This window comes from Actinacidiphila glaucinigra (assembly GCF_900188405.1).
In the GTDB taxonomy this organism is placed as follows: Bacteria; Actinomycetota; Actinomycetes; order Streptomycetales; family Streptomycetaceae; genus Actinacidiphila; species Actinacidiphila glaucinigra.
The window spans coordinates 1-57114 of the sequence record NZ_FZOF01000003.1 but is presented as its reverse complement, the minus strand read 5'-3'; the positions used below and the strand labels follow the sequence as shown (position 1 = coordinate 57114).

At 74.0% G+C, this 57114-nt stretch carries 47 protein-coding genes and 1 pseudogene (1 of these 48 only partly in view); 28 read left to right on the top strand and 20 right to left on the bottom strand.

Features of this window, described 5'->3' with window-relative positions; all coding sequences use genetic code 11:
- A protein-coding gene (gene fes, locus CHF15_RS07000; protein WP_179279687.1) for an enterochelin esterase crosses the window boundary here: on the bottom strand, positions 1-375 show its 5' portion. Its footprint begins 978 nt before the window's first position; the window shows 375 of its 1353 coding nt (coding positions 1-375); it begins with the start codon at positions 373-375; the stop codon falls past the left edge of the window.
- A 172-nt stretch (positions 376-547) separates the two neighbouring features.
- Between fes and CHF15_RS06995 the strand changes: the two genes are divergently transcribed.
- The 3 genes from CHF15_RS06995 (at position 548) to CHF15_RS06985 (ending at position 4119) form a co-directional block, all read left to right on the top strand.
- Positions 548-2473 carry a DUF5107 domain-containing protein gene (locus CHF15_RS06995; RefSeq protein WP_089222761.1) on the top strand — a complete coding sequence of 642 codons (1926 nt, stop codon included), beginning with the start codon at positions 548-550 and terminating at the stop codon, positions 2471-2473.
- Between the two features lie 73 nt (positions 2474-2546).
- Entirely contained in the window at positions 2547-3617 is a 1071-nt protein-coding gene (locus tag CHF15_RS06990) for an RNA ligase (ATP) (RefSeq protein ID WP_089222760.1), read from the top strand.
- 88 nt (positions 3618-3705) lie between these two features.
- Entirely contained in the window at positions 3706-4119 is a 414-nt protein-coding gene (locus CHF15_RS06985; RefSeq protein WP_089222759.1) for an SseB family protein, read from the top strand.
- A 71-nt stretch (positions 4120-4190) separates the two neighbouring features.
- Here CHF15_RS06985 and CHF15_RS06980 read toward each other — a convergent pair whose 3' ends face one another.
- Positions 4191-5675, bottom strand: a complete 1485-nt coding sequence (locus CHF15_RS06980) for a bifunctional phosphatase PAP2/diacylglycerol kinase family protein (RefSeq protein ID WP_245938709.1) — start codon at positions 5673-5675, stop codon at positions 4191-4193.
- A 97-nt stretch (positions 5676-5772) separates the two neighbouring features.
- Positions 5773-6153, bottom strand: coding sequence for a DUF2795 domain-containing protein (locus CHF15_RS06975; RefSeq protein ID WP_089222757.1), 381 nt, complete (start codon positions 6151-6153; stop codon positions 5773-5775).
- A 153-nt stretch (positions 6154-6306) separates the two neighbouring features.
- Between CHF15_RS06975 and CHF15_RS06970 the strand changes: the two genes are divergently transcribed.
- Positions 6307-6567 (top strand): DUF6158 family protein, encoded by a 261-nt coding sequence (locus CHF15_RS06970; protein ID WP_089222756.1) that lies wholly within the window; start codon positions 6307-6309, stop codon positions 6565-6567.
- A gap of 89 nt (positions 6568-6656) precedes the next feature.
- On the opposite strand, the gene CHF15_RS06965 is transcribed toward CHF15_RS06970, so the two are convergent.
- Positions 6657-6818, bottom strand: a complete 162-nt coding sequence (locus CHF15_RS06965) for a hypothetical protein (RefSeq protein ID WP_018560968.1) — start codon at positions 6816-6818, stop codon at positions 6657-6659.
- A gap of 168 nt (positions 6819-6986) precedes the next feature.
- Between CHF15_RS06965 and CHF15_RS06960 the strand changes: the two genes are divergently transcribed.
- Positions 6987-8222, top strand: coding sequence for an aminotransferase class I/II-fold pyridoxal phosphate-dependent enzyme (locus CHF15_RS06960; RefSeq protein ID WP_089222755.1), 1236 nt, complete (start codon positions 6987-6989; stop codon positions 8220-8222).
- Between the two features lie 571 nt (positions 8223-8793).
- On the opposite strand, the gene CHF15_RS06955 is transcribed toward CHF15_RS06960, so the two are convergent.
- Positions 8794-9462 (bottom strand): DedA family protein, encoded by a 669-nt coding sequence (locus CHF15_RS06955; protein ID WP_089222754.1) that lies wholly within the window; start codon positions 9460-9462, stop codon positions 8794-8796.
- Entirely contained in the window at positions 9459-10241 is a 783-nt protein-coding gene (locus tag CHF15_RS06950) for an MBL fold metallo-hydrolase (protein WP_089222753.1), read from the bottom strand. Before CHF15_RS06950 ends, CHF15_RS06955 begins: the two co-directional genes overlap by 4 nt.
- A gap of 167 nt (positions 10242-10408) precedes the next feature.
- On the opposite strand from CHF15_RS06950, the gene CHF15_RS06945 reads away from it, so the two are divergent.
- Together CHF15_RS06945 and CHF15_RS06940 are read left to right on the top strand one after the other, a co-directional pair.
- On the top strand, positions 10409-12613 hold the full coding sequence (locus CHF15_RS06945) for a phage holin family protein (RefSeq protein ID WP_089222752.1): 2205 nt from the start codon (positions 10409-10411) through the stop codon (positions 12611-12613).
- Between the two features lie 187 nt (positions 12614-12800).
- Positions 12801-13232 carry a DUF7919 family protein gene (locus CHF15_RS06940; RefSeq protein WP_089222751.1) on the top strand — a complete coding sequence of 144 codons (432 nt, stop codon included), beginning with the start codon at positions 12801-12803 and terminating at the stop codon, positions 13230-13232.
- A gap of 22 nt (positions 13233-13254) precedes the next feature.
- Here CHF15_RS06940 and CHF15_RS06935 read toward each other — a convergent pair whose 3' ends face one another.
- Together CHF15_RS06935 and CHF15_RS06930 are read right to left on the bottom strand one after the other, a co-directional pair.
- Positions 13255-14358: a calcium:cation antiporter gene (locus CHF15_RS06935; RefSeq protein ID WP_089222750.1), complete on the bottom strand. Its 1104-nt coding sequence runs from the start codon at positions 14356-14358 to the stop codon at positions 13255-13257.
- Between the two features lie 62 nt (positions 14359-14420).
- Positions 14421-16805, bottom strand: a complete 2385-nt coding sequence (locus CHF15_RS06930) for an ATP-binding SpoIIE family protein phosphatase (protein ID WP_089222749.1) — start codon at positions 16803-16805, stop codon at positions 14421-14423.
- Positions 16806-16952: 147 nt separating this feature from the next.
- Here CHF15_RS06930 and CHF15_RS06925 point away from each other — a divergent pair, with 147 nt between their 5' ends.
- Entirely contained in the window at positions 16953-17963 is a 1011-nt protein-coding gene (locus CHF15_RS06925; RefSeq protein ID WP_089223107.1) for a helix-turn-helix transcriptional regulator, read from the top strand.
- 172 nt (positions 17964-18135) lie between these two features.
- Here CHF15_RS06925 and CHF15_RS06920 read toward each other — a convergent pair.
- Positions 18136-19083: pseudogene (locus tag CHF15_RS06920) on the bottom strand (MFS transporter); the annotation flags it as partial.
- Positions 19084-19193: 110 nt separating this feature from the next.
- Here CHF15_RS06920 and CHF15_RS06915 point away from each other — a divergent pair.
- The 3 genes from CHF15_RS06915 to CHF15_RS06905 all read left to right on the top strand — a co-directional run bounded on the left by CHF15_RS06915 (position 19194) and on the right by CHF15_RS06905 (position 21133).
- Entirely contained in the window at positions 19194-19697 is a 504-nt protein-coding gene (locus CHF15_RS06915; protein ID WP_089222748.1) for a DinB family protein, read from the top strand.
- Between the two features lie 74 nt (positions 19698-19771).
- On the top strand, positions 19772-20626 hold the full coding sequence (locus CHF15_RS06910; protein ID WP_245938708.1) for a hypothetical protein: 855 nt from the start codon (positions 19772-19774) through the stop codon (positions 20624-20626).
- A 108-nt stretch (positions 20627-20734) separates the two neighbouring features.
- On the top strand, positions 20735-21133 hold the full coding sequence (locus tag CHF15_RS06905; protein ID WP_089222746.1) for an OsmC family protein: 399 nt from the start codon (positions 20735-20737) through the stop codon (positions 21131-21133).
- A 15-nt stretch (positions 21134-21148) separates the two neighbouring features.
- Here the strand turns inward: CHF15_RS06905 and CHF15_RS06900 are convergent, their stop codons facing one another.
- From CHF15_RS06900 to rhaI, 3 genes are all read right to left on the bottom strand, one after another.
- Entirely contained in the window at positions 21149-22636 is a 1488-nt protein-coding gene (locus tag CHF15_RS06900) for a rhamnulokinase (protein ID WP_089222745.1), read from the bottom strand.
- 137 nt (positions 22637-22773) lie between these two features.
- Positions 22774-24819, bottom strand: coding sequence for a bifunctional aldolase/short-chain dehydrogenase (locus CHF15_RS06895; protein ID WP_089222744.1), 2046 nt, complete (start codon positions 24817-24819; stop codon positions 22774-22776).
- 49 nt (positions 24820-24868) lie between these two features.
- Complete coding sequence (rhaI, locus tag CHF15_RS06890) at positions 24869-26035, bottom strand: L-rhamnose isomerase (protein ID WP_089223106.1); 1167 nt, start codon at positions 26033-26035, stop codon at positions 24869-24871.
- 312 nt (positions 26036-26347) lie between these two features.
- Here rhaI and CHF15_RS06885 point away from each other — a divergent pair, with 312 nt between their 5' ends.
- The 5 genes from CHF15_RS06885 (at position 26348) to CHF15_RS06865 (ending at position 32164) form a co-directional block, all read left to right on the top strand.
- Positions 26348-27868, top strand: coding sequence for a sugar ABC transporter ATP-binding protein (locus tag CHF15_RS06885; protein WP_089222743.1), 1521 nt, complete (start codon positions 26348-26350; stop codon positions 27866-27868).
- Positions 27865-28920, top strand: a complete 1056-nt coding sequence (locus CHF15_RS06880) for an ABC transporter permease (protein ID WP_089222742.1) — start codon at positions 27865-27867, stop codon at positions 28918-28920. Before CHF15_RS06885 ends, CHF15_RS06880 begins: the two co-directional genes overlap by 4 nt.
- Positions 28913-29944 (top strand): ABC transporter permease, encoded by a 1032-nt coding sequence (locus CHF15_RS06875; protein WP_089222741.1) that lies wholly within the window; start codon positions 28913-28915, stop codon positions 29942-29944. The genes CHF15_RS06880 and CHF15_RS06875 overlap by 8 nt, the downstream gene beginning before the upstream one ends.
- A gap of 98 nt (positions 29945-30042) precedes the next feature.
- Entirely contained in the window at positions 30043-31125 is a 1083-nt protein-coding gene (gene rhaS / locus CHF15_RS06870; RefSeq protein ID WP_089222740.1) for a rhamnose ABC transporter substrate-binding protein, read from the top strand.
- Between the two features lie 10 nt (positions 31126-31135).
- On the top strand, positions 31136-32164 hold the full coding sequence (locus CHF15_RS06865) for a LacI family DNA-binding transcriptional regulator (protein ID WP_089222739.1): 1029 nt from the start codon (positions 31136-31138) through the stop codon (positions 32162-32164).
- A gap of 427 nt (positions 32165-32591) precedes the next feature.
- Here the strand turns inward: CHF15_RS06865 and CHF15_RS06860 are convergent, their stop codons facing one another.
- Positions 32592-33944, bottom strand: coding sequence for a diacylglycerol kinase family protein (locus CHF15_RS06860; protein WP_089222738.1), 1353 nt, complete (start codon positions 33942-33944; stop codon positions 32592-32594).
- Positions 33945-34193: 249 nt separating this feature from the next.
- On the opposite strand from CHF15_RS06860, the gene CHF15_RS44745 reads away from it, so the two are divergent.
- Positions 34194-34343 carry a hypothetical protein gene (locus tag CHF15_RS44745; protein ID WP_179279686.1) on the top strand — a complete coding sequence of 50 codons (150 nt, stop codon included), beginning with the start codon at positions 34194-34196 and terminating at the stop codon, positions 34341-34343.
- Between the two features lie 32 nt (positions 34344-34375).
- Here CHF15_RS44745 and CHF15_RS06855 read toward each other — a convergent pair whose 3' ends face one another.
- Positions 34376-35578, bottom strand: a complete 1203-nt coding sequence (locus tag CHF15_RS06855) for a glycoside hydrolase family 3 N-terminal domain-containing protein (RefSeq protein ID WP_245938707.1) — start codon at positions 35576-35578, stop codon at positions 34376-34378.
- A gap of 63 nt (positions 35579-35641) precedes the next feature.
- Here CHF15_RS06855 and CHF15_RS06850 point away from each other — a divergent pair, with 63 nt between their 5' ends.
- Complete coding sequence (locus CHF15_RS06850; RefSeq protein ID WP_089222737.1) at positions 35642-36130, top strand: TIGR00725 family protein; 489 nt, start codon at positions 35642-35644, stop codon at positions 36128-36130.
- 24 nt (positions 36131-36154) lie between these two features.
- On the opposite strand, the gene CHF15_RS06845 is transcribed toward CHF15_RS06850, so the two are convergent.
- Entirely contained in the window at positions 36155-37588 is a 1434-nt protein-coding gene (locus CHF15_RS06845; RefSeq protein WP_089222736.1) for an aldehyde dehydrogenase, read from the bottom strand.
- 168 nt (positions 37589-37756) lie between these two features.
- Here CHF15_RS06845 and CHF15_RS06840 point away from each other — a divergent pair, with 168 nt between their 5' ends.
- From CHF15_RS06840 to CHF15_RS06815, 6 genes are all read left to right on the top strand, one after another.
- Complete coding sequence (locus CHF15_RS06840) at positions 37757-38680, top strand: helix-turn-helix domain-containing protein (protein WP_089222735.1); 924 nt, start codon at positions 37757-37759, stop codon at positions 38678-38680.
- Positions 38681-39156: 476 nt separating this feature from the next.
- Positions 39157-43014, top strand: a complete 3858-nt coding sequence (locus tag CHF15_RS06835; protein ID WP_179279685.1) for a S8 family peptidase — start codon at positions 39157-39159, stop codon at positions 43012-43014.
- Between the two features lie 175 nt (positions 43015-43189).
- Entirely contained in the window at positions 43190-44191 is a 1002-nt protein-coding gene (locus tag CHF15_RS06830) for a helix-turn-helix domain-containing protein (RefSeq protein ID WP_089222733.1), read from the top strand.
- Positions 44192-44264: 73 nt separating this feature from the next.
- The gene (locus CHF15_RS06825; protein WP_089222732.1) at positions 44265-45101 is read left to right on the top strand and encodes a PP2C family protein-serine/threonine phosphatase; all 837 of its coding nucleotides are present in this window, start codon (positions 44265-44267) and stop codon (positions 45099-45101) included.
- Positions 45098-46099, top strand: a complete 1002-nt coding sequence (locus CHF15_RS06820) for an MASE1 domain-containing protein (RefSeq protein WP_089222731.1) — start codon at positions 45098-45100, stop codon at positions 46097-46099. The genes CHF15_RS06825 and CHF15_RS06820 overlap by 4 nt, the downstream gene beginning before the upstream one ends.
- An 87-nt stretch (positions 46100-46186) precedes the next feature.
- Positions 46187-47914, top strand: a complete 1728-nt coding sequence (locus CHF15_RS06815) for a GAF domain-containing sensor histidine kinase (RefSeq protein ID WP_089222730.1) — start codon at positions 46187-46189, stop codon at positions 47912-47914.
- Here CHF15_RS06815 and CHF15_RS06810 read toward each other — a convergent pair whose 3' ends face one another.
- The 3 genes from CHF15_RS06810 to CHF15_RS06800 form a co-directional block, all read right to left on the bottom strand.
- Entirely contained in the window at positions 47915-48808 is an 894-nt protein-coding gene (locus tag CHF15_RS06810; protein WP_089222729.1) for a nitroreductase family protein, read from the bottom strand.
- Between the two features lie 226 nt (positions 48809-49034).
- Positions 49035-49736, bottom strand: a complete 702-nt coding sequence (locus CHF15_RS06805; RefSeq protein ID WP_089222728.1) for a response regulator — start codon at positions 49734-49736, stop codon at positions 49035-49037.
- Between the two features lie 129 nt (positions 49737-49865).
- Positions 49866-50330: a Crp/Fnr family transcriptional regulator gene (locus CHF15_RS06800; RefSeq protein ID WP_089222727.1), complete on the bottom strand. Its 465-nt coding sequence runs from the start codon at positions 50328-50330 to the stop codon at positions 49866-49868.
- Between the two features lie 112 nt (positions 50331-50442).
- Between CHF15_RS06800 and CHF15_RS06795 the strand changes: the two genes are divergently transcribed.
- Positions 50443-52221, top strand: coding sequence for a SulP family inorganic anion transporter (locus CHF15_RS06795; protein ID WP_089222726.1), 1779 nt, complete (start codon positions 50443-50445; stop codon positions 52219-52221).
- A gap of 91 nt (positions 52222-52312) precedes the next feature.
- Positions 52313-54304 carry an ABC transporter ATP-binding protein gene (locus CHF15_RS06790; RefSeq protein WP_089222725.1) on the top strand — a complete coding sequence of 664 codons (1992 nt, stop codon included), beginning with the start codon at positions 52313-52315 and terminating at the stop codon, positions 54302-54304.
- A 57-nt stretch (positions 54305-54361) separates the two neighbouring features.
- Here CHF15_RS06790 and CHF15_RS06785 read toward each other — a convergent pair whose 3' ends face one another.
- Both CHF15_RS06785 and CHF15_RS06780 read right to left on the bottom strand, forming a co-directional pair.
- Complete coding sequence (locus CHF15_RS06785; RefSeq protein ID WP_089222724.1) at positions 54362-54715, bottom strand: Zn-ribbon domain-containing OB-fold protein; 354 nt, start codon at positions 54713-54715, stop codon at positions 54362-54364.
- A 49-nt stretch (positions 54716-54764) separates the two neighbouring features.
- Entirely contained in the window at positions 54765-55469 is a 705-nt protein-coding gene (locus CHF15_RS06780) for a TetR family transcriptional regulator (RefSeq protein ID WP_089222723.1), read from the bottom strand.
- Positions 55470-55573: 104 nt separating this feature from the next.
- Here CHF15_RS06780 and CHF15_RS06775 point away from each other — a divergent pair, with 104 nt between their 5' ends.
- The gene (locus CHF15_RS06775) at positions 55574-56725 is read left to right on the top strand and encodes an acyl-CoA dehydrogenase family protein (RefSeq protein ID WP_018560929.1); all 1152 of its coding nucleotides are present in this window, start codon (positions 55574-55576) and stop codon (positions 56723-56725) included.
- Between the two features lie 31 nt (positions 56726-56756).
- Positions 56757-57114 (top strand): electron transfer flavoprotein subunit beta/FixA family protein (locus CHF15_RS06770; RefSeq protein ID WP_410169623.1); only part of this gene is annotated, 358 nt, incomplete at its 3' end.

Here is a 57114-nt window from a genome sequence, read left to right as displayed (position 1 = left end):
CGCGTACGTGGCGCGCCAGTCGGCGCGCATCCTTATCGTCCAGTGCCACACGTCCGTGCCCGGCACGCGCGACATCAGGTTGCCGGCCAGGTCGTCAGGGTCGAGCACCTGGTTGGGCAGGGCCAGCACGGCGCGCGTCTCGGCCGTTCCGCGCCAGAGGAAGGTGACCGCGGCGTGCCCGGGGTCGTCGTCCAGGCGCTCCACCAGGGGTGTCCCCTCGGCCTCCACGGCCCGCCAGAACTCCGCCTCGCGCCCGGGTCGGGCGGCCAGCGCCGCGAGCCGCGGACTGTGCGCGCGTTCGACGGGCGCCGGGCGCGGGACGCGGGGCGCGCGCGAGGGCGTGCCGTTCGGCGGGCTCCAGAGCGTGGACAGCATGATCGGCAAACCCTCCCGGACCCGTCCGACGGCAAAAGAAGGCCAAAATGACGTTCACCATATATTGAAGTCCGCACGCGGCCCGGTCCATGAGGTCCAAACCCCTGACGGCGCGGGCCGATACGGGGTTCCATGTCCTCACCCGACCAGCGGTGACAGAGAGAGGGACCTCTTGGCCACCACCGTGCGACGCACCACCCTCACCCTCCCGGCCAGCCCGCTCGGCCCGGAGAACCCCCTGCCCTCGCTCAGGGCGCCCGGGGACCCGCACCTCCTCGACCCGGCCGAGAGCGCCGCGCTGCCTGCCGGCATGGCCCGGCGCATCGGCTACGGGCGACTGCGCACCCTGCTCCCCGTACCGCGTCTCGACGGCTACACCCGCGAGCGCGTGCCCACCGCACTGGACGCGGTCGTCCTGGAGAACGACCGGCTGCGCGCCACGGTCCTGCCGGGGCTCGGCGGCCGCCTGTACGCGCTGCGCCACAAGCCCTCGGGCCGCGAACTGCTGCACACCGACCCCGTGCTGCAGTACGCCGACTTCGGCCTCGCCGGTGCCTGGTTCTCCGGCGGCGTCGAATGGAACCCGGGCGCCACCGGACACACCGCGCTCAGCTGCGCCCCGCTCCACGCCGCCCGCGTCCCGGCCCCCGACGGCGGGGAGATGCTCCGCCTCTGGGAGTGGGAGCGGCTGCGCGACCTGCCCTTCCAGATCGACCTGTGGCTCCCCGAGGGCTCCGACTTCCTCTACGCGGGGGTACGCGTCCGCAATCCTCACCACCGGACCGTTCCCCTCTACTGGTGGTCCAACACCGCCGTACCCCAGACACCTGGCACCCGCGTCGTCGCACCCGCCACCCACGCCTGGCACTTCGGCGCGTCGCGCACCCTCCAGCGGGTGCCCGTCCCCGAGGCGCCCACCGCCTCCGAGCACCCTGCCGACTGGTTCTACGACCTGCCCGACGGCGCCCGCCCCTGGATCGCCGCGCTCGACGCCGACGGCCGCGGCCTCGTGCAGACCTCCACCGACGCCCTGCGCGGCCGCAAGCTCTTCGTCTGGGGCCAGGGTTCCGGCGGACGCCGCTGGCAGCGCTGGCTCGCCGGGGACGAGGGCGACGGCCCCGGCTACCTGGAGATCCAGGCCGGACTCGCCCCCACCCAGCTCGAACACCTCCCCCTGGCCGGGGGCGCCGCCGTGAGCTGGCTGGAGGCGTACGGCCCGCTGGAGGCCGCCCCCGGCGCGGATTCGGGTGCCGTGGCGGAGCACCTGGAGGCGGTCCTGCCGCGCGAGCAGTTGCGCGCCGCCCACGAGGCGTGGCTGCCCGCCGCCGACACCGAACCCGGGGACGTCCTCGCCACGGGCTCCGGCTGGGGAGCCCTGGAGGTGACCCGCGGCCGGTTCGACCTGCCCGGTACGCCGTTCACCGCCGACACCCTCGGCGGGCGGCAGAAGCCGTGGCTGGAACTCCTGCTCGCCGGGGTCTTCCCGAGGCTCGGCGAGGATGCCGTTCCCGGCCCCGTGCTCGTCTCCCCGGAGTGGCGGGAACTCCTGGAGACCGCGGGCACGTACGAGGGCAACGCGTGGGCCCTGGACTACCACCTGGGCCTCGCGCAGTGGCACGCCGGCGACCGCGCGCAGGCCGTCCGCAGCTGGGAGCGGGCCGCCGCGGGGTCGGAATCATGCCTTCCGCTGCGCTGCCTCGCCGTCGCCGACCAGAGCGACGGCAACCCCGAACGCGCGGCGCAGCGCTACCTGGAGGCCTTCCGTGCGGTCCCCGCAGGTGAGGCCTGGGCCACCGCCGCGGCGGCCCTGGCCCGCGAGGCCGTCCCGGCGCTCCTCGCCGCCCGCCGTCCCGGCGACGCCGCCGCCGTGCTCGACGCCCTGCCCGGGACGGCCCGCGGGCGCGGGCGCTTCCGGCTGCTGCACGCCCAAGTGCTGCTGGCCGCGGGGGACACCGCGGGCGCGCGGGCCGTCTTCGAGGAGGGCTTCACCGTCGACGACCTGCGCGAGGGCGAGGAGTCGCTGCACACCACGTGGCGCGCCCTCACCGACGAACCCCTGCCCGGGGGGTACGACTTCCGCATGGCCCCGGCGCCCTGAAAAACCGTTCGCCCGCGGCGCGCGGCACCCCGCACAGTGGTGCGATCCACGCACCACCACGAGGGGGAACCCGATGTCGACGCTGCGCGTCACGGCCGAACGGCTCACCGTCCACGACCACCCGAACGCGGACGCCCTGGAACTCGCCCAGGTCGGCCTCTACCGGGCGGTCGTGGCCAAGGGCACCTACCGGACCGGCGACTTCGCGCTGTACATCCCCGAGCAGTCCGTCCTGCCCGCCGCGCTCATCGCCGAACTCGGCCTGACCGGACGGCTCGCCGGCCCCGCCGCCGACCGCGTCAAGGCGGTCCGGCTGCGCGGCGAGCTGTCCCAGGGCATCGTCTGCCGCCCGGCGGCACTCGACGGAAAGGACCTGGCGCGGGCCGCCGGGGACGGCACCGACTTCGCGGACCTGCTCGGCATCACCAAGTGGGTGCCGCCGGTCCCGGTGTCGATGAGCGGCGACGTGGAGTCGGCGCCGGACCTGCTGCCGTGGATCGACATCGAGAACGTCAAGCGCCACCCCGGCGTCCTCACCGGGGGCGAGCCGGTCGCGATCACCGAGAAGCTCCACGGGACGGCCTGCTGCCTGACCTACCTCGCCGACTCGGGCCGCGTGCTCGTCACCTCCAAGGGGCTGGGCGCCCAGCGCCTCGCCCTGAAGGAGGCCGACGGCAACCTCTACTGGCGCGCGGTCCGCGGACACGGCCTGCCCGACGTCGCCGCGGCCCTCGCCGGCCGGCTCGGCGCCACCCGGGTGGCGATCTTCGGCGAGGTCTACGGCGCCGGTGTCCAGGACCTCGGCTACGGCGCCGACGCGGGCCGCGGCACGCCCGGCTACGCGGCCTTCGACGTCGCCGCCGAGATCGACGGGACCGTCCGCTGGCTCGACCCCGCCGAGGTGCTCCCGGCCGGGAGCGTGCCGCTGGTGCCCACGCTCTACCAGGGCCCGTACGACCTCGACGTCGTCCTGGACCTCGCGCGCGGCGCCGAGACCGTCTCCGGCCGCGGCCTGCACCTGCGTGAGGGCGTCGTGGTCCGGGCGATGCCCGACCGGCACAGCCCCGAGCTCGGCGGGCGCGCCGTCCTCAAGGCGGTCAGCGACGCCTACCTCACCCGCAAGGGCGGCACCGAGTACGAGTGACTCCCGCCGAACGCGCATGACCGTTCCCTCGCTGGGTACGCGCAGCCCCCGAGCCACCCCGTACGCAAGCAACGGAAAGGGAACGGCCATGACCGATTTCACCACTCCGAACGGTGCGCAGCCCCCGGCGCAGCGAGCCCTGCACGAGATCGCCACCGGTGGTGACAACGCGGCCGCGCTGAGCACCCTGGCGGCCAGCGACATCCTGCTGCCGGTGCCGGCGCCGCCGGAAGAGCCCGCGGGGGACGGGGCGGAGCAGGAGACGATCAGCCTGCCGGTCTTCGAGCAGGAGGACGGGACGAAGCTGGTCCCGGTCTTCACCTCGGAGGTGCGCCTGGCGCATGCCCTGCCCAACGCGCGGGGCTACCGCATCCTGCCCCTCGCGGCGCTGAGCAGCGGCTGGCCGTCGGACGACCTCACGCTCGCGATAGACGCGGGGTCGCCGGACACCCTCACCATCAAGGGCGAGGGCGTCCGGGCGCTGGCGGGGCTGTCGGGCTGACGGCGGTCCGTCCTCCGCACGAGCGAAGCGGGCCGCGCCCCCGGGGAGCGCGGCCCGCTTCGCTGCGTCGGTCAGAGCGGCCGGTAGACGGTCAGGGCCTCGTTGGCCTTGTCGATGACCAGCTCGCGCGGCGCGGGCGCCACCTCGCCGTCGAAGGCCAGGCGGGTGCCGGGCTCGACGCCGCCGATCCGCATCCGCCGCAGCAGCGCCGTCGTCGAGCCGGTGAGGGCGGCCGCGAGCAGGCGGGTGCGGGCGTACGGGCTGCCGGGGACGATGCGGACGTCGAGCTGCCCGTCGGACAGGGCCCGGCGGCGCAGCGGCGCCGGGCCGATGCTGCGGTAGGCGCCGTTGCCGGCGAACAGCATCCACACCGAGTGCCGGCGCCCGTTGATCTCGAGGTCGATCGGGGCGGAGGTGCGCAGCACGTGCAGCGCGGCCAGCACCCCCGCGGGCCAGCTGCCCACGCGCCGCGACCAGCGTTCGCGGTAGCGCACGAGGTCGGGGTAGACGCCGATGCTGAAGGTGTTGAGGAAGACCGTGGACTCCGCGGCCCCGGCCTCCTTGCCCGCGGCGGCGCCGGTCGGGGTGACCCGTGCGACGTCGACGGCGATGGCGGTGCCCTCCCGGACCGCCCGGGCGGCGTCGTCGATGCTCTCGATCGACAGGTCGAGCGCGAAGTGGTTGTAGGTGCCGCCGGGGGAGACGAGCAGCGGGACGCCGTGCCGCAGCGCGATCGACGCGGCGAGGCTGACGCTGCCGTCCCCGCCGTGGATGCCGAGGGCGCCGCCGGCCTCCGCGGCCTGCTGGGCGGCCTTCTCCAGCATCTCGGCGAGGTCGTCGTCCTCGGAGCACTCCTCGACCACGGCCTCCGGCAGCGCGCCGCGCAGCCGTTCGGCCGGCGGGCCGAGCAGCGGCGGAGGGCCGGAGACCTCGTTGACCACCGCGAACAGCCCGCGGCCGTCCGGCAGGGCCGGTGCGTCGGCCCGGGGGGTCGGGGGCACCGCCAGCTGCCGTCCGGTCGGCACGAGGCCGCGTACGGCCAGGGCAGCGCCCGCGCCGAGGGCCATCCCGGCGGCGACGTCGCTGGGGTAGTGCACGCCGGTGTAGATCCGGGAGAACGCCACCGACCAGGCGACCGGCAGCACCGCGGCCCCCCAGCGGGGCGACTCCAGGGCGACGCCCGCGGCGAACGCGGCGGCCGACGCGGCGTGGCCGGACGGGAAGGACGTCGTGCCGGGCTGCCGCGACAGACGCCGTATCACGGGCACGGAGTCGAGGACGGGGCGGTTGCGGCGCACCGCGCCCTTGCCGATGGTGTTCACCACCGCCGACGCCACCGCCAGCGACCCGGCGCCGCGCAGGGCGGCGCGCCGGCCGGTGCGGCCGCCGACGGCCGCGATGCCGGCCGCGACCCCGAACCAGAGCAGCCCGTGGTTGGCGGCCCTGCTGAGCCGGGGCAGCACCGGCTCGGCGGCCGGCCACGAACGGGTCGCCACGTTCAGGAACAGTTCCTTGTCCCATGCGCTCAGGATCCGGCGCACAACGACTACCTCCATGATCGATCGATTCCCCGGCGTTGCGGGTGTTGCGGGCGGTGCGGTGCGGTCCGGGGCGCGCGGGGCCGGTGGCCCGGCCCCGCGGTCGTGCGGCCCGTCAGGCCTCCGGGCGCATGCCCAGGGTCCGTACGACTTCCTGGACGTTGGCGTACCGCCGGTTGTCGCCGGGGAGTCCGTCCACCAGGTCGGTCAGGGGGTCCGGCGCGTGCCGGTCGCGCAGGGCGCGCAGCAGGTCGCCGCGCCGCGCGGGGAACGGCTGCCGGGTCAGGTGCCGGGCGAGCTCGAACCGCACCGCCGTGCCCTCGGGGGCACCGGCCCAGGCCGGTCCCGTGCCGACCTCGGGGTCGTCGTCGGCGGCGGGTTCGGGGTCGTGCCACTCCTCGACCCGGGTGGAGTGCCCGGAGCGCAGCATCTCGCGCAGCTCGTGCTTCATCTCGTCGTCACGGTGGACGCTCAGACGGTCGCTTCCTCGTTGCACGGTGGCTCCTTTCCTCAGGGGTCAGGTCTCTCCATCGTCTACCCGGACCAGGGATCCGATGCCTGTCGAATGCCCGCAGAAGCGGATGAATCCTCGCACCGGGGGTACCAAACGGGCGAGGTGACCGGGAGGCGAAAGGAAGGTGCGCGCCCCATGAGCCGCTACCCCGGCGGGGTCGACCCCGCAGACCTGGACGAACGACAACTGGTGCAGGAACTGGAGTCGGTCCACCGGACCCGCCACGAGACGCTGCTCTACGGCTCCGGCGCGGCCCTCGACGCCCACAACTCGCGGATGGCGGCCCTGGAGGGCGAGTACCTGCGCCGCCATCCCCAGCGGATGGTCTCCTCCGGCCGTACCCGGGCCGGGGCGAGGGCCCGGACGCTGCGGATGCCGGTCCAGGCCCAGCAGTAGCGAACGGGTCCGGGAGCACCCGCGCGTGCGGGGCGCGCGGCCGCCCGACGGCCGCCGTACGCCCCGCAATCCGCTCGCGGTCGCCTGCCCTACCACCGGTACCAGCGTGAGCCGCCGGAACCGCTGCGGGCCACGAATCCGAGCAGCCACAGCACCAGGACGACCAGGGCGACCCACCAGAGGATCTTGACGGCGAAGCCCGCGCCGAAAAGGACGAGGGCCAGTAGCAGAACGAGTAGCAGCGGGACCATGGGAACACCTCCTGGACTCCGGTTGCCCTGGATTCCCGGCGGCACGCAGAGGAAATGCGCGCGCCCCGGCGGCGGGGGTGCGGAGCGCGTGCGAGGGTGGCGGCGGTGGCCGGGTCGGCGCGCCCGGCCACCGCTCCCGCCGGTCACCCGATCCCACCGGAGGCACGGATGCAGCGGACCTCACCGCCGGCCCCTGCCGGGCGCCTCGCGCGCGGCGCCGGGCGGCCGGACCCCGGGTTGCCGGTGCCGCGGTACTGGGCGGAGCGCCTGTCGGCCGGGATGCCGGGCGGTGCCGCACCGGAGCCGCCCGGGGGCGGCGAGGCGGTGCGTACGGCCGCGGCGGGCTACTGGGAACGCCGCGGGCTCGCCACGACCGCCGCCGGTACCGTCGCCGCGCCGGGCGCGGAGCCCCTGCTGCTGGCGCTGCTCGCGGCGGTGGACGGCGACGTCGTGCTCGCCAGGCCCGCCGCCGCCTGGCAGGCGCCGCTGGTGCGGACCCTCGGCCGCCGCATGACGACGGTGCAGACCCCCGCGGTCGGCGGCGGCGCCCCCGACCCCTTCGCCCTGCTGGAAGCGGTGCGCCGGGCCCGCGCGGAGGGCGCCGACCCGCGGGTCCTGCTCCTGGCTGCCGCCGACGACCCCAGCGGGACGGTGACACCCCCGGAACTGCTGCACGAGGTGTGCGAGGCGGCCGAGCAGTGCGGGCTCCTCCTCGTCTCCGACGAGACGTACGCCGACACCGTGCACCGTCCGCACGAAACGGTGCTGCTCACCCCCGCCGAGACGCTGCCGGGCCGGACGGTCGTCGTCACCGACCTGTGCGCGGCCCTCGTACCGCCGTCCTGGCCCGTGGCGATCGCCCGCTTCCCGTCCACCACGGAGGGCGCGCGCCTGCGCGCCGCCGTGGCGGACCACTGCGCGGGGCTGCGCGCGGTGCTCCCGGAGCCCGTGGCCGCCGCGGCCGCCCTCGCGCTCGCCGAGGACGACGAGGTCCTGGCCCACCTCGCCGCGGCGAGCCGTCTGCACGCCGCCCTCGGCGCCGCCGCGTACCGAGCGGTCACCAGGGCCGGCGCCCTGAGCCGTCCGCCCGAGGCGGGCTTCCACCTCTACGCCGACCTCGGCCCGCTGCGGCACGTCCTGGCGGCAGCCGGCGTCACGGACGCCCCGACCCTGGAGACCGCGCTGTCCACCCTGCTCGGCCGCCCCGTCCCGGGCGGTCACCGCTTCGGCGACGACCCCTCCGCGCTCCACGTCCGCATCGACACCGGGCCCCTCCACGGCACCGACGACGTCATGCGGCGTGCCGCCCTCGACGCCCGGGACCCGCTCGAACTGCCGCACGTCGCCGCGGCGTTGTCCGGCCTGGAGGCGGCGATCGCCGACCTGTCCACGGGCGCCGCCTGACCGGGGGTCCTGGACGGCGTACGCGGCCCACGGGCCGCCGCGCGATTGTGTGTGACCTGGGCGCGGCGATCAGCGGCCTGACGACGAGGGGCGTCCGCGCCGCGTGCGGGGCGTGGCTCGCGGTGGGTGGGACGAGGCGCCCGCAGGCGCGGGTTGCGGGGGCCGCACGGGCGTGGTGCCGTGCCCGGCGCCGGCCGCCCGCCCGTCCGGGCGCGCCCGCGTCCCCGCCGTGCCCGGGCCGCGTTGACGTCGGCGTCCGACCGCCCCGCTGCAGAACCACCGCAGCCTCGGTGCCGCCGGGCTGTCCGACCTGACAGCAGCGAGGACCCGCCGCGGTGCACGGACGGAAGGGTCCCGCGCATGCGGTCCCCTCGGTGGCTGGGTGCGGGGTGAAGCGCTTCCGCGTACCCGCGACAAGTGGTCGCCACCGTGCCGGTGCATGCGCTCACTCGGCGCGGGGCTGCCGCGGGTGGCCGTCGTCGCGAAGCCATGGGCGCCACCACTGGGCCCCACCGGGTCCGCGTGCGCGGGCGGGGGCATGCCCCGGTCGGAGCGCCCCCGCCGGAGGCGGTCAGTGGCCGGGGTGTTCCGCCGCGGTGTCGTCGGGGGCGGTGGGGCCGGAGGCGGAGCCGCGGAGGCGGCGCCGGAGTTGGGGCGCGGAGGCGATGAGCAGGGTGAGGGCGACGGCGAGCAGGACGCCCTGCCACGGTTCGGGGAAGAGGGTGCCGCCGAGGATGCCGATGAGCTGGTAGGCCGCCGCCCAGGCCAGACAGGCCGGGACGTCGCCGCGGGCGAAGCGGCGGACGGGCATCTCGGCGAGCAGGCAGGCGACCATCACCGGGATGCGGCCGGCGGGTATGAGGCGGGACAGGACGAGGACGGTCACGCCGTGCTCGTCGAGCCGGCGTTGCGCGTCGGCGAGGTGCGCGGGGTCGGCGCGTTCCTGCAACCGCCGCATCCAGCGCGACCCGTTGCGCGAGCGCACGCCGCGGTGGCCGAGCAGGTAGAGGCCCATGTCGCCGAGGAAGGCGGCGCAGGAGGCGATGACGAAGACCAGGGCCAGGGAGAAGGGGGCGGTCTGGTGGAAGGCGACGACGGCGGCGCTGCTGACGAGCGCGCCGGTGGGCACGACCGGTACGAGCGAGCCGAGCACGACCAGCAGGAAGAGGGAGGGGTAGCCGACCACCTGGCCGGTGGACTGGGAGGAGGCCTGTTCCGCGAGCAGGGTGAGTCCGCTCATCCGGCGGCCTCCAGCACCAGGGTCTCCCCGTGCTCCAGCCGGTGCACCGCCACCGCGGGTGCCAGCCGCCCGGCGAGCCGGACGAACTCCTCGCCGGGGGAGTGGAATTCGTGCGGGCGGACGGCGTCCATGCCGATCGGCCAGTACGTGCCGTAATGGATGGGCACGGCGGCGCGCGGGGCGAGCCGCTCCAGGGCCTGGGCGGCGCGCGCCGCGTCGAGGTGGCCGGTGCCGAGGAACGGTCCCCAGCCGCCGACCGGCAGCAGCGCGGCGTCGCAGGGGCCGACCTCGTCCGCCATCCCGTCGAACAGCCCGGTGTCCCCGGCGAAGTACGTCCGTTCCTCGCCCACCAGCACGTAGCCCAGCGCGGGGGAGCGGCGCGGGCCGTACGGCAGCCGCCGTCCGTCGTGCGCGGCGCTCACCACGCGTACCGTCAGCGCGTCCACCTTCACCTCGTCACCGGGGGAGACCTCGGTCAGCTCCAGCCGCCGGTCCGCGGCGAGCCGCCGCAGCCGGGGCACCGCGGCGGGGGCACCGCGCGGCACCAGTACCCGGGTACCCCGGGAGAGCCGGGCCAGCGAGCCGGTGTGCAGGTGGTCGGCGTGCAGGTGGGAGACGACGGCGACGTCCGCCAGCGCCGCGCCCGGCGGCGGCACCGCGCCGCGCCGCCTGCGCAGGTGGGCCAGGCGCGGGGCGAACAGCGGATCGGTGAGCACCCGCACCCCCGAGTCCCGCACGGTCACCGTCGCGTGTCCCCACCAGGTGATCTCGACCGCCACTCGTGCCTCCTCGTCTCGCCCCGAGCCTATGCTCCGGCGTGCCCGACGTGTGCCCCCGGTGCGCCGCGGAGCGCGGGGGAGACTGTGACAGTCTGGGGGTATTCGTGTTCAGGGCCGCGGACGGACATCGGCGGACGGCGGCAGGCGTGAGGAGACGTGAGGAGAGGGTGGGCGTGCTGCGTCGGTGGCGGGCCGCCGGGGGCGCGATCGTCCGCGTGCTGGTCGTGTGGGCGGTGTCGACGGCGACGATGGCCGTGCTCGCCGGGATCCTGCCCGACTTCCGCATCCAGTCGCCCACCGGCGACAGCCCCACCCGGATCGCGGTGACGGCGGCTGCCGCCGCCGGTGCCTTCGGTCTGCTGAGCGCGCTGGTCTGGCCGGTGCTCGTGCGGGCCGTGCTGCTGGTGCCCGCGCTGGTGCTGGGCCTGCTGGTGTTCTTCCTCAACGGCTCGCTGCTGCTGCTCGCGCTCCGCTTCACCCCCGACTGGCAGGGCGACATCGCGCCGGCCACGGCCGTGGTGATCGCCGCCGTGATGTCGGCGGCCTCGTCCGCGGCGAGCACGACGCTCGCCATGCGCGACGACGCGGCGTACGGCCGCCGTCTGGCGCGCCTGGCGGGCCGGCGCAGGGGCGCCGGGAACGAGGCGGACGGCGCGCGCGAGCCGGGCTTCGTCTTCGTCCAGCTGGACGGAGTCGGGCACGACGTGCTGCGCGAGGCCGTACGTCCGGTCACCCGCAAGGGACGTCTGCGCCCGCCCGCGATGGAGACCGTCGCCGAATGGCTCGACGGCAGCCACCGACTGGTGCCGTGGACGACCGACTGGAGCAGCCAGACCGGCGCCAGCCAGCTGGCCATCCTGCACGGCAGCAACGAGGACGTGCCGGCGTTCCGCTGGTACGAGAAGGAGACCGGGCAGGTCATGGTCTGCAACCGGCCTTCCTGCGCCGCCGAGCTGGAGCGCCGCGCGGTCGCCCGCACCGGGCGGGCCGGGCTGCTGGCGCCGGACGGCGCGAGCCGGGGCAACCTGTTCAGCGGCGGCGCCGGGCAACTGGCACTGGTGATGTCGGTGTCGACCCGCCGCCGGCGCTTCTCCGCGGACCGGCTGGCGATGGCCCGGCTGCGGTCCCGGGCGGTCGGCGCCCCGGAGGGCGGCGATCCCGCGGCCGTGCTGGCCCGGGTCGGCGCCACGCGCTCCCGGACCGGCTACTTCGCTTACTTCTCCGACCCCGCGAACGCCGTGCGCACCGCCGCGTCCTTCTGCGCGGAGGTCGTCCAAGAGATCACCGAGTCCGTCTCCGCGCGGCTGCGCCACGAGCGTCCGCGGGTGCGGCGCGGCGGGCTCTACCCCTTTCTGCGGGCCTTCGCCACCGTCGTCGAGCGCGACGTGGCGGTGGCGGCCGTCGTCGGCGACATGCTCGCCGGACGCGGCGCCGTCTACGCCGACCTGGTGGCGTACGACGAGGTCGCGCACCACTCAGGGCCGCGCAGCCGGGACGCGATGCGGGTGCTGCGGCGTCTGGACCGCGCCATCCGGCTGATCGCCGACGCCTCCCGGTACGCGCCGCGGCCCTACCGGATCGTGCTGCTCTCCGACCACGGCCAGAGCCACGGCGAGACCTTCGAGACCGCGTACGGGCTGACCCTGAGGGACCTGGTGCGGGCGGGGTGCGGGCTGCCGGTGCGCCGCCGCGCCCGGGGCACGGCCAGCGGCGCCGAGGCGCGCGCGGCGGCCCGTGCCGCACTGCACCGGCCCGAGCACGGGGGCCGCGCGGGCGAGGAGCGGGAGACGGCCGGGCCGTCCTCGGAACCGGTGGTGCTGGCCTCGGGGAACCTGGCGTTGATCTCCTTCCCGGACCTCCCGGGGCGCGCGGACCGGCAGGGCGTCGAGGCCCGCCACCCCGCCCTGCTGCGGACGCTTGCCGAGCACCCCGGCATCGGCTTCGTGCTGGTCCTGGACCGGGAGCGCGGCCCGCTCGTGCTGGGCGGGGACGGCGGCGAGCACGAGCTGGAGACGGGCCGGGTCACCGGCCGCGACCCGCTGGCGCCGTTCGGGCCGGGCGCGGCGGCCGCCGTGCTGCGCACCGCCCGCTTCCCGCACGCCGCCGACATTATGGTCAACTCCGCGTACGACCCGGTCACCCGGGCCGTGCACGCCTTCGAGGAGCAGGTGGGCTCGCACGGCGGCCTGGGCGGCGACCAGAGCCGCGCCTTCCTGCTGCACCCCTTCGACCTGGACGGGCCGGACCCGCTGGAACGGCTGGTCGGCGCGGAGGCCGTGCACGGGCTGCTGGCGGGCTGGCTCGGACGCAAGCCCGTGGCGGAGGCGCCTCCGGTCGCGGACGGGAAGGACGAGCAGCCCGTCGCCGGCTGACGGGAGCCGCGCACGGGACTGGTGTCCGGCGCCGGTCCCCTTCGGGTGGGTTCACCGTCCGCCCGGGGCGCACCGCCGGGTTCCCGCCACGTACGGGTGATTGACCTACGGGCCCCGCTGCTGGACGCTTGCCCGCGATTGATCGAACGGTGCGCGCGGGCGGGGTCCGCGGGCGGGAGAGGCTGCGATGCCGTACTACGAGGACCTGAGTCCGTACGCGTACTTCACAGAAACGATTCCGCCGGATGTCTCCGCCCACGCGGTCGGCTGGCTCGACCCCGCCCACCCCTTCCCGCAGTCCGAGCCCTCCGCGGAGTTCGCCGACCGGCTCTTCGCCCTGTGCCGCGACCACCTGTGCGCCATCACCCACGGCTGGTACGGCTGCATGCTGTGCCGCCGCAGGCTGATCGGGGGCGGCCGCTTCAACCCGGTGAGCGTGTCCCGCGGCGGCGAGCGGATCCTCGTGGGCCACGGCGAGGTACGGGTGGAGGGCGGCACGGGCACCTGGCTGATCGCGCCCGACCTGGTCGTCCACTACGTGCTGGCCCACCGCTACGCCCCGCCCGAGTCCTTCGTCGAGGCGGTACTGGCCGGCCGGGTCGTCGCGGGCTGCCGGTAGTCCCCTTCGTCCCCCCGTCCCCTCACGGGCTGATCGCGAGCACCACGTACGCCGCCAGCAGCGACAGGTGCACGGCGCCCTGCAGGGGGGTGGCGCGTCCCGGTATCACCGTCAGGGTGCCGACGGCGACGGTGATCGCCAGCAGCACCATGTGCGTCGAGCCCAGCCCGAGCAGCAGCGGGCCGGACATCCAGAGCGACGCCACGGCGACCGCCGGGATGGTCAGCCCGATGCTCGCCATCGCCGACCCGAGCGCCAGGTTGAGGCTGGTCTGCACACGGTCGCGGGCGGCCGCGCGGACCGCGGCGATGGTCTCGGGGAGCAGCACCAGCAGGGCGATGACGACGCCGACGAAGGAGGACGGCAGACCGGCGTACTGCACGCCCCGCTCGATCGTCGGCGACTCCACCTTGGCCAGCCCCACGACCGCGATCAGCGCCACCACCAGCAGCGCCAGGCTGAACAGCGCGGCGCGGGTGGTCGGCGGGACGGAGTCGTCCTCCGAGACGTCGATCACCTCGCCGCCCGGCTTGACCGGCAGGAAGTACGCCCGGTGCCGCACCGTCTGCGTCGCCACGAACAGGCCGTACAGCACCAGCGACGCCAGGGCGGCGAAGGTGAGCTGGGCGGTGGAGAACCGCGGGCCCGGGGTGCTGGTCGTGAACGTCGGCAGCACCAGGCTCAGGGTGGCCAGCGTCGCCACCGTCGCCAGGGAGGCGCCCGTCCCCTCCGGGTTGAACACGGCCACCCGTCTGCGCAGCGCCCCCACCAGCAGGCAGAGCCCCATGATGCCGTTGCAGGTGATCATGACCGCCGCGAAGACGGTGTCGCGGGCCAGGCCGGCGCTCTTCGGGCCGCCGTCCGCCGTCAGGGTGAGGATCAGGGCCACCTCGATCACGGTCACCGCCACCGCCAGCACGAGCGCGCCGTAGGGCTCGCCCACCCGGTGCGCCACCACCTCCGCGTGGTGGACGGCGGCGAGCACCGCGACGGCCAGGAAGACCGCGACGACCACGACCGCCGCCACCGGCAGCACCCGCCCCCACGTCAGGGCCAGCAGGACCACCGAGAACGCCGGGACGAGGACCGTCCAGTGCAGGGCGGACACGGGGAAGCGAGCGGTCATGCATCCGAGACTGACACCTCGTCAGGGTCGGCGCGACGCGGGGAACCCGGACGTGCCGCCGCTCATCGCCCGGCCGGGGGAAACGTCTGTTCGGCCCAGATGGTCTTGCCCGCGGAGGTCTGCCGGCTGCCCCAGGACTGGCTCAACTGCGCGACCAGCAGCAGGCCGCGGCCGCCCTCGTCGTCGGACAGGGCACGGCGCAGGTGCGGGGCGGTGCTGCTGCCGTCGGAGACCTCGCAGATCAGGGTGCGGTCGCGGATGAGCCGCAGCTGGATCGGCGGGGTGCCGTAGCGGATCGCGTTGGTGACCAGCTCGCTCACGATCAGCTCGGTGACGAACACCGCCTCCTCCATGCCCCAGGCGAGCAGCCGCTCCGCCACCGCCTGCCGGGCGTCCGCGACGTGCGCGGGGTCGTGGGGCACGTCCCACATCGCGACCTGGCCGTCGTCGAGCGCCCGGGTACGGGCGAGCAGCAGCGCGACGTCGTCGACCGGGCGGTCCGAGGGGAGGGTCTTCAGGACGGTGTCGCAGGCCGCCTCGATCGTCGGGGCGGGGGCGCTCAGCGCGGAGCGCAGCCGCGCCAGGCCGGCGTCCAGGTCGAAGTCCCGGCTCTTGATCAGGCCGTCGGTGTAGAGCGCCAGCAGGCTGCCCTCCGGCAGCTCCAGCTCCACCGCCTCGAACGGCAGTCCTCCGACGCCCAGCGGCGGTCCCGCGGACATCGGGACCATCTCGACCCTGCCGTCGGGGAAGCGCACGGCGGGCGCCGGATGCCCGGCGCTTGCGAGGGTGCAGCGGCGCGCGATGGGGTCGTACACGGCGACCAGGCAGGTCGCGCCCAGCTCGCCGCTGGTCTCGGCGGGCGACACCCCCCGGCCCCGGCCGTCCTCGGGATCGAGGTGCGTGACGAGGTCGTCGAGGTGGGCGAGCAGCTCGTCCGGCGCCAGGTCCACGTCCGCGAGGGTGCGCACCGCCGTCCGCAGCCGTCCCATCGTCGCCGAGGCGTGGATGCCGTGGCCGACGACGTCGCCCACGACCAGGCCCACCCTCGTGCCGGACAGCGGGATGACGTCGAACCAGTCGCCGCCGACCCCCGCCCGGGCCCCGGCCGGCAGGTAGCGGGAGGCCACCTCCACCGCGGCCTGCTCGCGCAGCCGCAGCGGCAGCAGACTGCGCTGGAGGGTCAGCGCCGTGGAGTGCTCCCGTGTGTAGCGGCGCGCGTTGTCGACGCACACCGCGGCCCGCCCGGCGAGTTCCTCGGTCAGCGTCAGGTCGTCCTCGGTGAACTGCTCCGGACGCGCCCAGCGGATGAACACCGCCACGCCGAGCGTGATGCCGCGCGCCCGCAACGGGACCGCCAGCACCGAATGGATGCCGTATTCGTGGACCTTGGCGTCGCGGAGGCTGTTCTGCGCCAGCCACAGCGTGAAGTCCGGGTGCCCCAGCCGGCTGAGCACGGGCCGGCCGGTGGCCAGGGCCCGGGACGGCGGGGAGAACTCCGGGTAGACGTCGAGTTCGCCGAGGTCGACGGCCGCGTCCGGGGCGCGGCCCGAAGCGGTGCGGTGGGCGACCCGGCGCAGTTCCACCCCGCGGCCGGGCGGACCCGGCGGGGGCTCCTCGCCGTGCAGCACCGAGTCCAGCAGGTCCACGCTGGCGAAGTCGGCGAAGCGCGGTACGGCCAGCTCCGCGAGCTCGTCGGCGGTGTGCACCACGTCCAGGGTGGTGCCGAGCCGCGCGCCGGCCTCGTTCAGCAGGGCCAGCCGCCGGCGGCCCCGGAACTGCTCCGTGCTGTCGAACGCCGCGCTCGCCACGCCGTGGATCCGGCCCTGCGGGTCCCGAACCGGCCACATCTCGGTGCTCCACGCCCGCTCGCCTCCCGCGGCACCCGCGGCGGACGGGGTCTCGTAGTGCGCCGCCCGGCCGGTCTCCGCGACCCGGCGCAGGTGCTCGTTGAAACCACGCCGCGCCTCGTCGTCCAGGAGCGCCCCGGAGAAGGGCCGGCCCTTCAGGTCCGCCGCGGGGACGCCGATCATGCCGGCCGCGGTGTCGTTGACCCGGCGGTAGCTCAGGCTGGTGTCGTACGTGGCCATGGCGACGGACGACTGCTGGAAGGCCCACAGCAGGAACGCCGTGTCCGAGTCGGCGGGCGCGGCGGTGACGACGCAGCCGGCGGGCCGGTCGTCGGCGTCCAGCGAGGGGGAGACGCGTACGTGGAGTTCGAGTTCCCGCCCGTCCCGCCGGCGCGCCCGCACCCGGCCGCGCCACTCGCGGCCCACCGGGACCGCCCCCTCGTCCGCACCGAACACCTCGGCGACGGGACGTCCCACCGCTTCCGCCGCCGACCGCCCGAGCAGCCGTCCCGCCCCCGCGCTCCATCCCGTGACCACCCCCCGCACGCTGACGGTGACCGCGGCCGTGGCGGCCGGGTCATCGGGGTCACTCGTGTTCATCGTCGGCGATCACACACCCGTCGCAGTCCCTACCTCCCCAGAGTGCGCGCTCCGCCGGACACCATCAAATCGGCCCCGCCCGCCCCGGGCCCGCCCCGTGCCCCCGCCCCGAGGCCGCTGTCGGTGGCGGCGGCGATACTGGCCGCCATGCGCGCGAGCCGGCTGGTCTCCCTCCTCCTGCTCCTCCAAGCTCGGGGCCGGATGACCGCCGCGGAGCTGGCGGAGGAGCTGGAGGTGTCCGTACGCACCGTCTACCGGGACGTCCAGTCGCTGCACGAGGCCGGGATCCCGCTGTACGGCGACGCCGGGCACGAGGGCGGCTACCGGCTCCTCGACGGCTACCGCACCCGGCTGACGGGCCTGACCGCGGACGAGACGCAGGCCTGGTTCCTGGCCGCGCTCCCCGATCCGGCCGCGCAGCTGGGGCTTGGGGAGGCCGCGGCGGCGGCCCGGCTGAAGATCAGTGCCGCGTTGCCGCCGGCGCTGCGGGAGCGGGCGGAGCGGGTGCGCGAGCGGTTCCTGCTGGACGCGCCCGGCTGGTACGGCCCCGACGAGCAGGTGCCGCATCTGCCCGTCGTCGCCGACGCCGTGTGGAACCGGCAGGCGGTCCGGGTGCGCTACCGCCGGTGGCGGGAGCCCGCCGAGAGCGATCGCAGGCTCGAACCGTACGGCCTGGTGCTCAAGGCGGGCCGCTGGTACGTGGTGGCCCACGACGGCCGCGAGCGGCGCACGTACCGCGTGGACCAGATGCTCGAGGTGTGCGTCCTCGACGAGACGTTCGCGGCCCCGCCCGGCTTCGACCTCGCCGGGTACTGGCGGGAGTACCTCGCCGGATTCCACGCGCGGCTCCACCGTGAGCAGGCGCTGATCCGGCTGTCGCCGCGCGGCGCCGAGCGGCTGCCCGCGCTGCTGTCGCGCGCCGTGGCGCGGGCGGTGGCCGAGGACGGCGAGCGCGAGCCCGACGGCTGGGTCCGCGCCCGCGTGCCCATCGAGTCGGTCGCGCACGCGCACGGCGAGTTCCTCAGGCTCGGCGCGGATCTCGAAGTCCTGGCGCCGGATCCGCTGCGGGAGCTGCTGGCGGAGTCGGCGCGGGCGCTGGCAGCGCTCTACGCGCCGCCGCGAGCCACACCGCCGCCCCCGCCGACGCCACCGCGCTGAGACCGGCGACCACCGCGAAGCCGGTCGGCACCCCGGCGCGGGTCGTCACCGCCGAGGTCCCGAGCATCACGGCCACGGTCGCGGCGAGCCCGTAGGCGTTCGCCGTCCCGAAGGCCCGCCCCACGCGGCCCTCGTCGACCGCCGTCATCAGCAGCGTCCGCGAGGCGATGCGCGCCTGCCCGAAGACGAACGCCCCGGCCGGTACGAGCAGCAGCAGCCCCGTCACCCCGAACCGGGGCTGCAGCGCGAACAGCACGGCGCAGACCGTGAACCCGGCGAGCGCGAGCCGCAGGTCCCCCAGCCGGGCACCCGTCCGCCGGTACGCGGCCGCCGCCAGCAGGAAACCGGCGCCTCCGAGTGCGTCCACCGCGCCGACGACGGCGGGCCCCCGGTGCAGTTCGGCGATGACCAGCACCGGCATGAGGGCGTTGAAGACGGTCACCACCACACTGCCCTGGGCGTACAGCACGACCAGCGGCCCGTACGGCCTCCGCGAGGGGACCGGCCGCGCCGTGGGCACCGCTGCGGCGGAGCCCACGGCGGCGGAGCGCCCCGGCCCGCGCCCGGTCGCCAGGACGAGGACGGCGGAGGCCACGAAGGTCCCCGCATTGAAGACGAACAGCGGGGCGGGCCCTGCGTACTGCAGGGCGAGACCGCCCACCGCCGCCGACAGCAGCATGCCGCTCTGCAAGGCCATCTCGTACCGGGCGTTGAACCGCCGCAGCCGGCCCTCGGGCACCCGTTCCCTGATCAGTGCCGCGCTCACCGGCACGAAGAGCGCGGATGCCGTCGCCAGCGCGAGGTTGCTGCCGTAGACGACCGCCCCAAGCGGCCAGCCCAGTACCGTCCCGAGCGCCGGTACCAGGGCCACGACGGCGCTGAGCAGGTCGCATCCCGCCCACAGCGCCCGCCGGTCGTAGCGGTCGGCCAGCCGGCCGGCCAACGGCGACAGCACGGCCTGGGGGACGGCGACGGCGATGAAGAGCCAGCCCACGTCGAGCACCGAGCCCTGGGCGCGCACCATCAGCAGGGCCGCGGCGATCAGCTGGATGTTGTTGCCCAGGGAGGTGATGAACACGGCGGGCAGGAGGAGTCGTTGAGTGCGTCCGGTGGTGGTCACGGGGACCGATGGTGCCGCTCTCCGCTGACATCTGCTGTCAGTGGGACTCCGCGGGGCGCCCCCGGTTAATCGGTGGACGCGCCGCCCTCGTTCCGGACAGCATTCCGGCGATGACGAGAACCGACACACCCACCGCCTGGGACGAGCGCTCCGCGCTGACGACCCTCCTCGACTACGCCCGTGACACCGCCCGCGCCAAGTGCGAGGGCGTCACGCCCGAGCACGCCCGCAGCGCCCCGCTCCCGGGTTCGCCGCTGATGACGCTCAGCGGACTGGTCAACCACCTCCGCTGGGTGGAGTACTACTGGTTCGAGGTGGTGTTCCTCGGGGGCGAGGACGAGGGCCCCTGGACGGACGACGACCCCGACCGCGAGATGCGGATCGCCGTGGACATCCCCCTCGCCGACCTGCTGGCCGACTACGAGGCACACACCGCCCGCTACCGCGAACTCGTCGCGGCGCACGACCTGGACGCCCCCGCCGCGCGCCCCAACCGCGACGGCCGCCACCCCAACCTGCGGTGGATCCTGCTGCACCTCGTCGAGGAGACCTCCCGCCACAACGGCCACCTCGACGTCCTGCGCGAACTCGTCGACGGGACCACGGGCGTCTAGCGATGTCAGTGGTCCGCGATACGTTCCACAGCGAACACACAAGATCGACCACGAACGACCCAGGGGCGGGCAGCATGAGCAGGACCGAGGACATGAGGGAGAGGCGGCGGATACGCGTCGCCGCCACGGTGGGGGCCGCCGCCGTCGCGCTGACCGCGACGGCGGGCTGCAGCGCCGCGCGTGACACGGCGGACGCGGTGGGCAGGACGGAGTCGATCGCCCAGATCCTCGCCCGTGTTACCACCACCACGGAGAAGGTCGGTTCGGCCAGGGTCGACGTCACCACCGACGTGGGGCAGGGCACCTCTGTCACGATGAAGGGCACCTACTCCTGGGGCAAGGGCCTCGCGTACGACGTCGTGATGGACACCTCGGCGGCGCAGATGCAGCCGCTCCAGGACGATCCGAAGGTGCGGGCGCTGATGGTGGACGGCGCCTACTACTACAACGTCGACCCGCAGCCCGCCGGCCCCCTCAAGGGCAAGCACTGGATGCGCGTCGACCTCTCCGCCGTCGTGGGTGCGGACAACGCCGACACGATGGTCAAGAACGCCGACCCGACGGCGGGGCTGCGCTCCATCGGGCTGACCAAGGACGTCAAGGACCTCGGCGAGCAGACGATCCGCGGCAGGGAGGCCCGCCACTACCGGGCCACCCTCGACAAGACCCGGCTCGGCGCCGCGGGGAAGGCGCTGTCCACCGCGGACGAGAACTCCCTCTTCCACTCCCTGGTCGGCACGGTCGACAAGGTCACGATCGACGTCTGGGTGGACGGCAAGGACCTGCCGGTCCGTGTGGTGCAGGTCATGGGCAAGATGAAGGTGTCCATGGACTTCCTCAGGTTCGGCGGCACCAAGGCCGTCGCCGCACCCCCGGCGTCCGACACGGCGGACCTCAGCAAGCAGTTCGAGGCAGCGGGCCAGGGCTGACGAACGGGACGACCGCCGAAGTCCCCTTCCACCGCCCCGGGTTGCGCCACCATGCAGGAGGATCCGGGGCGGCCTGCGGCCGCATGGGCGAGCAACGGGAGGCAGGGCATGGACGAGCGGTTCGCGGTGCTGGCGTGCGCGGGATCGTTCCTGGAGGAGGACGGCGACGACGTCCGGCTCCCGCACCGCTGGACGCCAGGCGGCGTCGGGGTGCGGTCGGCGTTCACCGGCGGCCACGTGCTGAACCTCGCGGTGGCGGCCTGCGTGCTCAACGACCTCTACCGGGAGGCCGCGGCCGGCGGGCTGGAACTGCGGGGCGTCCGGGTGCGCGCGGAGGGCGGCTTCGACACCGGCCCATGGCGTTCGACCGGCATCTTCTACACCGTCGAGATCGACAGCGACGCGCCCCGGGAACAGGTCGCGGCACTGATCGCGACCGTCGACGAGGTCGCCGAGATCCCGCGTGCCCTGCGCCAGGGCGCCGAGGTCACCCGCTCGGCGGGCTGAACGCGGCGCCGTCCGTCAGAGCCGCCGCGCCGTGCCGAATTCCGCCAGCCGTGCCGCGGCCGCGTCCCAGGCCCGGCCGTCGCCGGCCGGCTCGTACGTGCGCAGCGGCTGGGTGGCCGCGACCAGGGCGCGCATCGCCGCCAGGCCGTCGGGACCGTCGCCGACCGCGCCGTGGGCGCGGGCCTGGACGAGGATGTTGCCCAGGGCCGTGGCCTCGGTGGGGCCGGCGACGACCGGGAGGCCGGTGGCGTCGGCCGTGAACCGGCACAGCAGTTCGTTGCGGGAGCCGCCGCCCACGAGGTGGACGCGGTGGATGTCCCGGCCGGCGAGTTCGGCGGCCTCGCGCAGGGTGCGGCGGTGGGCCAGGGCGAGGCTCTCCAGGATGCAGCGGACGACCGCCCCGTGGGTCTCCGGGGGCCTCTGGCCGGTCCGGTGGCAGAAGGCGCGGATCCGGGCGGGCATGTCGCCGGGCGTCAGGAACACGGGGTCGTCCGGGTCGATGAGGGCCGCGAAGGGCTCCGCGGCGGCCGCCGCGGCGAGCAGTTCCCGCAGGGGCAGTCCCTCCCCCCGCTGCTCCCATGTGCGGCGGCACTCCTCCAGCAGCCACATGCCCATGATGTTGCGCAGGTAGCGGATGGTGCCGTCGATGCCGCGCTCGTTGGTGAAGTTGGCGAGCCGCGAGGCCTCCGTGAGCACCGGGGCGTCCAGTTCGAGACCCGCCAGCGACCAGGTGCCGCAGGAGATGTACGCGAAGTGCGGTCCGGTGGCCGGGACCGCGGCCACCGCGGAGGCGGTGTCGTGCGAGGCGACGGTGACGACGGTGGTGTCCGCCGGCAGCCCGGTGTACGCGGCCACGTGGGGCAGCAGCGTGCCGGCGTGGGTGCCCGGGCGGCGCAGCGGCGGCAGCAGGCCCCGCTCGATGCCGAGCCGGCCGAGGAGTTCCTCCGCCCAGGTCGCGGTGCGCGCGTCGAAGAGTCCGGTGGTGGAGGCGTTGGTCTCCTCGGCGCCGATGGCGCCGGTGAGCCAGTGGGTGAGCAGGTCGGGGATCATCAGCAGGGTCCGCGCGGCGGCGAACTGCGCGCCGTCGCGGGCTGCCGCCAGCTGGAAGACCGTATTGAAGGGCAGATGCTGCAACCCGGTGACCCCGTACAGCTCCTGCGGGCCGATGTCGTCCCTGACCCGGTCGGCGACGTGCTCCGTCCGGCTGTCGCGGTAGTGGTGGGGGATCCCGAGCAGGGCGCCGTCCGCGTCGAGCAGTCCGTAGTCGACGGCCCAGCTGTCGATGCCGACCGACGTGACGCCGTCCCCGGCCCGGGCCGCCAGGCGCAGGCCGTCCAGGCTCTCCCGGAACAGGGCGAGGACGTCCCAGTGCAGTCCGGTGGGCAGCCGGACGGGGGTGTTGGCGAAGCGGTGCACCTCGTCGAGGACGAGGTGGTCCGGGCCCACCCGGCCGAGGATGACGCGGCCGCTGGTGGCGCCGAGGTCGATGGCGGCGAATGGCACGTGGGCCCCTCGTGTTCTGGTCGTTCGGGTCGGAGCGACGGGTGCGGTCGGTGCGGCGCGGCCGCCGCGGGGGGTCGGTGGGTGGTACGGGTGCGGGGGAGCCGGCCGGCCGGCTCCCCCGCGCGGTGCGGCCGGTGTCAGCGCAGGAACGCCGCGGCCACGCCGGCGTCGACAGGGACGTGCAGACCCGTGGTGTGCGTCAGTTCGCCGCCGGTCAGGGCGAACACCGCGTTGGCGACGTGCTCGGGGAGCACCTCGCGCTTGAGGATGGTGCGCTGGGCGTAGAACTCGCCGAGCTTCTCCTCCGGCACCCCGTACGTCGCGGCGCGCTGCGCGCCCCAGCCCGAGGAGAAGATGCCCGAGCCGCGGACGACCCCGTCGGGGTTGACGCCGTTGACGCGGATGCCGTGCTCGCCGAGTTCGGCCGCCAGCAGCCGGACCTGGTGCGCCTGGTCGGCCTTGGTGGCGGAGTAGGCGATGTTGTTCGGGCCGGCGAAGACCGCGTTCTTGGAGGCGATGTAGACGATGTCACCGCCGAGCTTCTGCGCGATGAGCACGCGGGCCGCCTCGCGGGAGACGAGGAAGGAGCCGCGGGCCATGATGTCGTGCTGGAGGTCCCAGTCGCGTGCGGTGGTCTCCAGCAGCGGCTTGGAGATGGAGATGCCCGCGTTGTTGACCACCAGGTCCACGCCGCCGAAGGCCAGCAGGGCCTCGTCGAAGGCGGCGCGGATGGCCTCCTCGCCGGTGACGTCCACGGTGACCGCGACCGCGCGGTCCGGGCCGCCCAGCTCCTCGGCGACGGCCCGGGCGTTCTCCTCGTTCAGGTCGGCGACGACCACGCAGGCGCCCTCCGCCACGAGGCGGTGCGCGATGGCCTTGCCGATGCCCGAACCGGCCCCGGTGACCAGGGCGATGCGGGTGGCCAGCGGCTTGGGCTTCGGCATCCGCTGGAGCTTGGCCTCCTCCAGCGCCCAGTACTCGATGCGGAACTTCTCCGCCTCGTTGATCGGGGCGTAGGCGGAGACGGCCTCGGCGCCGCGCATCACGTTGATCGCGTTGACGTAGAACTCGCCCGCGACGCGCGCGGTCTGCTTGTCCTTGCCGTAGCTGAACATGCCGACGCCGGGAACGAGGACGATCGCCGGGTCCGCGCCGCGGATGGCGGGGGAGTCCTCGGTGGCGTGCCGGTCGTAGTAGGCCTGGTAGTCGGCGCGGTAGGCGGCGTGCAGCTCCTCCAGGCGGGCCACCGCGTCCTCGAGCGGCGCCGTCGGGGGCAGGTCGAGGACGAGCGGGCGGACCTTGGTGCGCAGGAAGTGGTCCGGGCAGGAGGTGCCGAGCGCGGCCAGCCGGGGGTGCTCGGCGTGCGCGAGGAAGTCCAGGACGGGCGCGGAGTCGGTGAAGTGGCCGACCTGAGGACGGTCCTGGGAGGAGATCGCCCGCAGGACCGGGGCGAGGGCGGCGGCCCGGGCCCGGCGCTCGGCCTCCGGCAGCGGCTCCCAGCCGGCCAGCGGCGCGCCGAACGGGTCCTGCCTGCCCTGGCGCTCCAGGAACTCCTCGGCGGTGCGGATGATCCACAGGGCGTTGCGCTCGCACTCCTCGGAGGTCTCGCCCCAGGCGGTGATGCCGTGACCGCCCAGGATCACCCCGACGGCCTGCGGGTTGGCCTCTTTGATGGCGGCGATGTCGAGGCCCAGCTGGAAGCCGGGACGGCGCCACGGGACCCAGGCGACCTTGTCGCCGAAGCACTCCTGGGTGAGCTTCTCGCCGTCCGCGGCGCAGGCCAGCGCGATGCCCGAGTCGGGGTGCAGATGGTCGACGTGGGCGGCGTCGACGAGCCCGTGCATGGCCGTGTCGATGGACGGGGCGGCGCCGCCCTTGCCGTGCAGGCAGTAGTCGAACGCCGCGACCATCTCGTCCTCGCGCTCGGGGCCCGGATAGACGGCGGTCAGGGCGCGCAGCCGGTCCAGGCGCAGCACGGCGAGGCCGGCCTCGGTGAGCGTGCCCAGGTCACCGCCCGAGCCCTTGACCCACATCAGGTCCACGGCGCCGCCGGTGACGGGGTCGGTGGCGGTGGCCTTGGCGGAGGCGTTGCCCCCGGCGTAGTTGGTGTTGCGCGGGTCGGCGCCCAGGCGGTGGGCGCGCTCCAGCAGTGCGGCGACTTCCGGATGGGTGGCGGGTGCCATGGGGTGTCCTTCGGGAGGGGAGGAACGAGGAGGAGCGGGACGGCGGTGCCTACGCGCCCCAGCCGGCCTGGGTGCCGCCGACGCGGTCGGCGACGATGTGCTCCTGCCAGCCGGAGGCGCGGTAGGCGGCGACGGGGTCGGGGGCCAGGCCCCGCTCCTCGCGCACCTCTCGCAGCAGCGGGCGCACGTCGGTGTTGTACGCGTCCATCAGGGCGGCGTTGGCGGCGAGGACGTCACCGGAGCGCTGCGCCTCGCCGAGGGCGTCGAGGTCCACCAGGAGTGCCTTGGCGGTGGCCTCCTGGACGTTCATCACCGAGCGGATGACCGCGGGGATCTTGGCCTCGATGTTGTGGCACTGGTCGAGCATGAAGGCCACGCCGGTCTCCGCCTCGAGGCCGCGGTTCTTGGCGACCTCGTGCAGGATCCGGAAGAGCTGGAAGGGGTCGGCGGCGCCGACCATCAGGTCGTCGTCGGCGTAGAAGCGGGAGTTGAAGTCGAACCCGCCGAGCTTCCCCTGGCTCAGCAGGAAGGCGACGATGAACTCGATGTTGGTGCCTGGCGCGTGGTGGCCGGTGTCGACGACGACCTGCGCCTTGGGGCCGAGCTTGAGGCAGTGGGCGTAGGCGGTGCCCCAGTCCGGGACGTCGGTGGTGTAGAACGCCGGCTCGAAGAGCTTGTACTCCAGCAGCATCCGCTGGTCGTCGCCGAGACGCTCGTAGACCTCGGCCAGGGCCTCGGCGAGACGCTCCTGACGGCCCACGATGTCGTCCTGGCCGGGGTAGTTGGTGCCGTCGGAGAACCAGAGCTTGAGGTCGCTCGAACCGGTGGCGTCCATGATGTCGACGCACTCCAGCAGGTGGTCCGTGGCCTTGCGGCGGACCCGCGGGTCGGGGTGGCAGACGCTGCCGAGCTTGTAGTCGTCGTCCTGGAAGACGTTGGAGTTGATCGCGCCGAGCTCCAGGCCGCGCTCCTTGGCGTGGGCGCCGAGCGCGGTGTAGTCGTCCACCCGGTCCCAGGGGATGTGCAGGGCCACCTTGGGGGCGACGCCGGTGAACTCGTGCACCTTGGCCGCGTCGTCGAGCTTCTCGTACGGGTCACGGGGCACCCCGGCCTGGGCGAAGACCTTGAAACGGGTGCCGGAATTGCCGTAACCCCAGGACGGCGTCTCGATCCGCTGGGCTGTGAGTGCGGCCTTGACGGCTGCGATGTCAGGCATGTCCACCTCGGATGGCTCGGTGAATCGGCTCAGTGAACCGGCTTCCAGTGAATCGATTCATTCGGCTGTGAAGCTATCCACGTCCACCGCTGGTCGTCAAGGGGTCTGCCGGTCCGGATCCCCGTTATTGAATCGTGTCATCCGCCCTACGGAAGCGCGTTGTTGCTGTTCGTGCGGTGTTGTCAGGGCTGTTACCTGCGAGTTTCGCGAGGGTGCAGGTCAGGAGGGGGAGGCGGCAGCTCTTGACGCCTTCGCGGGGCGGGGCTAGCTTCCCGGCAACTCCGTTGAAACATTTCATAGCAGGAGGGCGCAATGACGCACCCCGAACCGGAGACCACTCCGGTGCTCGCGCTCGAGGGGGTGAGCAAGTCCTTCGGTGCCGTTCGCGCTCTGCGCGGTGTATCGCTCCGGCTCCACGCCGGCGAGGCCCATGCCCTGGCGGGCGAGAACGGCGCCGGCAAGTCGACACTGATCAAGACCCTCGCGGGTGTGCACCGCCCGGACACCGGCACGGTGCTGCTCGACGGCCGGCCCGTGGAGTTCCACGGCCCGGGGGACGCCCGTGACGCGGGGGTCGCCGTCATCTACCAGGAGCCCACGCTCTTCCCCGACCTGTCGGTGGCCGAGAACATCTTCGTCGGCCGGCAGCCGCGCCGTTCGCTCGGCAGGGTCGACCACAAGGCCGTGCGCGAGGCCGCGGCCGAGCTCTTCCGCCGCCTCGGCGTGGACCTCGACCCGGAGCAGCCGGCCCGCGGACTGTCCATCGCCGACCAGCAGTTGGTGGAGATCGCCAAGGCGCTCTCCTTCGACGCCCGCGTCCTGATCATGGACGAGCCGACCGCCGCGCTCACCGGCAGCGAGGTCGCCCGGCTCTTCGGCGTCGTCAAGTCCCTGCGCGAGCAGGGCGCCGCGGTGCTCTTCATCTCCCACCGCCTCGAGGAGATCTTCGCCCTCTGCCAGCGGGTCACCACCCTGCGGGACGGCGCGTGGATCGCCAGCGAGCCCCTCGACGGGCTCACCGAGGACGACCTGGTGCGCCGCATGGTCGGCCGCGACCTGGACGAGCTCTACCCCAAGCAGGACGCCGAGATCGGCGAGGTCGCCCTCAGCGTGCGCCGGCTCACCCGCGAAGGCGTCTTCACCGACGTCTCCTTCGAGGTGCGCCGCGGCGAGATCGTGGGCCTGGCCGGCCTCGTCGGCGCCGGGCGCAGCGAGGTCGCCCGGGCCGTCTTCGGCGTGGACCGCCGGGACGCCGGCGAGGTCGTCGTCGACGGCAAGCCGCTGCGCGGCGGCGCGCCCAGCCTGGCCATGGCCGCGGGGATCGCGCTGGTCCCCGAGGACCGCCGGGCCCAGGGCCTGGTGATGGACATGTCCATCGAGCGCAACATCGGCCTGACCGGCTTCGCCGCCACCACCAAGGGCGGCCTGATGAGCCGTGGCGCCGAGCGCAGCCGCGCCCTGGACTGGGCCGTGCGGCTCCAGGTGAAGTACGCCCGGCTGGCCGACGTCGTCGGCACCCTCTCGGGCGGCAACCAGCAGAAGGTCGTCCTCGCCAAGTGGCTCGCCACGGCGCCCGGGGTGCTGATCGTCGACGAGCCCACGCGCGGCATCGACGTCGGCACCAAGGCCGAGGTGCACCGGCTGCTGTCGCGGCTCGCGTCCGAGGGCGTGGCCGTACTGATGATCTCCTCCGACCTGCCGGAGATCCTCGGCATGGCGGACCGCGTCCTGGTGATGCACGAGGGACGACTGACGGCCGAGATCCCCCGGTCGGAGGCGACCGAGGAATCCGTGATGGCGGCGGCGACCGGCCGCGTGAGGAGGGCGGCGTGACCGTGACCGCCGACACCCCGCAGCAGATCGCCGCGGACGAACCGACCGCGTCCCGCCGCTTCCTGGACCGGGTGCTGAAACTGCGGGCGCTCGCCGTGCTCGCCGTGCTCCTTGTCATGCTGGCCGCGACGCAGATCTACAACAGCGAGTTCCTCTCCCAGCAGGGCGTCAAGGACCTCCTGCTGAACGCCACCATCCTCGTGCTGGTCGCCGTCGGCCAGGCCATGGTCGTCATCACCCGCAACGTCGACCTGTCGGTCGGCTCGGTGCTCGGCATCTCGGCCTTCGCGGCCGGCACCTACCTGCACGGCGGCGGCAACCCGCTCCTCGCCGTGCTCATCGCGGTCGGACTCGGCGTGCTCTTCGGCCTGCTGAACGGCCTGCTGGTGAGCCTCGGTCAGGTCCCCGCGCTCGTGGTGACCCTGGGCACGCTCTACATCATCCGCGGCATCGACTCCATCTGGGTCGGCTCCCGCCAGATCACCGCGAACGACCTGCCGGCGAGCTTCGTCGACTTCGGCCACGACGGCCTGTCGGTGATCCCCTACCTCGCGCTGCTGACGCTCGCGGTGCTGGTCGCCGCCGGCTACTACCTGCGCAGCTACCGCGGCGGCCGCGACCTGTACGCGCTGGGCTCCAGCCCCGAGGCCGCAAGGCTGGCCGGCGTACCGGTCCGCAAGCGGATCCTCACCGCGTACGTCGTGTGCGGGGCGCTCGCCGGACTCGCCGGCGCGCTCTACCTCGCCCGGTTCGGCAACGTCGACTCCGGCACCGGCAACGGCTACGAACTGACCGTCGTCAGCGCCGTGGTGGTCGGCGGCGTCGCCTTCACCGGCGGCTCCGGCACCGTGTACGGCGCAGCGCTCGGCGCCCTGCTGCTGACCTCCATCAACAGCGTCCTGCCCTCCATCGGCGTCAGCTCGGTGTGGGTGCTGGCCATCGACGGAGTCCTGCTCCTGCTCGCCATCGCCGTCGACCGGATCGTGGCGCTGCGGGTGGCCGGCGTCCTCCGCAAGCGGGCCGCACAGATGAGGAGTGCCCACCATGCCTGAGACCACCAAGGCCCCCGCCCCGCTCGCCCGCCTCGGCGGCGCGGTGCGCTGGGACACCGCGGTCGGCGCCCTGCTCGTCGTCCTGCTGATCTGCTCCTTCTCCTTCGTGGAGAACTTCGGCAACGCCCTGAACGTGTCCTTCCTGATCGGCAACACCCTGCCGATCGCGCTCATCGCGCTGCCGATGACCATGCTCGTCGTCTCCGGTGAGATCGACCTGTCCGTCGGTTCGACCGCCGGCCTGTCCGGCGCCGTGATGGGCGCGCTGTGGAACGGGGGCATGGCGATCGAGACGATCATCCCGATCTGCCTGCTCCTCGGCGCCCTGTGCGGCCTGGTCAACGGCCTGCTGGTGACCCGGCTCGGCCTGCCCTCGCTCGCCGTCACCATCGGCACGCTCGCCGCCTACCGCGGCATCGCGCAGATCGTGCTGGGCGCGGACTCCGTCACCGACTTCCCGCAGCAGTACCTCGACTTCGGCGCCGGCCGGATCGACGGTACCTTCATCCCGTACGCGGCCATCCCCTTCGCCGTGCTCCTGCTGATCGCCGTCCTGGTGCTGCACGCGACCCCCGTCGGGCGCTCCCTGTTCGCCGTCGGCGCCTCGGAGGAGGCGGCCCGGTTCGCGGGAGTGCGCGTGCGGCGGCTGAAGCTGGCGATGTTCGTGACGACCGGCCTGATCTCCTCCCTCACCGGGGTCTTCTGGGCGCTGCACTACGCCAGCGCCCGCTACGACAACGCCACCGGCCTCGAGCTGTCCGTCATCGCGGGCGTCCTGCTCGGCGGCATCGACTTCGACGGCGGCAAGGGCACCCTGGGCGGCGCGATCGCCGGTGTGTTCCTGCTCGGCGCGGGCCAGAACGTCATGAGCCTGCTCAACGTCTCGGCCCAGTCCCAGATCGTCGTCACCGGAGTGCTCCTGGTGATCTCCGTCCTCGCCCCGAGGATCGGCCGCCAGGTCTCGCAGGCCAGGGCGCGCAGGAGGTCGGCCGACAAGGCCCCGGCCGCGCTCGCCGCCTCGTGAACCCCCACCTCCCCCCGCACACGTCACACGGCACCACAACCCCCCGCACCACCTCCCGTCCTCACTCCGGCGCCCGCACCGGCAGCGAAAGGATCACCATGTCCAGAACCCTCACCCGTCGAGCCACCGTCGTCGTCGCCGTGACCGCGGCCGTCGCGCTCGGCGCCACGGCCTGCGGCGGCACCACCAAGAACTCCTCCAAGGACAGCGGCGGCGGCGCCAAGGCGACCGCGTCGGCCGACCCCAACGCGGCGACCAAGAAGGGCCTGACCGTCGCCTTCCTGCCCAAGCAGGTCAACAACCCGTACTTCACCATCGCCGACGGCGGCGGCAAGCAGGCCCTGGACGCGCTGGGCTCCTCCTACAAGGAGGTCGGCACCAGCAGCGGCACCGACACCGCCGGCCAGGTGAGCTACGTCAACACCCTGACCCAGCAGCAGGTCGACGCGATCGCCGTCTCCGCGCAGGACCCGGGCGCGCTGTGCACCTCGCTGAACCAGGCCCGCAAGAACGGCATCAAGGTCGTCACCTACGACTCGGACACCAAGCCCGAGTGCCGCGACCTGTTCGTCTCGCAGGCCAGCTCCGAGGACCTGGGCCGCACCGAGGTGCAGCTGCTGGCCGAGCAGATCGGCTACAAGGGCGAGATCGCGATCCTCTCGGCGGCGCAGACCGCCACGAACCAGAACACCTGGATCGACTTCATGAAGGACGAGCTCAAGGACCCCAAGTACAAGGACGTCAAGCTGGTCAAGGTCGCCTACGGCAACGACGACGCCCAGCAGTCCTTCCAGCAGACCCAGGGCCTGCTCCAGCAGTACCCCAACCTGAAGGGCATCATCTCCCCGACCACGGTCGGCATCAAGGCGGCCGCCCAGTACCTGGCGGGCTCCAAGTACAAGGGCAAGGTCAAGCTGACCGGCCTCGGCACGCCCAACGACATGCGCGCCTACGTCAAGAACGGCACCGTCGACGCCTTCGAGCTGTGGGACCCGGCCAAGCTCGGCTCGCTCGCGTCGTACGCCGCGGTCGCCCTGGCCTCCGGCCAGATCTCCGGCGCCGAGGGCCAGAGCTTCAAGGCCGGTGACATGGGCAGCTACACCATCGGCAAGGACGGCGTCGTGGTGCTCGGCAAGCCGACCGTGTTCACCAAGGACAACATCGACCAGTTCAAGTTCTGAGAGCCCGGGCGTGGCGGAGAAGGGCCGCACGGTGGGGATCAAGGACGTCGCCCGTGAGGCGGGGGTGTCCGTGGGCACGGTCTCCAATGTGATCAACCGGCCGGACGCGGTCCCCGAGGCGACCCGGGTCCGTGTACAGCGCGCCATCGCCCGGCTGGGGTACGTACGCAGCGAGTCCGCCCGGCAGTTGCGGGCGGGCCGCAGCAGGATCATGGCCCTGCTCGTGCTCGACATGGGCAACCCGTTCTTCGTCGACGTGGCACGCGGCGCGGAACGGGCGGCCCGGGAGGCCGGGCTCGGCGTGATGGTCTGCAACAGCGCGCAGAACCCGCAGGAGGAGGCCGCGTACCTGTCGCTCTTCGCGGAGCAGCGGGTGCGCGGGGTGCTGGTGACGCCGGCCGACGCCGACGGCGGCAACCTCGCCGCGTTCCGGCGGCACCGCATCCCCTTCGTCCTCGTCGACCGGGTCGCGGCGGGCACCTCCGAGTGCTCGGTGTCCGTCGACGACGTGGCCGGCGGCCGTATGGCCGTGGGCCACCTGGCGGCCGCCGGGCACCGGAGGATCGCGTACGTCTCCGGGCCCGGGCACCTGCAGCAGGTCCGGGACCGGCGCGTGGGCGCCCTCGCGGCCCTGGAGGAGGCCGGACTGCCGCCGGAGACCCTGCGCGAACTGCCCACCGAGCGGCTGGACGTCGCGGCCGGACGGGACGCCGGCCACCGGCTGCTCGGCCTCCCGGAACGGCCGACCGCCGTGTTCTGCGCCAACGACCTGCTCGCCCTCGGGGTGCTGCAGGCGCTGTACGCGGCGGGGGTGGACGTCCCCGGCGAGATGGCCATCGTCGGCTACGACGACATCGAGTTCGCGGCCGCGGCGGCGGTGCCGCTCACCTCCGTGCGGCAGCCCGCCGCGAGCATGGGCGCGCTGGCCGCCGGGATGCTGCTGGAGGAGACCGGGCCGCAGGCCCGGGAGCACCGGCACCGGCGGGTCGTGCTCCAGCCGGAACTGGTGGTCCGCGACTCCAGCCTGATCAGGCGCTGAGCCGCGCCCGGCCGGGTGCCGTTCCGGGCCGGGTCGCGGTGCGGCGCTGGCTTCGGCTGCCCGGCCGCTGATCTGCGCGCACGTGCGTACGGGGACGGGACCGGGCACGGGTTCAGGAGCACGGGCGCCGGTGGGTCGTGCTCCAGTCCGGTTTGGTGGTCCGCGACTTCGGCCTGATCAGGCGCTGAGCCCGTCCGGGCAGCCGGTGGCGGCGCGGGTCTCCGCGTCGCCGCGGCCACCGGCCTGATCAGGTGCCGGGTCGATCCGGCGGGTCTGGGGCTCCGGTCGTGGTGCGGCCCGTGAGGTGCTGGTTTTGGCCGCGCGGCCGCTGATCTGCGTGCACGTGCGTACGGGGACGGGACCGGGCACGGGTTCGGGAGCACCGGCGCCGGTGGGGGTCTCCGCTTCGCCGGGGCCACCGGCCTGATCAGGCGCCGGGCCGGTGCGGGCGGCCGGCGGCCGTGCGGCCCATGGTCAGCGCGAGTTTGCGCAGCCGCCGCCAATCCGTGCGGACACCCGTCGCCGGCACTCCGGGGCGGCTGCGCGGCACCCGGACGCGCAGCGCGCCGGGGCGTACGCGGCAGCGCACGGGGGTGGGCAGCACGAGGGCCTCGCCGTCCACGCCCGCGTCGATCTCGGCGGCGTCGGCGGTGGTCAGCACCTCCCGGGCCGTCGCCACGGTCAGCCCGGAGGCCACCCGGGGGCCCATCAGCAGTCCGGCGGCCTGGGCCGCGTTGTCGACCTTGACGCCCAGCACCCCCAGCAGACCGGTGTCGAGACGGTCCCGGCGGCCGAGCCCGGCCGGGTCGTCGGTCCGGTACGGGTTGTTGCTCACCAGTACGGCCTGCGGCTCGTCGATGACGGCGTCCCCGGCCGTCGCCGTCAGCCGGGGCCCGGCGCGGTGCGTGAGCAGGTCGGGCAGAAGCTCCAGGATGGTGCCGACCTTGTCGTCGCGGTACGCCGGGCTCTGCACGACGGCCGCGTAGGCGCCGAACGAGACGTTGTTGACGAAGGGCCGGTCGCCGACGTAGCCGAGGTCGACCCGGAGCTCCACGCCGTCCCTGAGCGCGTCCAGGCAGGCCGCGGGGTCGGCGCGGTCCAGACCCAGGTCCATGGCGAAGTGGTTGCGGGTGCCCGCGCAGATCACCAGGAACGGCAGTCCCCGCTCGGCCGCCACCCCGGCCACCAGTGCCTGCGTGCCGTCCCCGCCGGCCACCCCGAGCAGGTCGGCGCCCTCGTCCGCGGCCCGCCGGGCGAGCTCGGCGACGTCCTGCGGATGGTCGGGGTCGAGCAGCACGACCCGGGCGCCGAGCGCCTCCGCCTTCTCCTTCAGCCCGAATTCGCCGACCTTGCCGCCGCCTGAGCGCGGGTTCATGATCAGGAACGGCCGCCGTGGCCGGGCCGCGATCCGCTCCCTCAGCCGCGCCTCGTGGGCCCGGGTGGCGCGCACCGCGCTGCGTCCGGCGGCGACGGCCAGCGCCCACAGGCCGAGCGAGGTGACCACGACCCACAGCAGATTGGCCCGGTCGTAGTAGGCGAGGACGACCAGCGGGGTCGCAGCGGTCAGCAGCACGGCCAGCGCCCGCACCACACCGCGGCGGGTCAGCACCCACCACGCCCCCGCCGCCGTCAGCGCGGTGCCGCCCAGCGCGGCGCCCACCAGTGCGATGCTGCGCAGTCCGGCGACCACCAGCGGCAGCGCCACGGCCGCCCCCGCCGCGGTCAGGGCCAGGCGGGCCAGCCAGCGCTGCGCGACGTGCCTGCGGGAGAGCGGCTCCATGCCTCGACAGTGCCACCCCACGGCCCCGGCCCGCCATCCCGGCCGTTCCCCCGGGTGGCGATCCGGCCTCCGTTCCCGGGTGCTACGGTCCCGGGCATCCGGCGGCGGACCTCACGCACCGTCACCGTAAGCCGACGCAAACACCGCCGACGGACGAGAACCTGCTGTGGGCGGTGGAGACACCGGCGATCTCGTTCGGCAGACGCGCCTACAGCGTCCGGGAGTTCCTCGACGAAGTGGGGGAGGGCGGTGGCCGGGGACTCCCCGGGGCCGGGCAAACGCCCCGACGGCGCGTTCGAGCTTCGCGACACGTACGGCCAGTTCGTGGACACCGTGCTCACCGCCCGTGAGCTGACCTCGATCGTCGCCACCCTGGCGGCGACGATCGAGGCCGGCTGACCGGCGGCCCGCCCGGGGCGGGCGCCGGAGCGTCAGGTCGTGCAGCGCAGCACGCCCGCGGCCTGTTTGGCGGTCAGCACGCGGCGCACGCTGTTCGAGACCAGCGTCCGTACCTTCGGTTCGTGGCGCATGGCGTAGCGGATGCCCTCGGCCATCGTGGGGATGCCCTTGGGGGAGACAGTGAGGGTGAGGTCGCCGCCGGCGCGCAGGAAGGAGAGGGCGCGCTGGCCGAGCGCCGTGGACTGGGCGGAGGCCGCCTTGCCGAGGTCGTCGGAGATGATGACGCCCTTGAAGCCCAGGTCGCGGCGGAGGGTCTGATCGACGATCACCGACGAGAACACGGCCTTGTGCTTCGGGTCGATGCGCTTGTACGTGGCCAGTGACACCATCACCAGCCCCGCGCCCGCGGAGATCCCCGCGCGGAAGGGCGCGATGTTGCTGCCGGTGCGGGTCAGCGTCGTGTCCGTCACCGAGGCGGTCGTGTCGGTGTTGCCCTTGACGCTGCCGAGGCCGGGGAAGTGCTTGGGTGTGGTCAGCACCCCGGCCGTCTTCGAGCCCTGGACGTACGCCGTGACGTGCGGGGACACCACGCCCGACGTCGAGCCGAACTGGCGGCCGTAGCGGCCGATGGGGGCGTTCGCGGTGCCGATCGAGGTGGGGACGATGTCGGCGACGGGAGCCAGGTTGACGTTGACGCCCGCCTTCTTCAGCTCCTTCGCCCAGGTCTCCGCGCGCGAGCGCAGCGTGGCGGTGGACCAGGTGCCCTGGGTCTTGCCGCTGGGGATCGTGGAGAAGCCGGTGCCCTTGAGGACCTGCACCTGGCCGCCCTCCTGGTCCGTGGAGACCAGCAGGCCGATCCGCTGTCCCGCCACCGTCACCCCCAGCGACTTCTGCAGCCCGTCCACCAGGGACCGGGTCTTCGTCACCCCGGAGGTGCTGCGGCCCGCGAGGAACACCGACCCGACGGCGTACGACCGCATCGCGTCCAGGTCCGCCTTCGGCGGCGTGGGCAGCTGGGCAGCGCCCATGAAGAGCTGGCCCACGCGCTGCGTGTCGTTCATCGCCGCCAGGACCCGGTCCACACAGGACGCCTTCGGGGCGGTGGTGGCCGCGGGCCGTCCCGTGGCGACCATGGATTCCGGGGAGGACGGCGAGCCCTGGCAGGCGGCGAGGGCCATCGTCGTGGCCAGCAGGGCGAGGGACACGCGGCGGGAGGTGCGGGCATACGAGGTCACCCGTGCAGCGAATATCCTGATTGTCCTCTCTGTCAATCGGAGCGGGACGCCGGGGGAGGGGTCATGACGAGCCGTTATGTCGCCGTGGTGGGGCCGGCCGAGGCCACCGGGCGGGAGCGCGAGGACGCCCGCAGGGTGGGCGAACTCCTGGCCCGGCGCGGCGCCGTCGTCGTCTGCGGCGGGCTCGGCGGGGTGATGGGCGCGGCGTCCGAGGGGGCCCGCGCGCAGGGCGGGACCACTGTCGGACTCCTCCCGGGCCGGGACCGCCGGGCGGGTGACCCCTCGCTCACCGTGGCGATCGCCACCGGCCTCGGCGAACTCCGCAACGGCCTCGTCGTCGCAGCGGCCGACGCCGTGGTGGCGGTCGGCGGCAGCTGGGGCACGCTGAGCGAGGTGGCGCTCGCCCTGCGGACCGGCAAGCCGGTCGTCGTGGTCGGCGGCTGGGACGTGCGGGGGCCCGGACCTGGGGAGACGTTCCTGCGGGCGGCCTCCGCCGAGGAGGCCGTCGACGCCGTGGAGGCCGCGCTCGCGGAGTCCTCCCCGGAGGGCTGAGCGACCGGGGAGGACATGCTCGGGTCAGACCGCGATGGTCTTCAGCTCGGTGTAGTGGGCCAGCCCCGCCGCACCGAACTCGCGGCCGACGCCGCTCGCCTTGAAGCCGCCGAAGGGGGCCGCCATGTCGGGAGAGGCGCCGTTGACGTTGAAGGTCCCGGTACGCACCCGCCGGGCGATCTCCAGGCCGTGCTCCCGGTCCGCCGTCCACACCCCGCCGCCCAGCCCGTACGGGGAGTCGTTGGCGATGCGGACGGCCTCGTCCTCGTCGTCGAAGGGGATCACGACCAGCACCGGCCCGAAGATCTCCTCCCGGGCGATCCGCATCGCGTTGTCGACATCGGCGAAGACGGTGGGACGCACGTAGTGCCCGCCCTCCAGGCCCTGGGGGATCCCGGGGCCGCCCGTCACCAGCCGCGCGCCCTCCCGCACGCCCAGCTCGACGTACGAGCGGACCCGCTCCGCCTGGTCGGCGCGGACCATCGGGCCGAGGAAGGTGGCCGGGTCCGCGGGGTCGCCCACCGCGAGGCCCTCGGCGAGCGCGGCGACCGCCGCGACGACCTCCTCGTAGCGGCTGCGCGGGGCCAGGATGCGGGTCTGCGCGACGCACGCCTCGGAGTTGTTGCCGAAGGAGGCGTACTTCAGGCCCGCCACGACCTGGTCGAGGTCGGCGTCCTCCAGGACGATCGCGGCGGACTTGCCGCCCAGCTCCAGGGTGACGCGCTTGAAGGTCTCCGCCGCGGCGCCCGCGATGGCGCGGCCAGCCGTGGTGGAGCCGGTGAAGGCGACCTTGTCGACCCCGGGATGCGCGACCAGGTGGGCGCCGGCCTCGCGGCCGCCGGGCAGGATGCTCACCACCCCGTCGGGGAAGCCCGCCTCGGCGAAGAGCTCCCCGAGCAGCAGTCCGTCCAGCGCGGTCTCGGGGGACGGCTTGAGCACCACCGTGCAGCCGGCGAGCAGCGCCGGGACCAGCTTGGCCAGCGCCGACTGGTGCGGCGCGTTCCACGGGATCACCGCGGCCACCACACCGACCGGCTCCCGCCGCACCACCGTCTCGCCGCCCCCGGCGGCCGGGCGGCGCTCCTCCCACGCGAGCTCGCCCGCGGCCCGCAGATACCCCTGGGTCTGCACGGACACGGCCGGCTGCAGCATCGAGGTGAACCAGTGGGGGGAGCCGTTCTCGGCCGTGATCAGCGCGGCGATCTCGGCGGCCCGGGCCAGGTGCAGCTCGTCGAACCGGGCCACGGCCCGTATCCGCTCCTCGGGGGCCATGCGCGGCCACGGCCCCTCGTCGAAGGCGGCGCGGGCCGCGGCCACGGCCCGGTCGACGTCGGCCGGGCCGGCCTGGGCGGCCCGGCCGACCAGGGAGCCGTCGTGGGGTGAGCGGACCTCGATCAGGTCCGGTGCGGAAGGGGCGGTCCACCGGCCGCCGATGAAGAGCCGGTCATACGTGATCATCAGGAATCCTCGGGTCGTTCACGGAGGGGATCGGGGCCGGCACGGCGCGTACCGGCCGCCGGCGACGGCTCCACGCTCCGCCCGGCGCCACGGGGGCGGCCAGGGACGGAGTGTCCCTGGGACTGGCCGTACCAGGCACGCGCAGCGTCCGGTGCCGAGAATGGGCACATGCCTTCCGCCGACCGCCCGCACCGCCCCGACAAAGCGCTCGGCGACTTCCTGCGCGCCCAGCGGGGCGCGGTCGACGTCGGACGGCTCGGTCTGCCGGACGACGGACGGCATCGCCGCGTCCCCGGGCTGCGCCGCGAGGAACTCGCCGAGCGTGCCCACGTGAGCGTCGACTACGTGGTGCGCCTGGAGCAGGGCCGTACCCGCCGGGTCTCCCAAGCCGTGCTGGAATCACTCGCCGACGCCCTCGAACTGGCCCCGGACGAGCGGGCCTACCTGTTCGCCATCGCCGACGTCACCCAGCCGAAGGCGTCCCGCCCGGCCCCCGCGCAACGGGTGCTGCCGCAGATCCAGCAACTGCTGGACGGCATGCGCGACGTCCCGGCGATGGTCCTGGGCCGCCGGCAGGACGTCCTGGCGTGGAACGCCCCCGCCGCGGCGCTCCTGACCGACTTCGCCGCCCTGCCGCCCGAGCACCGCAACGTCATCCGGCTCACCTTCCTCGATCCCGCCTACCGGGCGCTGTACGGGGAGGAGTGGGCCGGCATCGCCCGCGAGTGCGTGGCCTCCCTGCGGATGGAGGCGGGCCGCTACCCCGAGGACCCCGCGCTCGCCGCCCTCGTGGGCGAACTCAGCGTCAAGGACGCCGACTTCCGCAGCTGGTGGGGAAGCCACCGGGTACGCGGGGCCAGGCCGCGCAGCAAGACCTACCAGCACCCCTTGGTCGGGCCCCTCACGCTGGACGTCCAGCAGTTGACCGTCGAGGGCCAGACCGGCCAGTCGCTCATCACCTACACCGCCCGGCCCGGCACCCCCTCGGCGGAGGCGCTGCGCTTCCTTCTGCAGTGGTCGGCGTCCGGCGCGCCCGAGGGTGATGCCGCGGGGCGGCGTGCCGCGGGCGAGGCGGAGCGGCGGGACGGCTGACGGCTCTCCGCGTGCGGCGGCCCGCGCCGCCGCCGCGCACCGGGCCGACCCCACAGGTTCCGGTCCGGGGCGTGCGGTGGGCCGCTGAACCCCCGCGCCGCGCAGGGAGTGGGCCGCTGAACCCCCGCGCCGTGCAAGGTGTGTGCCGCGGTGCCCCGCCTTCGGCACGGCGTCGCCGCCGACGTCTGCCCCCGACCGCTCCCGCCCGACCGGCGACGTACCGGCGCGCCGGATCGTCGGGGCCCTCCGTCATCCGCGCCTCGGGGCCGGCCGGCCCCGCCGGTTGGGGGTGTTTCGTACCGGCAGCGGGGGGTTCGCCGTGCCCTGGTGGGGGTCGTCGCCGGTTGCCCGAAGCGCCGTGTCGCCGTTGGGACATGTCGCAGCTGTGACAGCCGATAACCGGTGACACCTCCCCGGCATCGGCAGATTCTGGCGGACAGCGCGTGACCCGGAGCTGTACGAAAGGTGTTTGGGTGATGGCAAGGTTCCGCCTCACAGCGGCGATATCGACAGTGCTGGTGGTGACACTCGGAGGCACCACGGCCGCCTCCGCGGGGACCGCACCGGACGGACCGGCGCGATCCGCCGACCGTACCGGGACGTCCTCCGCCACCGTACGGCTGGTGACCGGCGACCGGGTGACGGTGACGTCGCTGCCCGGTGGGCGGCACACCGCCTCGGTCCAGCCCGGACCCGGCCGTGAGGGCATCCCCTTCCGCACGCTGGAGACCGACGGCAAGTCCCTGACCGTCATACCGTTCGACGCCGAGGCGCTGGTGTCCACGGGCACCCTGGACCGGCGGCTGTTCGACGTGACGGCGCTGATCGCCGCGGGCTTCGACGAGGCGCACACCTCCACGCTGCCGCTGATCGTCTCCTCGCGGCCCGAGGCGACCCGGGCACGCGTCACCGCGCAGGCGGCGAAGACCGCCGAGGCGACCGCCGACCGGCTGGTGGCGCTGCGCGCGGACAAGACGGCCTCGCGCACCCTGGAGAGCATCGACGCCCGCTCCCTCCGGGTCGACGGCGACGAACTCGGCGCCTTCTGGAAGACGCTGAACCCCGGTGGGAGCTCGGACGCCGCCCGGGCCGCGGTGACCCCGCGGGTCTCGCTGGACGGCAAGGTCAAGGCGGTGCTGGACCGCAGCACCGCGCAGATCAACGCGCCCGCCGCGTGGAAGGCCGGGTACGAGGGCCAGGGTGTGAAGGTCGCGGTGCTGGACACCGGCGTCGACGCGAACCACCCCGATCTCGCGGGGCGGATCGCGGAGGCCAGGAACTTCTCCGACAGCACGAACACTGACGACCACTTCGGGCACGGCACGCACGTCGCCTCCATCGTCGGGGGCACCGGCGCGGCGTCGGCGGGGACCCGGCGCGGTGTGGCGCCGAAGGCGGACCTGCTGGTCGGCAAGGTGCTCGGTGACGAGGGCTCCGGGTCGGAGTCGCAGGTCATCGACGGTATGGAGTGGGCGGCGGGCGAGCACGCCAAGGTCGTCAACATGAGCCTCGGTGCGGACATGCAGACCGATGGCACCGACCCGATGAGCCAGGCCGTCAACACCCTGACCGCGTCGACGGACACGCTGTTCGTCATCGCCGCGGGCAACGCCGGCCCGGGGCCGTCCACCGTCGGATCGCCGGGCGCGGCCGACGCGGCGCTCACCGTCGGCGCCGTCGACCGGGACGACTCCCTCGCCTCCTTCTCCAGCCGCGGCCCGCGCTTCGGCGACGGCGCCGTCAAGCCCGACGTGACCGCCCCGGGGGTGGGCATCGTGGCCGCCCGTGCCGCGGGCACCACCATGGGCGACCCGGTCGACGCGAACTACGTCGCCGCCTCGGGCACGTCGATGGCGACTCCGCACGTCGCGGGTGCCGCGGCGCTGCTGGCGCAGCAGCACCCGGGCTGGGGCGCGCAGCAGATCAAGGACGCGCTGATCAGCACTTCGCGCACGGTGCCCGGCACCAAGGTGACCGAGCAGGGCGGCGGCCGCATCGACCTGGCCACCGCCACCGGCCCGATCACCGCGACCGGCACGGTCGTGCTGCCCCCGGTCCAGAACGGCGGAAAGGCGGGGCGGCAGCAGGCGGCCACCGTGCGCTACACCAACACCGGTGACAAGACGGTCGATCTGAAGCTGGCCGTCAAGCTGTCCACCGGAACCGGGCGCGCGCTGCCCGACGGGGTCGTCACCCTCGGCTCCGGCACCGTGAGCATCGCGCCCGGTGCCACCGCCGACGTCCCGCTGAGCACCGACGCGGCCCACGCCGCGCGCGGGAAGTACTACGGCTACGTCACCGCCGCGGCGGCCGACGGCACCGTTGTCGCCCACACCACCGTCAGCCTCAACGTGCACGCCCCCAAGCACAAGTTGACCGTGGTCGCCCGCGACGCCGACGGCAAGGTCATCGAGGGCGCGGCGCCGACGATCTGGGGCGCCGACGGGTTCGTGGCGTACAGCGCCGTCGAGCCCGGCGTCGCCGAGGTCGAGGAGGGCACCTACCAGCTCAGCTTCGGGACGCTGGACAGGGCCGCCGACGGCCAGGAGCTCCGCGAGGTGGTCAACCCGGAGGTGAAGGTCACCAAGGACACCACGGTGACGCTCGACGCCTCCAAGGTCACCGAGGTGAAGATCCGCACGCCCCGGCCCGCCGAGCAGCGCGGCATCCTCAGCTACCAGACGTACCGGAAGATCGACGGCAACGGCCTGATCCAGGGCGTGATGTTCTTCGACATCGCCAAGCGGCTCTACGTCAGCCCCACCGCGCGCGTCACCGACGGCGACTTCGAGTACGCCTCGCGCTGGCAGCTGGTCGCCCCGCAACTGCGGGCGAAGGTCTCCGGCACGTCGCCGGCCTTCACCCCGTACTACGTGCCCGCCTCCCCGGCCTTCGACGACAAGGGCGCCAAGCTGACCGCCGTCGACGCCGGCACCGGCACCGCGGCCGAGCTGAAGAAGGCCGGCGTCCGCGGGAAACTGGCCGTCGTCCGCTGGCACTTCACCGACGACCGGGAGCTCGCCGCGGCGGCCAAGGCGGCCGGGGCCAAGGCGCTGATGCTGGTCGTGGAGGACGGCTTCTACCCCTGGACGCGCTGGAGCCCGACCGGTGACCGGATGGCCGTGCCCACCATGCGCGCCGGCTCGGCGGAGGGCACCGCGCTCCTCAAGCACATCAACAAGCGGACCACCACGGTGGAGTTCTCCGGCACGGTGCGCAGCCCGTACCTGTACGACGTGATGCAGGTGTCCAAGGGCTTCGTCCCGAAGAACCTGGTGCACACCGTCTCCGAGCGCGAGAGCGCCGTGGTCCGCAGCACCTACACCCGTACCGGTGCCTCGCAGTGGGCGAGTGAGCAGCGCTTCGGGTGGCGTCCGTACCAGGACACCGCCTGGAACCAGTACAGCCGTGAGGTGCCGACGGGCCTTGAGCGTGTGGAGTACGTGACCGGCGGGGACACCCTGTGGCGCCACACCGTGCACCACAACGTCGTGTTCGGCATGGACACCCCGCTCGGGGCGGGCATGCAGAACGTGCCGCGCACCTACCGGCCCGGTCAGAAGGCCACGGAGCGCTGGTTCGGGGCCGTGGTCCGTCCGTCGATCCCGCGCGGCGCGGCCTGGCCGTCGGTGCGCAACGGCAACACCCTGTCCCTCTTCGTTCCGGAGTTCAACGACTCCGGCACCGGCCACTATTCGTTCTATGAGCTCAACGGCTTCGGTGGGGGCATCGGGACCGGCACGGCCCGTGCCGGCGCCGCAGCGCCGGTGGACGACACCGCCACCGCGGTGCTCTACCGCGACGGGAAGCGGATCGCCGAGTCCGACCAGGGCGCCTGGGGCAACTTCGAGGTGCCCGCGGGCGACGCCCGGTACCGGCTGGACCTGACCACCGCCCGCACCTCGGACGACTGGCGGTTCGGCACCGGCACCCGCACCTCGTGGACGTTCCGCTCGGGCACCGCGGCGCAGCCGACGGCGCTGCCCCTGCTGCAGGTCGACTACACGGTGCCGGTCGACGCCCGCAACGCGGTGGGTCCCGCCCGCCGCCACACCCTGGGCCTGAACGTGCGGATGCAGGACGGCGTGGCCGCGCCGCGCGGGGTGACCGTGCGGGTCGAGACGTCCTACGACGACGGGCGGACCTGGACCCGGGCCGCCACGGCCCGCAAGGGTGGCGGTTTCACCGCCGCCGTGGAGCGTCCGTCGCGGGTACGCGGCGACGCCTATGTGACGCTGCGCGTGACCGCGACCGACGCGGCGGGCAACAGCGTCCGGCAGACGGTGGACCGTGCGTATCTGCACAGCGGCGCACGGAACTCCGGAGGACGGTGACGGTGGGGCGTCACCGTTGACACAGCGGCGGGTGCAGGGGAGTGTGGGCCCCGGCACCCGCCGCGCCATGGTCACGAAACATTCCCCGGGTATATTCCGGTCTTTAACGATATGTGCGGCTCATGCGCCTGGTGCGCATGCCGTGCGGACCCGTCCCGGACCGGAGGAATGCGGCATGCTCGAGGTGGCTGGCCTCACCGCGGTCGAGGAGACCGTCTACCGGCTTCTGGTCGCCACCGCCACCGCCTCGGCGGACGAGGTCGCCGCCCAGACGGGCCTGCCACCCGGGCAGACGGAGGGCGTCCTCACCTCCCTCGCCACCAAGGGGCTGGCCAGCCCCACCGACGGCCTCCCCCGCCAGTACGCGGCGACACCGCCCGACGTGGCCCTGCTGCCGCGGCTGCAACGCCAGGCCGACTCCCTCGACAAGGCCCGCACCGCGGTCACCGACCTGCTGGAGAGCTACCGCAGCACCGCGCGCCGCCAGGACGCCGGTCAGCTCATCGAGGTCATCACCGGCAGCGAGGCGCTGCGCCAGAACCTGCGGCAGATGCAGGAGAACGCACGCCACGAGGTGCTCTGGTTCTGCAAGGCCCAGTACGTCGCCATGCCCTCGGGGAGCAACCGCGCCGAGTACGACGCGCTGGCCCGCGGCGTGCGCTACCGGGTCCTGTACGAGCGGGCGTTCTTCGACGACGACGGGGCCATCGACAACGTCGTCGAGGGGGTCCAGGCCGGGGAGATGGCCCGCTCCGTGCCCCATCTGCCGCTGCGGCTCGCGGTCGCCGACCGCAGCATCGCCATCTGTCCCCTGGTCCCCGGCGGCCCGCACGGCAGCCCGAACGAACCGACCGCGGCGCTGCTGCGCGACAGCAGCCTCCTGGGGGCGCTGACCGCGCTGTTCGAACGCTACTGGGAGGATGCGGTCCCGCTGCACGTCAGCGCCTCCGGTGCGGTGAGCGGCGCCGACGGCGCCGACGAATCCGACCCGCTGAGCGAGACCGACCGCCGGCTGCTGTCGCTGCTCGTCGCGGGCGTCGCGGACAAGGCCATCGCCAGCCAGATGGGCCTGAGCCGGCGCACCGTCCAGCGCCACATCCAGCACATGATGACGCTCGCCGGCGCCGCGACCCGCATGCAGCTCGCATGGCAGGCGGCCCGCCGCGGCTGGCTCTGAGCAGGGTGCGGGAGGGCCCGGGGGCGTAGGGTGAGAGGGGCGTGAGTGCCCGAGGCCCCGGAGCGTTGGTGCCATGTCCCGACGTCACACCGCTCCCTCCAGCAGCGCCGAGGAGCTGTTGAACACACTCGGACAGCTCACCGGCCGCATCCTGGAGCGGATCAAGATGCAGCAGGCTCGGGTGGAGCTGGCAGCCGCCCTGCAGCGGCACACCCTCGGCGCCGCCCTCCCCGCCGTCCGGGGGCTGCGCGTGGCGGGCCGGTACGCCCCTGCCCGCGACGGGCTCGACATCGGCGGCGACTGGTACGACGTGTTCCCCATGCCGGACGGCACCGTCGGCTGCGCGATCGGTGACGTTCAGGGCCACGACGTCGAGGCCGCCGCCTACATGGGCCAGGTGCGCACCTGCCTGCGCGCCGTCGCCGTCGCCACCACGGAACCGGCGGAGGTGCTCGCCCGCACCAACGACCTGCTGATCTCCATGGGATCCGGGCTCTTCGTGACCTGCACCTTCCTGCGCTTCGACCCGGAGAGCCGCGAACTGGTCGACGCCCGCGCCGGGCACGTCCCGGCGGTGTGGGCCACCGACGACGGCCGCTGCGAGGTCGTGCTGGACGAGGGCGGCCTGCCTCTGGGCATCCTCGACGGCGAGAAGTACCCGTCGAGCCGCCGTGTCCTGTCCGGCACCGGTGCCTTCGTGCTGGTCACCGACGGGGTGGTGGAGGGCCCCGGCCATCCGATCGACGAGGGGCTGGCCCGCGTGGCGGAGCTGGCCGCAGCCGGCTGCTCCGCCGACCCCGACGAGCTGGCCGCCCGGGTGATCGCCGTGGCCGACCTCACCGGCCACAGCGACGACGCCGCGGTGCTCGTCCTCGGGCACGGCGGCCCCCGCGGGACGGCGGCCCCATGACCGCGGGCGGGTACGCGCAGGGGCTGCGGCGCCACCGGGCCACGGCCCTGTGGGTGCTGGTCATGGCCGCCGCGTACTACGGCGGGGCCCGCATCGGACTGGAGCAGCAACTGGTGCGCGGTCAGGTCACCCCGATGTGGCCGCCGACCGGGATCGCACTGGTCGGCCTGCTGCTCGGCGGCATCCGGCTGTGGCCCGGGATCGCCATCGGCGCGTTCGCCGTCAACATCATGATCGGGCCGTCGTTCCTGCCCGTGCTGGGGATCGTCGCGGGCAACACGCTCGCCCCGGTGTGCGCCGTCCTGCTGCTGCGCAGGGTGGGGTTCCGCGTCGAACTCGACCGGCTGCAGGACGCGCTCGCCCTGGTCTTCCTCGGCGCGCTCGGCGGCATGCTGATCAGCGCGACGATCGGCAGCGGCGTGCTGGTGGCCTCCGGGGCCGTACCGGCCGGCGACTTCTGGCCCACCTGGTCGGTGTGGTGGACCGGCGACGCGATGGGGGTGCTGGTGATCGCGCCGCTGCTGCTCGTGCTGCGCACCGCCCGGCTGCCGCGCGGGGTCCCGGCGTACCGCTGGGCGGAGGCGACGGCCCTCCTGGCGGGCACCGCGCTCGTCACGGTGGTGGCCACCCACAGCACACCAGGGCTGCTCTTCCTCGTCTCTCCGCTGCTGATCTGGGCCGCGTTCCGCTTCCAGCTGGCGGGCGCCGCGCCCTGCGCCCTGATCACCTCGCTCATTGCGATCGACGCCGCCGCGGCCGGGTCCGGCCCGTTCGCCGGGCTCGACCTGTTCGCCAAGATGGCGACCCTCCAGGCCTTCAACGGGTCCGCCGCGCTGACCGCCCTGCTGCTGTCGGCGACCGTCACCGAACGGGAGCACACCCGCCGCGAGATCGAGCAGGTCTGCCGCAGGCTCGGCGAGGCGCTGTCGCGGCTCGCGCCCGACGAGAAGATCGAGCACTGGGCGGCCGTGCCGCCCGGGGAGCGCGGCCACGACTAGCGGTGCCGTTCCGCGCGTCCTCCCGGCGGGGTGGCGCTACTTTGAGAGGGGGCCCCACGAGGGCCGCCACAGCGGACGGAGGTGCCGGTGGGGACTGGCGGCGGCAGCAAGGACGCCGAGGGCCTGCCACGGTTGCAGCTCGACGAGTTGCTGGACGAGCTGCAGTCGCGCATCGACGCGGTGCGGGGGACGCGTGACCGTGTGCACAGCCTGCTGGAGGCGGTGCTGACGGTCGGACGGGAACTGGATCTGCCGCAGGTGCTGCGGCGGATCGTGGAGGCCGCCGTCCTGCTCGTGGACGCCGAGTACGGGGCGCTCGGCGTGATCGGCGACGACGCGCGGCTGGCCCAGTTCCTGACGGTGGGCGTCGGCGACGAGCAGATCGAGGCCATCGGGCCGCTGCCCTCGGGCCACGGCATCCTGGGCGAGCTGATCCGCCGCCCGGCCCCGTTGCGGCTGGAGGAGATCGGGCAGCACCCGGCCTCGTACGGCTTCCCGCCGAACCACCCGCCGATGCACTCGTTCCTGGGGGTGCCGATCCGGGTCCGCGACGAGGTGTTCGGCAACCTCTATCTGACGGAGAAGCGGGGCGGCAAGGAGTTCGACGGCGAGGACGAGACGGTGCTGTCCACCCTCGCGGTGGCGGCCGGGGTGGCGATCGACAACGCCCGGCTGTACGAGGAGGCCAGGTCGCGGCAGCGGTGGCTGGAGGCGAACGCGGAGATCACCCGGGGCCTGCTGTCGGGCATGGGGGAGAACGCGGTGCTGGAGCTCATCGTGGAGCACGCACGGCGGATCCTCGGCGCGGACCTGGGGGTGCTGGCCCTGCCGGCCGGGAGCGGCGGGATCACGATGGTGATCGCCACCGGCATCGACGCCGACGCCCACCGGGGGCTGACACTGCCGTGCGAAGGATCGTTCACCGGGGCGGCCATGGCCGCGAACGAGCCGCTGACCAGCGTCGACATCCAGCGTGACCCCCGGGTGGTGGCGGGCCCGCCCCGGTTCGAAGGTCTGGGCCCCGCGGTGGCGGTGCCGATGGCGACCCCGCAGGGGGTGCGCGGGGCGCTGCTGCTGGCCCGTGCCGAGGGGGAGGTGCCGTTCACGGAGGCGGAGACGGCGCCGCTGCTGGGCTTCGCCGGCTCGGCGGCCCTGGCGATGGAACTGGCCGAGCGCCGGCGGTCGGCCGAGCAGCTCGTCCTCCTGGAGGACCACGACCGGATCGCCCGTGACCTGCACGACCTGGCGATCCAGCGGCTGTTCGCGACCGGGATGACGCTGCAGAGCGCGGTGCGGTTCGTGGACCATCCGCAGGCGAGCGAGCGGCTGCTGCGGGCCGTGGACGACCTGGACGAGACGATCAAGATCATCCGGTCGACGATCTTCGGGCTGCGCAGCCACGACACCGGCCCCGCCCGCCAGGGGCTGCGGGTGCGGACGGCGAAGGCGGTGGAGGAGGCGGTGCCCGCCCTGGGCTTCACCCCCTCGCTGCGCATGGAGGGCCTGATCGACACCGACGTGCCCGCCGCGGTCGCCGAGCACGTGGTGGCGGTGCTCGGCGAGGCCCTGTCGAACGTGGCCCGCCACGCGAGCGCCCGCACCGCGGACGTGTCCCTCGTCGTCGGCTCGGGCACGCTGACCCTCGCCGTCAGCGACGACGGGGTGGGCATCCCCGAGGGCGGGCACCGCAGCGGACTGGCCAACCTCGCGCAGCGCGCGCTGAGGCTCGGCGGCACGATGACCCTCGAAACGCCCGGCCGGGGCGGCACCCGCCTGGTCTGGCGAGTGCCGTCGGACGGTGGCCGTACGCGCTGATCAGCCGCGCTCCACGGACCCGCGGACCGGTACCCGCGGCGCGCAGTCCCCGGTCGCCGCGGCGCCGAACCGGATCAGCATCTGCACCAGGCCCGGCCCGTAGTCCGTGGTGCGCATCGCCGCCCGCAGGTCCGGCCACTCCATCGCCTCGTGCAGCAGCGTCGCATGGACGGTGTGCGCCGTCGCGAGGAGCACCACGCGCTCCATCGCCTGCCCCGCCCGCAGCCAGTCCGCGCACGAGTCGTCGGGCGTGGTCAGCACGGCGACCAGCGGCCTCCGCCCGGGATCGAGCGAGGCGGCGGCGCCGGCCCCGGAGTCCTCGTGGACCCGGCCGCCGGAACCGGCGGCGCGGCCCACGTCCGTCTCGCCGCGCTGCTCGGCCTCCGCCGTCAGCCGCAGCAGCCGCAGCGTCTCCTCGGTGCGCGGCAGGGTCAGGGAGGCGCCCTCCGCGTGGGCGGCGTCGATCAGCTCCAGCACGACCGCCCCGGTCGGGCAGTGCGCGAAGTACGGCGTACGGCAGCTGTGCCGGCGCCAGATGGCGTCGTACAGGTCCCGGTACGGGCTGTCGCCGACGTGCCGCGGGCCGATCGGGCGCACCGAGGCGAGCAGATCGGGGTCGCCGGGCACGGGCAGCAGCTGAACGGCCGGCTCCCAGCCGAAGTGCGCCAGGGCGACCCGCAGGTTGAACACCGCGGCGCCGACGGACACGTGCAGGGCCCGGGCAGCCGCCTCCGGCTCCGGCACCCCCGGTGCGGGGACCGCGCGGACCTGGAAGGTGCCGGTGTCCGGATCGAGACGGTAGCGCCAGGGCCGGCTGCCGCGGAACGAGGGCGCCGCGACGGCGGCGGAGATCAGCTTCTCCAGGGTCGCCCCGTTGAGTGTGGTGGGATTCATGACGCGCTCCCTCCGGCCGGCGCGTCTCCCACCCTGCACGCCGCGGTGCCCCGCGGGGAGGGCCGACCGGCCCCACCGCGTGGGCCGCCGGGGCACCCTCGCGGGACCGCCCGCACGGTGGCGGGATCCCCGCGGGCGGGCTCGGCGGCTGCGTCGCTTGCCGCCCGCCTGCGGAGCGCGCCAACGTCACCGCCGCACTGGGACCTACCCGCGGCGGCGCGGTCGTTCAGGGGCCGGAGCCCGGCGCGCCACCCGGTGTCCGGTGCTGCGTGGCGAGTACGGCCGCCTGGATGCGGCGCTCGACGCCGAGCTTGCCCAGCATCCGGGAGATGTGGTTCTTGACCGTCTTCTCCGACAGGAACAGCCGTTCCCCGATCTGCCGGTTCGTCAGCCCCTCGCCGATCAGCTCCAGGATCTCCCGTTCGCGCGGGGTCAGCCCGGCCAGCGCCTCGTCCTGCGGTTCCGGCGGCTGCTCCTGCTCGCGCAGGCTGTTCATCAGGCGGGCGGTGGTCGCGGGGTCCAGCATCGACTGGCCGGAGGCCACCGTGCGGACCGCGGAGACCAGGTCGGAGCCCTTGATCTGCTTGAGCACGTACCCGGCGGCCCCGGCCATGATCGCGTCCAGCAGCGCGTCGTCGTCGTCGAAGGAGGTCAGCATCAGGCACGCCAGTCCCGGCATGCGCGAGCGCAGCTCGCGGCAGACGCCGATGCCGTCCCCGTCCGGGAGGCGCACGTCGAGGATCGCCACGTCCGGCCGCAGTGCCGGGGCGCGCGCCAGGGCGTGGTCGACCGTGCCGGCCTCCCCGGCGACCTCGATGTCCGGTTCGGCGTCGAGCAGATCGTGCAGTCCGCGCCGCACCACCTCGTGGTCGTCGACCAGGAACACCCTGATCGGCGCCCGTTCGGTGAACTCCCGTGCCTCACTCATCCCGGCCCCCAGGGCATCCGTTCCCGATTTCCCGATCTCGCGGCCGCGCGCCGCCCGGGGTCCAGCAGACACGCCCTCGCGCGCCGCCGCCACCGGTGCCGCCCGATCCCCGACCGGGCCACGCGTCCTTCAGCGCACCGTGCTGGCGCTGCCCTGAGGCCCGTACAGGTCGAGGAGCCGGGTGCGGGCCCCCTGCAGCCGGTGCGCGACGATCTGCGCGACCCGCCGGGCCACCGCGCGCCCGAACACCGCGTCGGCCTCGCACAGCGCCCGTACCACCGTGGCGTCGAACTCGTCGGCCCGCACCGGACTCTGCGTCCGCGCGCCCAGGTGCCAGGAGTACGGCGGGAAGAGCCACGAGCAGCCGAGCAGGTCGCCCGGGCCCAGGGTCTCGACCACGGCGGGCTGCCGGCCGGGCACGTGCAGGTCGAGCGCGACCGAGCCGGTGCGGATGATCCAGAAACGGTCGGCCCGGTGCCCCTCCTCGAAGATCCGGGACCGGGCCGGGAAGGACACGTCGCGCGCGAGTTCCAGCAGCCGCCCGCGGGTCTCCGGGGGCAATGCGTCGAGCAGGCCCGTCGTGGTGGTGGTCATCGCGTCCTCCCTCTCGTCCGGTACGCCCTCACCTCCAGGGTCCCTCCGCCACATGGGGTGCGAGGAGGGGCCGACCGGCCCCAACGCGGGGGTCGTCGGGGAGGATGGGCCCATGCCGTCCGCCGTCTCCACGCCCGCCCCGCCGCCTGGGAGATCCGCCGCCAAGCGCGGCAGGCGCGGACTCCTGCCGGGGCTGACCACCCTGCTCGGCTACCGCAGGGCCTGGCTGCGCGGCGACCTGCTCGCCGGCGTCACGGTGGCGGCGTACCTCGTGCCGCAGGTCATGGCCTACGCCGAACTGGCCGGGCTGCCGCCGGTGGCCGGACTGTGGGCCACCCTCGCCCCGCTCGCGCTGTACGCCCTGCTGGGGTCGTCCCGGCGGCTGTCGGTCGGCCCCGAGTCGACCACCGCGCTGATGACGGCGACCGCGATCGCGCCCCTGGCCGCCGGCGACCCCGGCCGCTACGCCGTGCTCTCCGCTGCGCTCGCCGTCGTGGTCGGCCTGCTGGCCGTGGTGGCGTGGGCGGTACGGGCGGGCTTCGTCGCCGACCTGCTGTCCCGGCCCGTGCTCGTCGGCTACCTCGCCGGAGTCGCGTGCATCATGATCATCGACCAGCTGCCCAAGCTGACCGGGGTGCCCGTCGAGGGCGAGGCGTTCTTCCCCCAGCTGGTCTCCTTCATGACGCACCTGCCCCAGGCGCACGCGGGGACGGTGGCCTTCGCCGCGTCCGCGCTGCTCTTCCTCTTCCTCGTCCAGCGGTACGTCCCCCGCGCCCCCGGGCCGCTGCTCGCCGTGGTGGCCGGCACGGTCGTCGTCGGCGTCTTCGGCCTGGAGGCGCACGGCATCGCCGTCATCGGCGAGGTCCCCTCCGGGCTGCCCCGGCCGGCCCTGCCCACCCCCGGCGACCTGGAGCGGCTGCTGCTGCCCGCGGTGGGCGTGCTGCTCGTGGGCTACACCGACTTCGTGCTCACCGCGCGGGCCTTCGCCGGCCGGGACGCCGACCGCCTCGACAGCAACCAGGAGTTGCTCGCCCTGGGCGCCGCCAACCTCGGGTCGGGCGTCCTGCACGGCTTCCCCGTCAGCAGCAGCGCCAGCCGCACCGCGCTCGGCGCCTCCGCCGGCAGCCGCACCCAGCTGTACTCCCTGGTGACGCTGGTGGCGGTGGTCTGCGTCCTGCTGTTTCTCAACCCGCTGCTGTCCGCGATGCCCTCCACCGTCCTCGGCGCCATCGTGGTCTTCGCGGCCTGCCGGCTGGTCGACGTCTCCGGTTTCCGCCGCCTGGCGTCGTTCCGGCGCCGTGAACTGCTGCTGGCCCTCGCCTGCCTGGTGGGCGTGCTCGCGCTGGACATCCTGTACGGCGTGATGGTCGCCGTCGCCCTGTCGGTGGCCGAGATGCTGATCCGGGTGGCCCGGCCGCACGACGCCGTCGAGGGGCTGGTGCCCGGTCTGGCCGGCATGCACGACGTCGACGACTACCCCCAGGCCCGCACGATCCCCGGCCTGCTCGTCTACCGCTACGACTCGCCGCTGTTCTTCGCCAACGCCGAGGACTTCCGGCGCCGGGCCCTCGCCTCCGTCGACCGGCAGCACGACCCGGTGCGGTGGTTCGTCCTCAACACCGAGGCCAACGTCGAGGTCGACATCACCGCCCTGGACGCCCTGGACGAACTGCGCCGCGAACTCGCCGACCGGGGCATCGTCCTGGCGCTCGCCCGCGTCAAACAGGACCTGCTGGACGACCTGGACGCCTACGGGCTCTCCGAGTCGGTGGGCCGGGAGCGGATCTTCCCCACCCTGCCCACGGCGGTCGACGCCTACCGCGCCTGGGCGGAGGACGGCGCCGACGGGGGCGGGAACGGGTCCGCCGGGAGCGGGGACGGGGCGCACTGACGGGAGCGGGCCCCACGGCGCCACCGTGAGGAGCACCCTGTGGGAAGGCCGCCACGGCACCGCGCCGCGGCCGCCGCCGAGGGGGACGCGTATGACCAGGCGGAAGCGGCAGGAAGCCCCGGAGAACCCGGACGTCCTGGCACCCGAGGAGGTGTCGGATTCCGAACGACTGCTGTTCGGCGGGCCGTTGCGGTACGACATGGGCTGGAACAAGCACGACGGCTCCTTCCTGGAGCTGGGGCTGCGCGCGATGATCCGGCGGCTGCCGCAACTTGTCGCCACCACCGTGCGCCTGGCCCACCGGGCCGATCCACGGGCCCTGCGCGTCGTGGCGCTGGCCGAGGCGGGCCGTGGTGTCGCCCAGGCGGTGGGCCTGGTCGCCGTCAACTGGGTGCTCTCCCGGCTGCTCGTGCCCGGCGGGACCGCCGAGCGGCTGACCGGCGCCGCCCCGGCGCTGGCGCTCGTGGCCGGCGCCGCGCTGACCGGGGCGCTGCTGCGCTCGGCCTCCACCGCCGGCACCGGTAAGCTGGAGCCGACCGTGGAACGGGCGGCCACCGAGATGTACCTGGAGCGGGTCGCCCGCGTGGAGCTCGCGGCCGTCGAGGACGACGAGTTCCACAAGCTCCTGGACTCGGCGTCCTGGGGCGCCGCGTCCGCCCGACGAATGATCAACTTCTGCTCGTCGGTGGTCAACGCGCTGATCTCGCTGGTCGCGGCGGCCGGCGTGCTCACCGTCCTGCACCCGGGACTGCTCCCGCTGCTGGCGCTGATGACCCTGCCCAGCGCCTGGAGCGCGCTCACCATCGCCCGGCGCCGCTACATCTCCTTCCACAACTGGGTGCAGCACGCCCGCGCGGGACAGCTGCTGGGACGGCTGCTGATCGAGACGCAGGCGGCGCCCGAGGTCCGGGTCCACGACCTCGGGCCCTTCCTGCTGGGGCACTTCAGGGCGATGGCCGAGAACGGCGAGCGCGAGCAGACCCGGCTGGCGCGGCTCGCGGCGCGCACCGGACTGGTCGCCTCGGCGTGGACGGGGGTGGCGACCGCGGCCACGTACGGCGCGCTGGGCGCGCTGCTGTGGAGCGGGGCGATGGCGCTGTCCGTGGCGGGCACGGCGGTCATCGCCATCCGCAGCGGGTCCTCCGCCCTCGACCGGCTCGTCGTCCAACTCGGCTATCTGCACGAGGAGGCGCTGTTCGTCGCCGACCTGGAGCGGCTGTGCGCCGAGGCGGACCGCCGGGTGATCCCGCCGGGCGGGCGCGACCTGCCGGAGCGGGTCGAGGCCATCCGGTTCGAGAAGGTCACCTTCAGCTACCCGGTCACCGCCGCCGAGCCCGGCACCCCGCTCGTGAAGCCGCCGGCCCTGTGCGAGGTCGACGTCACCATCCCCGTCGGCCGGGTCGTCGCACTCGTCGGACGCAACGGCAGCGGCAAGACCACCCTGGCCAAGCTGCTGTGCGGGCTGTACACACCGGACTCCGGACGGATCCGCTGGGACGACGTCGACGCGGCCGAGGCCGACCGGCGGCAGATCACCGACCGGATCGCCCTGGTCTCGCAGGACGCCTACCGCTGGCCGTTCACCGCGCGGGTCAACGTCGGCATCGGCCGCCCCGACGCCTTTCTGACGGACGAACGCCTCGACGCCGCCGCCCGCTACTCCGGCGCCGACGAGGTCGTCGCGGGCCTGCCCCGCGGCTGGGACACCCTGCTGGGCCGCGGGTACAAGGGCGGCCACGAGATATCCGGCGGCCAGTGGCAGCGGCTCCAGCTCAGCCGGGCCCAGTACCGCGACGCCCGCATCCTCATCGTCGACGAGCCGACCAGCGCCCTGGACGCCCAGGCCGAGCAGCGGGTCTTCGACCTGATCCGGGAGCTCGCCGCCGACGGGCAGACCGTCGTGCTGATCACGCACCGCCTGCACAGCGTCCGCCACGCCGACGTCATCTACGTTCTGGACCGGGGGCGCGTCGTCGAGCACGGTGCCTTCGCCGACCTGATGCGGCCGGGGGCGGGCACGGGCGACTTCCGTGAGATGTACCTGCTGCAGTCCCGCCAGTACCAGCACCCCGAGCACAACTGACGTACGGGACGGCCCCGTCGCGCGCACGGCCGGTGCCGCGCGCCGGGGCCGGCGCGGCTACCAGCCGTGCGCGGTCGCGGGCGGCTCGCAGAGTTCGAAGACGAGCTCGCCCGTGTCCGCGACGGCCGTACGGGCCACCCGCACGCGCGCGCCGCTGCGCACGTGCATCGGCAGGGCGCCGACGATCCGGCCCCGCACCGAGAACCCCTCGGAGAGGTCGACGACGGAGGTGTCCCGCATCGAGCGGACGATCACCCCGGTGCCGTCGCTGAGCACCTCGTCGAGCTCCGTGGAGGCACAGGTGGGGCAGAGGAGGCGCTGGAAGGCGGTGTTGCCGCACCAACGGCAGCGCTGGAGCAGCAGCCCGCCGTCAACCGATTCGTGGTGCGCGTCGAGAGTCCGGTCATCCATGGCGGACACCATATGGCACTGAGTGCACTTTGGGAAGGCACTGAGTGCCTTAAGTGGGGGACCCCTCCTCCGCCAGGCCCGCCTCGATCTCCCGGACGACCCGCCACATGGGCGTCCGCCGCTTGGTGATCACGATCACCACGTCGTCCTCCGCCTCCGGGGGGCCCTGCCGCGTGGCGCCCTCCCCGTTCCAGGCGGCGCGCACGAACTCCAGCGCGTGGTCCACGGCCGCGCCGGCGTCGCCCTCCGCGCCCGAACGCAGCCAGGTGCGCAGGCCGTTGTTGTGGGCGGCGACCACGGCGGCCGCGATCACGTCGGCCCGGAGCTTTCCGTCGGGGCGGTCCGCGTAACGCGCCCCGAGGTAGTCGGCGAGCGCGCGTTCGTAGCGCCACACGACGGAGAGTTCGTACGCCCGCAGACCGGGCACCTGCTTGGTGAGCCGGTAGCGCTGCACGGAGAAGGTGGGGTTCTCGGCGTACATGCCGAGCACCAGGCGCGCCGCGTCGCAGACCCGTGCCACCGGGTCGTCCCCGTCGGCGCTGGCCTCCAGGAAGCGGGTCATGTCGGCGAGCGCGCGCTCGTGGTCGGGGAAGACCACGTCTTCCTTGGAGGGGAAGTAGCGGAAGAACGACCGGCGCCCGACGCCGGCGAGCGCGACGATGTCGTCGATCGTCGCCGCCTCGTAGCCGCGTTCCAGGAAGAGCTGGAAGGCCGCGGCGACGAGGGCGTCCCGCATCGGGGGCTTGGTGGTCATGGAGGCGAACCTAACACCGGGGAACCGTCGATCGATGGCACTGAGTGTGCATAATTGAGGGTACTCGATGCCATGGCAGCCTGACGCGGACTGGAGTAACGGACGTGAGTGACAATTTCGACCTCTTCCGGACGTCGGAGGAGCACGACATGCTCCGGGACGCGGTGCGTTCCCTCGCCGAGGCGAAGATCGCCCCGTTCGCGGCGGAGGTCGACGAGCAGGGCCGGTTCCCGCAGGAGGCGCGGGACGCGCTGGAGGCGAACGACCTGCACGCGGTGCACGTGCCGGAGGCCTTCGGCGGCGCCGGTGCGGACGCGCTGTCGACGGTGATCGTGATCGAGGAGGTGGCGCGGGTGTGCGCCTCGTCCTCGCTGATCCCCGCGGTGAACAAGCTGGGCTCGCTGCCGGTGCAGCTGTCGGGCTCGGAGGAGCTGAAGGCGAAGTACCTCGGGGCTCTGGCCCGTGGCGAGGGGATGTTCTCGTACTGCCTCTCCGAGCCGGAGGCCGGCTCCGACGCGGCGGGGATGAAGACGCGCGCGGTGCGTGACGGGGACTTCTGGGTGCTCGACGGCGTCAAGCGGTGGATCACCAACGCGGGCGTGAGCGAGTTCTACACCGTCATGGCCGTGACCGACCCGGACAAGCGCTCCAAGGGCATATCGGCCTTCGTGGTGGAGAAGGGCGACGAGGGCGTGTCCTTCGGCGCCCCGGAGAAGAAGCTGGGCATCAAGGGGTCGCCCACCCGCGAGGTGTACTTCGACAACGTACGCATCCCCGCCGACCGGATGATCGGCGCCGAGGGCACGGGCTTCGCCACGGCGATGCGCACCCTGGACCACACGCGCGTGACGATCGCGGCGCAGGCGATCGGCATCGCGCAGGGCGCGCTGGACTACGCCAAGGGCTATGTGAAGGAACGCAAGCAGTTCGGCAAGGCGATCGCCGAGTTCCAGGGCATCCAGTTCATGCTTGCGGACATGGCGATGAAGCTGGAGGCGGCGCGGCAGCTGACCTACGCGGCGGCGGCGAAGTCGGAGCGCTCGGACGCGGACCTGACCTTCTTCGGCGCGGCCGCCAAGTGCTACGCGTCGGACGCGGCGATGGAGATCACCACGGACGCCGTGCAGCTGCTGGGCGGTTACGGGTACACGCGCGACTACCCGGTGGAGCGGATGATGCGCGACGCGAAGATCACCCAGATCTACGAGGGGACCAACCAGGTCCAGCGCATCGTCATGGCCCGCAACCTGCCGTAGTCGGCAAACCGAGAGTGTGGAGGGACATCAAGTGAGCTTGAGGATCGTTGTCGCGGTGAAGTACGTGCCGGATGCCACGGGGGATCGTCATTTCGCGGGGGATCTGACCACGGATCGGGATGCGGTGGATGGTCTGCTGTCGGAGCTGGATGAGTATGCGGTGGAGCAGGCGCTGCAGATCGCTGAGGCGTCGGGTGATGCCGAGGTGACGGTGGTGACGGTGGGTCCGGAGGATGCGAAGGACGCGTTGCGCAAGGCGTTGTCGATGGGTGCGGACAAGGCGGTGCATGTCGAGGACGGCGGGCTTCACGGTAGTGATGTGATGGGGACGTCGTTGGTGCTGGCGAAGGCGGTTGAGCACGCGGGGTTCGATCTGGTGGTGACGGGGA

What these genes read in the sequence shown, in the direction of transcription:
- CHF15_RS06845 (WP_089222736.1), bottom strand. Translation starts at nt 37,588, where the DNA reads ATGATCACGTATGACCGGCTCTTCATCGGCGGCCGGTGGACCGCCCCT.
- CHF15_RS06910 (WP_245938708.1), top strand. Translation starts at nt 19,772, where the DNA reads ATGAGCAGGACCGAGGACATGAGGGAGAGGCGGCGGATACGCGTCGCC.
- CHF15_RS06820 (WP_089222731.1), top strand. Translation starts at nt 45,098, where the DNA reads ATGACCGCGGGCGGGTACGCGCAGGGGCTGCGGCGCCACCGGGCCACG.
- CHF15_RS06795 (WP_089222726.1), top strand. Translation starts at nt 50,443, where the DNA reads ATGCCGTCCGCCGTCTCCACGCCCGCCCCGCCGCCTGGGAGATCCGCC.
- rhaI (WP_089223106.1), bottom strand. Translation starts at nt 26,035, where the DNA reads ATGCCTGACATCGCAGCCGTCAAGGCCGCACTCACAGCCCAGCGGATC.
- CHF15_RS06965 (WP_018560968.1), bottom strand. Translation starts at nt 6,818, where the DNA reads ATGGTCCCGCTGCTACTCGTTCTGCTACTGGCCCTCGTCCTTTTCGGC.
- CHF15_RS06980 (WP_245938709.1), bottom strand. Translation starts at nt 5,675, where the DNA reads ATGGAGGTAGTCGTTGTGCGCCGGATCCTGAGCGCATGGGACAAGGAA.
- CHF15_RS06905 (WP_089222746.1), top strand. Translation starts at nt 20,735, where the DNA reads ATGGACGAGCGGTTCGCGGTGCTGGCGTGCGCGGGATCGTTCCTGGAG.
- CHF15_RS06810 (WP_089222729.1), bottom strand. Translation starts at nt 48,808, where the DNA reads ATGAATCCCACCACACTCAACGGGGCGACCCTGGAGAAGCTGATCTCC.
- CHF15_RS06875 (WP_089222741.1), top strand. Translation starts at nt 28,913, where the DNA reads ATGCCTGAGACCACCAAGGCCCCCGCCCCGCTCGCCCGCCTCGGCGGC.
- CHF15_RS06970 (WP_089222756.1), top strand. Translation starts at nt 6,307, where the DNA reads ATGAGCCGCTACCCCGGCGGGGTCGACCCCGCAGACCTGGACGAACGA.
- CHF15_RS06885 (WP_089222743.1), top strand. Translation starts at nt 26,348, where the DNA reads ATGACGCACCCCGAACCGGAGACCACTCCGGTGCTCGCGCTCGAGGGG.
- CHF15_RS06825 (WP_089222732.1), top strand. Translation starts at nt 44,265, where the DNA reads ATGTCCCGACGTCACACCGCTCCCTCCAGCAGCGCCGAGGAGCTGTTG.
- CHF15_RS06960 (WP_089222755.1), top strand. Translation starts at nt 6,987, where the DNA reads ATGCAGCGGACCTCACCGCCGGCCCCTGCCGGGCGCCTCGCGCGCGGC.
- CHF15_RS06800 (WP_089222727.1), bottom strand. Translation starts at nt 50,330, where the DNA reads ATGACCACCACCACGACGGGCCTGCTCGACGCATTGCCCCCGGAGACC.
- CHF15_RS06790 (WP_089222725.1), top strand. Translation starts at nt 52,313, where the DNA reads ATGACCAGGCGGAAGCGGCAGGAAGCCCCGGAGAACCCGGACGTCCTG.
- CHF15_RS06830 (WP_089222733.1), top strand. Translation starts at nt 43,190, where the DNA reads ATGCTCGAGGTGGCTGGCCTCACCGCGGTCGAGGAGACCGTCTACCGG.
- CHF15_RS06990 (WP_089222760.1), top strand. Translation starts at nt 2,547, where the DNA reads ATGTCGACGCTGCGCGTCACGGCCGAACGGCTCACCGTCCACGACCAC.
- CHF15_RS06935 (WP_089222750.1), bottom strand. Translation starts at nt 14,358, where the DNA reads ATGACCGCTCGCTTCCCCGTGTCCGCCCTGCACTGGACGGTCCTCGTC.
- CHF15_RS06930 (WP_089222749.1), bottom strand. Translation starts at nt 16,805, where the DNA reads ATGAACACGAGTGACCCCGATGACCCGGCCGCCACGGCCGCGGTCACC.
- CHF15_RS06860 (WP_089222738.1), bottom strand. Translation starts at nt 33,944, where the DNA reads ATGGAGCCGCTCTCCCGCAGGCACGTCGCGCAGCGCTGGCTGGCCCGC.
- CHF15_RS06955 (WP_089222754.1), bottom strand. Translation starts at nt 9,462, where the DNA reads ATGAGCGGACTCACCCTGCTCGCGGAACAGGCCTCCTCCCAGTCCACC.
- CHF15_RS06840 (WP_089222735.1), top strand. Translation starts at nt 37,757, where the DNA reads ATGCCTTCCGCCGACCGCCCGCACCGCCCCGACAAAGCGCTCGGCGAC.
- CHF15_RS06805 (WP_089222728.1), bottom strand. Translation starts at nt 49,736, where the DNA reads ATGAGTGAGGCACGGGAGTTCACCGAACGGGCGCCGATCAGGGTGTTC.
- CHF15_RS06785 (WP_089222724.1), bottom strand. Translation starts at nt 54,715, where the DNA reads ATGGATGACCGGACTCTCGACGCGCACCACGAATCGGTTGACGGCGGG.
- CHF15_RS06925 (WP_089223107.1), top strand. Translation starts at nt 16,953, where the DNA reads ATGCGCGCGAGCCGGCTGGTCTCCCTCCTCCTGCTCCTCCAAGCTCGG.
- CHF15_RS06915 (WP_089222748.1), top strand. Translation starts at nt 19,194, where the DNA reads ATGACGAGAACCGACACACCCACCGCCTGGGACGAGCGCTCCGCGCTG.
- CHF15_RS06835 (WP_179279685.1), top strand. Translation starts at nt 39,157, where the DNA reads ATGGCAAGGTTCCGCCTCACAGCGGCGATATCGACAGTGCTGGTGGTG.
- CHF15_RS06940 (WP_089222751.1), top strand. Translation starts at nt 12,801, where the DNA reads ATGCCGTACTACGAGGACCTGAGTCCGTACGCGTACTTCACAGAAACG.
- CHF15_RS06895 (WP_089222744.1), bottom strand. Translation starts at nt 24,819, where the DNA reads ATGGCACCCGCCACCCATCCGGAAGTCGCCGCACTGCTGGAGCGCGCC.
- CHF15_RS06780 (WP_089222723.1), bottom strand. Translation starts at nt 55,469, where the DNA reads ATGACCACCAAGCCCCCGATGCGGGACGCCCTCGTCGCCGCGGCCTTC.
- CHF15_RS06850 (WP_089222737.1), top strand. Translation starts at nt 35,642, where the DNA reads ATGACGAGCCGTTATGTCGCCGTGGTGGGGCCGGCCGAGGCCACCGGG.
- CHF15_RS06985 (WP_089222759.1), top strand. Translation starts at nt 3,706, where the DNA reads ATGACCGATTTCACCACTCCGAACGGTGCGCAGCCCCCGGCGCAGCGA.
- rhaS (WP_089222740.1), top strand. Translation starts at nt 30,043, where the DNA reads ATGTCCAGAACCCTCACCCGTCGAGCCACCGTCGTCGTCGCCGTGACC.